The 44,290-nt window shown below is 28.0% G+C and carries 38 protein-coding genes, 1 tRNA gene and 1 riboswitch; of the genes, 35 read left to right on the top strand and 4 right to left on the bottom strand.

From position 1 onward, the window contains the following. The first annotated feature begins 126 nt into the window (after window positions 1-126). From HCG70_RS17690 to HCG70_RS13105, 6 genes are all read left to right on the top strand, one after another. A complete protein-coding gene (locus HCG70_RS17690; RefSeq protein WP_221697858.1) occupies window positions 127-705 on the top strand; it encodes an NUMOD1 domain-containing DNA-binding protein in 579 nt (192 codons plus the stop codon). 205 nt (window positions 706-910) lie between these two features. Next, window positions 911-1,558 carry a recombinase family protein gene (locus tag HCG70_RS13085; protein WP_396021003.1) on the top strand — a complete coding sequence of 216 codons (648 nt, stop codon included), beginning with the start codon at window positions 911-913 and terminating at the stop codon, window positions 1,556-1,558. Window positions 1,559-2,217: 659 nt separating this feature from the next. Next, window positions 2,218-2,361: a hypothetical protein gene (locus HCG70_RS13090; RefSeq protein WP_221697860.1), complete on the top strand. Its 144-nt coding sequence runs from the start codon at window positions 2,218-2,220 to the stop codon at window positions 2,359-2,361. Next, on the top strand, window positions 2,306-3,283 hold the full coding sequence (locus HCG70_RS13095; RefSeq protein ID WP_221697861.1) for a hypothetical protein: 978 nt from the start codon (window positions 2,306-2,308) through the stop codon (window positions 3,281-3,283). Before HCG70_RS13090 ends, HCG70_RS13095 begins: the two co-directional genes overlap by 56 nt. Before the next feature lie 508 nt (window positions 3,284-3,791). Continuing rightward, window positions 3,792-4,640, top strand: coding sequence for a helix-turn-helix domain-containing protein (locus HCG70_RS13100; RefSeq protein WP_221697862.1), 849 nt, complete (start codon window positions 3,792-3,794; stop codon window positions 4,638-4,640). Window positions 4,641-4,901: 261 nt separating this feature from the next. Further along, window positions 4,902-5,522 (top strand): hypothetical protein, encoded by a 621-nt coding sequence (locus HCG70_RS13105; RefSeq protein ID WP_221697863.1) that lies wholly within the window; start codon window positions 4,902-4,904, stop codon window positions 5,520-5,522. A 923-nt stretch (window positions 5,523-6,445) separates the two neighbouring features. Here HCG70_RS13105 and HCG70_RS13110 read toward each other — a convergent pair. Continuing rightward, the gene (locus HCG70_RS13110) at window positions 6,446-7,636 is read right to left on the bottom strand and encodes a hypothetical protein (protein WP_221697864.1); all 1,191 of its coding nucleotides are present in this window, start codon (window positions 7,634-7,636) and stop codon (window positions 6,446-6,448) included. 223 nt (window positions 7,637-7,859) lie between these two features. Here HCG70_RS13110 and HCG70_RS13115 point away from each other — a divergent pair, with 223 nt between their 5' ends. From HCG70_RS13115 to HCG70_RS13195, 17 genes are all read left to right on the top strand, one after another. Then, window positions 7,860-8,285, top strand: coding sequence for a PIN domain-containing protein (locus HCG70_RS13115; protein ID WP_042393673.1), 426 nt, complete (start codon window positions 7,860-7,862; stop codon window positions 8,283-8,285). A 32-nt stretch (window positions 8,286-8,317) separates the two neighbouring features. Then, a riboswitch (glycine riboswitch) is annotated at window positions 8,318-8,403 on the top strand. A gap of 139 nt (window positions 8,404-8,542) precedes the next feature. Beyond that, window positions 8,543-9,163 carry a trimeric intracellular cation channel family protein gene (locus HCG70_RS13120; protein ID WP_042393676.1) on the top strand — a complete coding sequence of 207 codons (621 nt, stop codon included), beginning with the start codon at window positions 8,543-8,545 and terminating at the stop codon, window positions 9,161-9,163. Window positions 9,164-9,493: 330 nt separating this feature from the next. Then, on the top strand, window positions 9,494-9,640 hold the full coding sequence (locus HCG70_RS13125; RefSeq protein WP_172676187.1) for a hypothetical protein: 147 nt from the start codon (window positions 9,494-9,496) through the stop codon (window positions 9,638-9,640). Beyond that, window positions 9,627-10,502 carry a prohibitin family protein gene (locus tag HCG70_RS13130; protein ID WP_221697865.1) on the top strand — a complete coding sequence of 292 codons (876 nt, stop codon included), beginning with the start codon at window positions 9,627-9,629 and terminating at the stop codon, window positions 10,500-10,502. The genes HCG70_RS13125 and HCG70_RS13130 overlap by 14 nt, the downstream gene beginning before the upstream one ends. Before the next feature lie 28 nt (window positions 10,503-10,530). After that, window positions 10,531-11,217, top strand: coding sequence for a TIGR00266 family protein (locus tag HCG70_RS13135; protein WP_042393682.1), 687 nt, complete (start codon window positions 10,531-10,533; stop codon window positions 11,215-11,217). 258 nt (window positions 11,218-11,475) lie between these two features. Next, window positions 11,476-12,006 carry an ECF transporter S component gene (locus tag HCG70_RS13140; RefSeq protein ID WP_042393686.1) on the top strand — a complete coding sequence of 177 codons (531 nt, stop codon included), beginning with the start codon at window positions 11,476-11,478 and terminating at the stop codon, window positions 12,004-12,006. Further along, the gene (locus HCG70_RS13145) at window positions 11,999-12,574 is read left to right on the top strand and encodes a class I SAM-dependent methyltransferase (protein WP_042393689.1); all 576 of its coding nucleotides are present in this window, start codon (window positions 11,999-12,001) and stop codon (window positions 12,572-12,574) included. The genes HCG70_RS13140 and HCG70_RS13145 overlap by 8 nt, the downstream gene beginning before the upstream one ends. Before the next feature lie 112 nt (window positions 12,575-12,686). Further along, window positions 12,687-12,761 (top strand) — tRNA-Cys (locus HCG70_RS13150). A 151-nt stretch (window positions 12,762-12,912) separates the two neighbouring features. After that, window positions 12,913-14,646, top strand: a complete 1,734-nt coding sequence (locus HCG70_RS13155) for an LPXTG cell wall anchor domain-containing protein (RefSeq protein WP_221697866.1) — start codon at window positions 12,913-12,915, stop codon at window positions 14,644-14,646. 241 nt (window positions 14,647-14,887) lie between these two features. Then, entirely contained in the window at window positions 14,888-17,275 is a 2,388-nt protein-coding gene (locus HCG70_RS13160; RefSeq protein WP_042393692.1) for a hypothetical protein, read from the top strand. Continuing rightward, window positions 17,275-18,207, top strand: coding sequence for an ABC transporter ATP-binding protein (locus HCG70_RS13165; protein WP_042393695.1), 933 nt, complete (start codon window positions 17,275-17,277; stop codon window positions 18,205-18,207). Before HCG70_RS13160 ends, HCG70_RS13165 begins: the two co-directional genes overlap by 1 nt. Window positions 18,208-18,209: 2 nt before the next feature. Then, window positions 18,210-19,094, top strand: coding sequence for an ABC transporter permease (locus HCG70_RS13170; protein WP_042393698.1), 885 nt, complete (start codon window positions 18,210-18,212; stop codon window positions 19,092-19,094). A 4-nt stretch (window positions 19,095-19,098) separates the two neighbouring features. Next, a complete protein-coding gene (locus HCG70_RS13175) occupies window positions 19,099-20,655 on the top strand; it encodes a pectinesterase (RefSeq protein ID WP_221697867.1) in 1,557 nt (518 codons plus the stop codon). A 47-nt stretch (window positions 20,656-20,702) separates the two neighbouring features. Beyond that, window positions 20,703-21,686 (top strand): MoxR family ATPase, encoded by a 984-nt coding sequence (locus HCG70_RS13180; protein WP_221697868.1) that lies wholly within the window; start codon window positions 20,703-20,705, stop codon window positions 21,684-21,686. Window positions 21,687-21,689: 3 nt separating this feature from the next. Further along, window positions 21,690-22,574 (top strand): DUF58 domain-containing protein, encoded by an 885-nt coding sequence (locus HCG70_RS13185; RefSeq protein WP_042393707.1) that lies wholly within the window; start codon window positions 21,690-21,692, stop codon window positions 22,572-22,574. 11 nt (window positions 22,575-22,585) lie between these two features. Then, complete coding sequence (locus HCG70_RS13190) at window positions 22,586-24,376, top strand: BatA and WFA domain-containing protein (protein WP_195951236.1); 1,791 nt, start codon at window positions 22,586-22,588, stop codon at window positions 24,374-24,376. Between the two features lie 12 nt (window positions 24,377-24,388). After that, window positions 24,389-27,184, top strand: a complete 2,796-nt coding sequence (locus tag HCG70_RS13195; protein ID WP_195948656.1) for a VWA domain-containing protein — start codon at window positions 24,389-24,391, stop codon at window positions 27,182-27,184. A gap of 79 nt (window positions 27,185-27,263) precedes the next feature. Here the strand turns inward: HCG70_RS13195 and HCG70_RS13200 are convergent, their stop codons facing one another. Then, window positions 27,264-27,491 carry a hypothetical protein gene (locus HCG70_RS13200; RefSeq protein WP_042393715.1) on the bottom strand — a complete coding sequence of 76 codons (228 nt, stop codon included), beginning with the start codon at window positions 27,489-27,491 and terminating at the stop codon, window positions 27,264-27,266. 400 nt (window positions 27,492-27,891) lie between these two features. Between HCG70_RS13200 and HCG70_RS13205 the strand changes: the two genes are divergently transcribed. From HCG70_RS13205 to HCG70_RS17485, 6 genes are all read left to right on the top strand, one after another. After that, a complete protein-coding gene (locus tag HCG70_RS13205) occupies window positions 27,892-28,512 on the top strand; it encodes a hypothetical protein (protein ID WP_042393718.1) in 621 nt (206 codons plus the stop codon). Between the two features lie 105 nt (window positions 28,513-28,617). Beyond that, window positions 28,618-29,775 carry a flagellin lysine-N-methylase gene (fliB, locus tag HCG70_RS13210; protein WP_042393722.1) on the top strand — a complete coding sequence of 386 codons (1,158 nt, stop codon included), beginning with the start codon at window positions 28,618-28,620 and terminating at the stop codon, window positions 29,773-29,775. 422 nt (window positions 29,776-30,197) lie between these two features. After that, entirely contained in the window at window positions 30,198-30,836 is a 639-nt protein-coding gene (locus HCG70_RS13215) for a nitroreductase family protein (protein ID WP_042393724.1), read from the top strand. A gap of 281 nt (window positions 30,837-31,117) precedes the next feature. After that, window positions 31,118-32,683: an AbgT family transporter gene (locus HCG70_RS13220; RefSeq protein WP_055275204.1), complete on the top strand. Its 1,566-nt coding sequence runs from the start codon at window positions 31,118-31,120 to the stop codon at window positions 32,681-32,683. Between the two features lie 215 nt (window positions 32,684-32,898). Beyond that, window positions 32,899-33,234, top strand: coding sequence for a GNAT family N-acetyltransferase (locus HCG70_RS17480; protein WP_242833211.1), 336 nt, complete (start codon window positions 32,899-32,901; stop codon window positions 33,232-33,234). Window positions 33,235-33,291: 57 nt separating this feature from the next. Further along, on the top strand, window positions 33,292-33,420 hold the full coding sequence (locus tag HCG70_RS17485; protein WP_260457827.1) for a hypothetical protein: 129 nt from the start codon (window positions 33,292-33,294) through the stop codon (window positions 33,418-33,420). Window positions 33,421-33,472: 52 nt separating this feature from the next. Here HCG70_RS17485 and HCG70_RS13230 read toward each other — a convergent pair whose 3' ends face one another. Continuing rightward, complete coding sequence (locus HCG70_RS13230; RefSeq protein ID WP_154820479.1) at window positions 33,473-33,988, bottom strand: ECF transporter S component; 516 nt, start codon at window positions 33,986-33,988, stop codon at window positions 33,473-33,475. Between the two features lie 179 nt (window positions 33,989-34,167). On the opposite strand from HCG70_RS13230, the gene HCG70_RS13235 reads away from it, so the two are divergent. The 5 genes from HCG70_RS13235 (at window position 34,168) to HCG70_RS13255 (ending at window position 39,428) form a co-directional block, all read left to right on the top strand. Further along, window positions 34,168-34,347, top strand: coding sequence for a hypothetical protein (locus tag HCG70_RS13235; protein ID WP_055291988.1), 180 nt, complete (start codon window positions 34,168-34,170; stop codon window positions 34,345-34,347). Window positions 34,348-34,580: 233 nt separating this feature from the next. Continuing rightward, window positions 34,581-35,555, top strand: a complete 975-nt coding sequence (locus tag HCG70_RS13240) for an SseB family protein (protein WP_055275202.1) — start codon at window positions 34,581-34,583, stop codon at window positions 35,553-35,555. 187 nt (window positions 35,556-35,742) lie between these two features. Further along, window positions 35,743-37,470: an ABC transporter ATP-binding protein gene (locus HCG70_RS13245; protein ID WP_055275200.1), complete on the top strand. Its 1,728-nt coding sequence runs from the start codon at window positions 35,743-35,745 to the stop codon at window positions 37,468-37,470. Continuing rightward, window positions 37,470-39,248 (top strand): ABC transporter ATP-binding protein, encoded by a 1,779-nt coding sequence (locus HCG70_RS13250; RefSeq protein ID WP_055291990.1) that lies wholly within the window; start codon window positions 37,470-37,472, stop codon window positions 39,246-39,248. The genes HCG70_RS13245 and HCG70_RS13250 overlap by 1 nt, the downstream gene beginning before the upstream one ends. 36 nt (window positions 39,249-39,284) lie before the next feature. Then, window positions 39,285-39,428 carry a hypothetical protein gene (locus HCG70_RS13255; protein ID WP_156327341.1) on the top strand — a complete coding sequence of 48 codons (144 nt, stop codon included), beginning with the start codon at window positions 39,285-39,287 and terminating at the stop codon, window positions 39,426-39,428. A gap of 90 nt (window positions 39,429-39,518) precedes the next feature. Here HCG70_RS13255 and feoB read toward each other — a convergent pair whose 3' ends face one another. Beyond that, complete coding sequence (gene feoB, locus HCG70_RS13260) at window positions 39,519-41,882, bottom strand: ferrous iron transport protein B (protein ID WP_042393747.1); 2,364 nt, start codon at window positions 41,880-41,882, stop codon at window positions 39,519-39,521. 465 nt (window positions 41,883-42,347) lie between these two features. Between feoB and HCG70_RS13265 the strand changes: the two genes are divergently transcribed. Next, entirely contained in the window at window positions 42,348-44,210 is a 1,863-nt protein-coding gene (locus HCG70_RS13265; RefSeq protein WP_052330560.1) for a 5'-nucleotidase C-terminal domain-containing protein, read from the top strand. The last annotated feature ends 80 nt before the right edge of the window (window positions 44,211-44,290 follow it).

The following is a 44,290-nucleotide window of genomic DNA, read 5'->3' on the forward strand; positions in this document are numbered from 1 at the left end:
GCTTGAATATAGGAGTCATACCTTAGCATCATAATTTTTTATTATTTACCCTGTCTACTTGACAGGGAGCAGTTCAGACTTCAACATTATCAAGAGTGCGGATTTTCTATTTCATATGAAGAACAAGTGGTAATCGATAAAAGAAAAAAGGAGTTGGCATTAAATAATGGGATTTGTAAAGAAAATTATATTGAAATTGATGCAAGAAAGTCAGAGAGACAATGGATTAAAGAACATATAGAAGAATCTAACCTCAAAAAAATAATTGAATTTGAAAATATAGATTGGAATTTGTGTGAAGAGTGTGCTAACAAAAGCTTTGTTAAAATAGCTTGTGAGTATAAAAAAAATAATGATAGTTGCACTACGCAAGATATAGCTACATTATTAAATATTGATAGAAGTAGTATTGTTGATTATCTAAAAGTTGGAGCAAAATTAGGGTGGTGTTCATATGATTGCAAGGAAGAAATGCGAAGGAGTGCATCTAGAAATAGAATAAAAAAAGGCGTAATATTGTATGACGAAAATGGTGGTGTAATAGGTAAATTTTCGTCAATGACTGAGTTATCAAATAAAAGCATAGAATTAGTTGGCTTTAAAATGCATCTATCTGAAATATCAGCTAGATGTAATGTAAATAGTAGCCGTTTTAGGAAGGGATATAATGGATTTTTTATTGAAAATAAAGAGTCAAATGAATAAAATAGTAGGAATAATTAGTCCTACTATTTTACATGTTTTAAAAGGTACACCATTTGAAACAGTATAAACAAGACCTAAAATACTATTAAACTGTATTTCAAAAGGTATGAAAAGTGATTAAGAAATGTTTCAAAAATGTAATTGATATTTTGAAACATATTTAATAATATAATTACATCAGATAAAACAAACGGAGGGAATGGGAGTGAAAAATAAAGTATTTGGATATGTAAGAGTTAGTAGCAAAGAACAAAATGAGGGAAGACAGGTAAAAGCAATCAAAGAATATTGTAAAAACAATAACATTGTAATAGATGAAAGAGACATATATCTTGATAAACAAAGTGGTAAAGATTTCAATAGAGAAGAATATCAGCTATTAAAAAGAACCGTGAGAAATGGTGATATAGTTGTAATCAAGGAAATGGACAGACTGGGAAGAAATAAAGCCGAGATAAAAAAAGAAATCGAGTGGTACAAAGAGAACGAAATAATGTTGAGGATATTAGATATACCTACTACATTAATGGACTTCAGTGCCTATGATAGCTCTATGGCAAAAGCTATGATGGAAATGGTTAATAATGTGCTAATAGAGGTATTAGGAACAATAGCAGAAGAAGAAAGAAACAAGATTAGAGAAAGACAAAGAGAAGGTATAGAAATAGCTAAATCAGAAGGAAAGCATCTAGGGAGACCTAAAACAGAATATCCTACAGGATGGGAAGAAATATACAAGACTTGGAAGGGTGGAGAAATAACAGCAACATCAATGATGAAGCAATTAGGATTAAAAAGAAATACATTCTATAGATTAGTTAAAAAATACGAAGAAGCATCTAGAGATGAATAATCTAGATGCTTTTGTTGTATCTGATGTTTGGGGTAGTTAATTAATAATGCTACCTCCTATACGTTGTTTCATCGTACAGGAGAGAACAAAGAGGATGGGAGAGGAGAGTTGTGTATAAAAAATTACGAAAACTAGGTAAGGGGGGAATCATAAAATAGGACATAGGGGGGAATCTCATAAATTGAAAGCTTGTAAATGGATGGCGAGTAATACCCTAGGTGAAGAGGTAGAATTAAAAGAAAGCGTGTATATGGTGGGATATAGGCGTTTTTTTATTTTGAACTATTCTAGAGTATCAGCCTAGAAAGTTGAGAAATATTTTTTAATAATGGGCGAATTTCTCTTTACAATTTACGTTGAATCAAAATGGTACTGTTGAAAGTTAACGTTCAAAAGTTGAGAAAGTTTATGAGAGTTTTACATTTAGAAATTTCATTGGCAATAATAGTGCGAATAAAGAAAATGTAACACAAAGAAAGGAATAGTAATGAGAAAGGATGATGTATTAAATACAAGAGTCAAATCAAAGTTGAGAGCTTATTGCATTAGCACGAGGAGAGAGCCTGTCAACGCCAATTACAACAGTGCTAATAGAGTACCTAAATAACAATTAAATCAATGAAAAGAAAATGAAAAGAAAGAAGAAGGAGAAAGTAAAGATGAAAATAGTAGAAAGAACAGTTGAAACAATGGCACAAAGTTTAATTGAGACCTTTGAGAGGTTAAAGAAAGAAGGAGAATTTACGATTGATAAAATTAATGGAAGACCAAAAGAAGTGGTTGGATTCGGCTACAGAATATAGCCAAAGAATTGAGAAAGATGAAGAACTAAAGAAAGCAAAGAAAGCATTCTATTCTGTAAATAGAAAGGCTATGAAGGAGGGCATGAAGGTATTTCATAAAGAGGTATTTAATTACATTGTAAAGATGAATATGATTTCATTTGATTTTTATATAGATATATTTTATACGACGTTTAGATATTCAAATAATAATCTATTGAATGCTTTTTATATGGAGATAAAAAAGCAACAGGTGAATATATCTGATGCTGATATTTATGGAATATTCAATCTTTATTCATTGTGGAATAGTTACATAGGGTTTGTATCTGAGTATAGGCTGTTGATTTCATTGCAATATGCATTGAAGAGTGTAGATGGAATTGAAATAGTTAGTAATGATTGGCTAGATTACAACCACAAAGTAGATATTCAAGTTATTAACCATAACACAAAGAAAATATTGAATATACAAGTTAAAATCTCAACATGGTTGAGTGGACTAAATGGAAAGAATCATACAAAAATGGTTGAGAAGCTGAGAAGGTATGAAAGGATACTGAAGGAATCTGATGTAGCTTGTGATTATGATACAATCAGTGCTTTTGTATTTAGTCATGAAGAGAACAGAGAGATTGTAAAATACAGTAACTTGGAGAAAAGTTTAATTCCGATTGATAATGCATTTTGGGGACGTAAAGTTGCATATGTGGATTATGGATTAAATATTATAAAGCCATCTGTAGCTACAACTGAGGAGTTAATAGATGAAGTTAAAATTGCTATTGGAGTAATAACAGAAGAAGAGATAAAAGAAAGAATACGATTGAAAGAACTTGAGTTGCAAAAGGGAGAAGAGCTATGGCAACAAGAGTGTGAAAGAGTTAGAAGAGAATATGAAGAAAGAAAAAGACAGGAAATATGGACAAATGTAGCTTCATGATGAAATCAAGAGAGTTGGGATAGGTAATCTCAACTCTTCTTGCTATCCCCCGAGTTATTTGTTGATTGTGATTCAAAGTGTAACTAGAGTACAAGATGATATTAATATACACAATTTTCCCTTTTGGAAAGTTTTGAACACCTCTTCAAGAGTTAAAAAGTTAATTGTAAAATATTAGGCTGTGCAAATATATCACTATTAGTGTACAAATATATCACTAAAAATCAAAAATATGTACAAATATATCACTTGCATTGTGCAAATATATCACTTTTGATGTACAAATACAGGATATGTAGTAATAGATTTTACTAATAGAACAATTAATAGAAAAAAGAAAGAGAAAAGTAATAGATTGAGAGAGCCTAAAGGCTCTTCAAAGAAATCTTTTGAATTTGTGAAAAAATTATATAGAGCTTTTACAAATTAAAAATCTGTTGGCAATAATAAAATGAAATAAAAGTAAAATGTAACACAGAATAAACAAAGAAAGAGAGGACGTAATATTATGTTTGAATCAACAGGATTTAATCAATTCAATATGCCAGAAATTGAGCATATCGGATATGATGAAACTTTAAAAGAAGAGGTTAGGGAGTATGAGAAGCCTAACAATGAAAGATTATTACCAACAACAAAAGAAACTTTAGGAGAAAAAAAGTTCTTGTATGGGTTGTGGCTATGTCTTCAAGAGATGTCGAAAGGAATTTGTACGGATAATTTCAGATATGTAAAGGTTGATGAGGTTAATAATTCAGCTTTAGCAAATAGAATAACAGCTATGACAAGACCTAAAGGAAGTAAAGAGTATTATGAGAAACCAATAGACAGAAGAACAGTAGCTAAAGGGATGAAGTATTTGAAAGATATGAATTTCATAGTTGGTGTAGTAGATGGAAATGAAGTGATAGAAGGCTATAAAGGAGAATATTACAAAATGAAAAATAGGGATACTTTTGAATACTACATAAAAATGAATGTTGATTTCATAAAGATGTTGAGCAGAAGCTTGACACAGGATGCAATAAAAGTGTACATGGTTTACTATTCATTCAATAGAGATGAAGTTGAGGGTCAATGCTTCCTAACTCAAGAGCGGATACTTGAAAGAATAGGATTATCCAAGAGTGGTGATAATTGTGAAAAGTTAACATATATCAACATCATTCTTGAGGAGTTAGGATTGATTGAGAAGTATGTAAAAATTCAGAGAGAAAATGGAAGAGAAGTCAAAAGAAATAATATCATAGTTGCACCTTTGTATTGGAAAACAAAGCTCTATGATAGGCTACAGAAGGTATTAGAAACAAAAGGGGAAATAGGTACAAGAGAAGTGGAGTTGTTGAAAGTTAGCTAAATATATTGCAATGTATTTACAGGGATGTCTAGAGATGGACATCCTTTTGTTATATCTAAAAGATGTGCTCAAGTTTGAGCAGAAGATTGAGAAAGTTACCCAAATTCGATGGTATATTAAATAAAACTTAAATTTCATTTTTAAATAACTGTATTATTAAATGTCGAAACAAAAATACAGACTGAGACAAAAAAAGACAATCTTCGCAAATGTTTTATGGTACAATAAGTAGAAAAAAGTTTTAGCGGGGGAAAGAAATATATGAAAAGTGGTAAATTAAAAAAAATATTAACTAGTAGAATAACTGTGGGAATAGTATGCTTTTTATTAGGAGGAATTGTACTAGGTGGTCAATCAGAGCAACCTATGCAACAAGTGAATAATAGTCAACAATCTCAAGAGCAGAACTCAACAGGAGATAATTCAAATAATAATACCGAGTCAGATGATAAATCACAAAGTAGTAGCAGTAGTGGTTTAACACAGATGCAATTAGGAGAATCATACACTATAACAACTTCAGATGGGGATTATAATGTTGCTATTGAAGGAATTAGATTTACAGATGAAAGAAATCAATTTTCAGAGAAACCAGCAGAGTATGTAATTTTCTTAGATTTTAATTATGAAAATGTTAGTAGTACAGATGAAGTTTATTTATTTGATTCTCATTTCAAAGTAATTGATGAACAAGGAAATGTTCTAGATACTTACCCAGTATCTGATGATGCAAGAGGAAGTAAAAGTCTTCCTATAGGAGCTAAATGTAGTGCTTCTGCTACATATGCAATGCCAACAAGTAGTAAAACATTAAAAGTTCTTTTCTATGATAATATGTTTGGAAGTCCGATTGGAGAAATGACAATAGAGACGGGATTATAATAAAGAAATATTATAGGGTAAAGTGATTTGAATAGTCACTTTATCCTATTTTTGTCTTTAAAATTTATCTCAGAAGTCAGAAAAGTCAATTTACTATTCTATACTGAGATATAAAAGAGAATATTACAACAGCATAAGCAATGGTTACTAGCTGGATATAATTAACAGAAGTACGTGAGATTATTTAGTAACAGCATCAGCCAAGAGAATTAAAATCCAAAAGCCAAAAGCCATACTTATTGTAGTAACAGTACAGTTTTACATCGATTCTGTTGAAAAATGAAATTTTAGCATCATAAACCTATTCTAACTTGTTCATTATCAACGATTTTAAAATTATGTTTTTGTAACAGAAGTTAAATAGTTTTGATTTATTAATTCAGTTTATTCAAATAGAGAACAGTTTCAGCATTGGATATTATGCAATAGTTACTGTAAAAGGGGGAATTAAAGAAGAGGGGGAGATTTATGATTTGTATGGATGGATAGCAAGAGTAAAAAGATGATGATTTACTATTGCTTGAGTATGGAATTAATGATAAAATTCATAGTGATATACATTAGTAATAATTAAATGGTATGGAAGAGCTACAAGTCGCATTGTATGGGCAGTTGAGCAAAAATGATGATGACGTTCAAGAAGTTTACCACAATGCTGAATTCCCAGAAGGATGGGATGAATAGGACTTTTAAGTAAATTTAGTAGTTCTAGAAATGGGTGAAAACTGAATTGACTATGGAATACATAATGAAAACCATAGTACTTTCGATATTAAATACCTTTTGTTTTTACTGATGTAATAGCAAAAGGTATTTTTATTTCAAATATGAAAATGGAGAAGGAGGTTTATCTCAATTAAAAAAGTATAAACCTTCTTTAGCTTTAAAATAGCATTTAAAAAAAGTATTTTATATAAAAGATATTACCAAATTTCATTAAATTCAGTTGTAAAAATTAATTTTGGATCGTTTGTTTCTACTGTATTTGGTATAGGTTTTCTATTCATTTTCCCAAATCCAATAGGTATATAGAAAGTAAAAGGTAGAGGTTTTATTCCAGATTTTAAGTCATTAAAATAATTTAATAAAGCATTTGTAGAACTGGTGTAATGGCTATTATTTAATACAATATCACAATATTTAAATATTGAACCATATGCTGAGTATTCAGAAATTGTTTCAGTTGTTGTGCCTCCATATATAGTTGACATATTATAAATATATTCAGCCGTTTTAAAGCTTGGCCAATAGCCTTTGCCATATATCATTTTATTATAAAATAAATCTTTTTCTTGATTTTCTTGTTGACTTAGCTTGAAAGCAAGTGAGAATTTTTCAAGAAAAATACTTTTTCTAGAAGGAACTTCCTGAAGCGTATTAATATCATAAATCATTAGTTTATTCTTGGCTTCACCAGGGGCAAGGAGTATGCCGTTGCAGCTTTCTTCGTATCCATTCATTGGATTATCAGATTCATCTTGTGAACAATGTGATGATAAATATTTACGTACATAATAAAATCCCCAACCACCATCAAAAGTTTTAATTTCACCATCAACTAAACCTTCAACTCTGCCTTCTAATATTCCTTCGTTAGTAATTATCTTATTAATTTGTGAACTAAAGGTTTTGTTGCATATTGAAGCAATTAAATCATTACAACCTTCAATTAATCCCATTTGAGAATAATTTATATTACCATTATCATGAAACCAACGCATAATTGCAGCAACCATAGGCCATTTTGTTGCAAGTGAATAGGCTGAACCTGCACCGTGATTATAACCAGATATACAATCAGGAGACATTATATTGGGTTTAAATAGTAAAATTTTATTTTTTTTAACTTCCTCTTGCAGTTTACACATAAAATTTGTTTCTTCATCTAAATAATTTAGCATAATAAAGATACCACTATATATATAATCAATTTTCTTTTCGATTTCTGACCAAACTTCTTCATTTTGAGTATTGATAAATTTTTGTAGTAAATCAGGAAGTTCTGAATAAGCTTTATCTGCATCTATATGAACCCCAGCAATTAATGAACCAGCTTCATCAAGTTTAAAACCTTCATTATCTATAAAAATTGGTTGTGTAAATAGTTCAGGCAAAATAATATCCTCCTTATGGATTTAAAAAATTACATTAACAACTTATTTTATTAGGATAAATATTGTGAAATAAAAGTAAATTTATAAATTAAAGTAAAATATTTTATTATATGTTATATTAAGAATAGTATTAGATAAGGACCTTTTAGTTTTAATGTATAGAACTTTAATCAATGAAAAAGAATTTATATAATAATTGAGATAATAAAGAGGAGAATTGAAAATGGGAAAATATTTATTAGATACTAATATTGTTATTAAGCTTTGGAATGATAATTCAATGCTTTTAGGAAAATTGATAGAGAAAAATAAAGTTGTTATATTAAAAGAAGTATTAGAAGAACTTTCAATTAAAGAGAAAAAGATATATAGAAGGCAAGAAATTTTAAGTGAAAGGTTTTGTAAGCTTTTACCCTGTAGTATTGAAGTTAAAAATAGTTATCTGAGTGGGTTCTTTATGATATATGATTACGAAATAAAAGGAAGATTTGAAAATAATAATTTATCAAAAAATGATTTATTACAAATATGTGCTTGTTATACTGATGAAAGTTTAACTTTAATCACAGAAGATAAGGAATTATTTAATATAGCTAATTACATTTTAGGTGAAAATAGAGTTAAAAGTATTTTAGATATTGAACTGTGATAATAGATATATTATAATTTACAGGTATTTCGTTGAGAAATTTGGGAGATACTGTACAGTTACAGAGCCGAAGGGGAAAGTGCGGCAAACTCTCAGGCAAAAGGACCAAATTTTGAGAAAACTCTGGAAAGTCTAATGTATAAAAGACACCGACGAAGCAATCTTAAATGTAGTAGGAGAATCTTTCAGGTAAAAAGACAGAGGCGCAATTATTTTAATAATTAGTCTATTGTAAAAATAAATGAGGGGGATTTTTTTTGGACTACATAACAATTTTAGAGTATATAGGAGTTTTTGCTTTTGCCGTATCAGGAGCAATAGTAGCAATTGAAGAGGAATTTGACGTTTTTGGAATATATATAATTGCAATAATTACAGCAATGGGTGGAGGCGTACTTAGAGATATTGTTACAAATGTTGGAATACCAGTATTTTTTACAAGTTATATGACAATTCCTTTTATTATTGCTGGAACTTTATTTGCCATACTTTTAAAAGGAAGGCTAAAGCACAAGAATTTATTTGTTTTTATAGATGCTATTGGACTAGCAGCATTTTTCGTATCTGCAGCAGTTAAAGCTATTGGTAGTAATTATAATTATATGTTATTCATATTTGCAGCTAGTATAACTGGAGTTGGTGGTGGTGTTTTAAGAGATATTATAACAAATAGAAAACCACAAATATTCAAACATGATATTTATTGTGTTGCAGGAGTTATAGGAGTAACTTTGCTTTGGTTTATTTATCCACTAATTGGAGTAGATGTAGCACAATTTATTGCGTTAATAGCAATAGTAATTATAAGAATGGTAAGTTATTATAAGACTATTAATTTACCAGTAGTATGCAGAAAAAGTGAATTCTTAGAGAGTTAAGTGAAAGTTTAATTTATAAAAGAATATAAAAAGACTAATATTAAAATAATAAGTAAAGGTATGAGGAAAATCCTCATACCTTTTTTGTATAATATTTATTAAATAACCTTAGAAAATGAAATAGAACGTAAATATAGTATAAATATGTGTTAATTTAATTTAAAGATCAAATATGCTACTATATGGTCTATAAGAGCTCAAAATAAAAAAATAACAATTTGATATAAGTTAATTAATACTATATAATACAATTATAGAAAATGTTTTAAATAATTTTTAGAAATGTATAAAAAGATAAAAAATACATATTTAAATTTTTAGGGGGAGGAAATGGTATTAGCTTTAATTATTATAATAGGATTAGTTTTACTTTGGGTAATAATTTCACCCTGTTTTGAAAAAATAGGAGAATTTATTAGGAGATATTATGAAAAAATATTTAATGAGCAGGGGGACGAAAAAAATGAAAAAAGGTAATAAAATAGTTGGTGGAATAGTAGTTGCTGGAGTAATGGTAGTGGGAGGAGTATTAATAACACTGTCAACACATAAAATAAAACCAGGATATGTTGGAGTTGTATATAATTTAAGAGGTGGTATTCAAGATAACATTTTAACTCAAGGTTTAAGAATTGTTTCACCATTTCAAAAGGTATCACAATATTCAGTAGCAACTGAGCAGGCGTATCTTTCAAGAGATAAAAAGGAAGGTTCTTTAGATGATGATTCATTTATGATACCAACATCAGATGGGAAGACCGTTAATGTCGATTTAGAGTTTAGCTATCATTTTGATTCAGATAGACTTCCAGAAACATTCACTAGATTTAAGGGACAAACAGGTAAAGAGATAGAGGATAATTTTATAAGAGGTAAGATGAAAGCATGGACTTCAGAAGTATCTTCTACTTTTTCAGTAATTGATATATATGGTGAAAAAAGATCAGAGTTAAATTCAAATGTATTAGCTCATGTAAAAGAGAAGTTTTATGAGTATGGAATTATAATTGATTCAGTAAATTTTTCTAGAATTGAATTAGATGATGAAACAGCTAAAGCTATTCAAGAAAGAATAAATAAGCAACAGGAGTTAGAAACTGCTAAAATAGAGGCACAAAAAGCAGAAATAGAAGCTGAAAGAAAAAAAGTTGAAGCACAAGGTGAAGCAGATGCAAAAATTATCAAAGCACAAGGTGAAGCTGAGGCAAATAAGATTTTAACACAAGATCTTAATGATGAAATTTTAAGTAAATTGTATATTGAAAAGTGGGATGGTGTATTACCAAAGGTTACGTCAGGTGATATAAGTCCGCTTTTAGATTTAAATAACATAGAATAATAAATAAAACATAATGGAGGAAAATAAAATGGAATATAATATTTTTGGAGGAAATTTACCTGCTGTAACAATAAGATTGAATCAAGGGGAAAGTATTTACACACAATCTGGTGGAATGACTTGGATGACGGAAAATATAGAAATGAATACGAATATGAAAGGTGGATTATTTAAAGGTTTAGGGCGTATGATGTCTGGGGATTCAATATTTATGGCAACATATACAGCGAAACACTATCCGGGAGAAATAACAATATCTTCATCATTTCCGGGTGAAATAATAGTGCTAGATTTATCTGATGGAAGAGAATATGTATGTCAAAAAAGTGCATTTTTATGTGCAGAGCCAGGTGTTAATCTATCACTTACAACTAATAGAAGTGTAAAAGGAGGATTCTTTGGTGGAGAAGGCTTTATAATGCAAGAAGTAAGAGGAAAAGGTAAAGTATTTCTTGAAATTGATGGTAGTGTAGTTGCAAAAGATTTAGCACCAGGAGAAAAATTAATAGTAGATACAGGAAATATAGCAGCTTATGAAAGAAGTGTTAAATATGATGCTAAAATGGTAAAGGGATTTAAAAATATATTATTTGGGGGAGAAGGATTGTTTTTAACGACTTTAACTGGACCAGGTAGAGTATATCTTCAAACTATGACAATGCCAAGTTTTGCTGAAAGAATAATACCATATTTACCAGCATCAAGAAATAATTAAATATTTATATTGAAAGAGCGGTTAATTTGACAGCTCTTTCTTTTTATATCTTTGAATATAGCTATGAGTGGCTGAAATGTTAAAATGATTGTAGCAGATTGTACTAGAAGTAGTTATTTTAAAAAATATAATAGAAATTAAGGAGAAAAATAAAAATAATATAGGTATAACTAGGTTGTTGGAAAAAATTAAAAATGATACAATTTTGTTATTAAACAATTTATGGAAAATAGAAATATAATATTGGGGGGAGTTTTTATGAATGAAAAAACAAAGGATTTGGTATGGGCCGCATTGTTTCTTGCAATAGGTATAGTTATACCTTATGTTTTTCATGTAACTAGTTTGCCAGGACAAATATTTTTACCTATGCATATTCCAGTTTTATTATGTGGGGTAATATTAGGAAAAAAGTATGGTTTGATTTTAGGAATATTATTACCTTTTGTTAATTCAGTACTTTTAGGAATGCCAGCTATATTCCCAACAGGAGTTTCTATGGCATTTGAGCTTGCAACATATGGAATAGTTACAGGACTATTATATAAAGATAAAAAGTATAATATATTTATATCATTAATTGTAGCTATGGTTGTTGGAAGAATAGTATCTGGAGTGGCAAATTATATTTTATTAACAGTAGGTGGAAATGTTTTTGTATTTACAGCATTTTTGACTACAACTTTTATTAAAGCAATACCAGGAATAATTATTCAGCTCATATTAATACCAGTAGTATTAAAGGCTGTAGAGCATGTGAAAAAAGGAGAAGCTGTGATAAATGAATAATAGAGAATTTTTTAATAGCTTAGCTTATAAATGGGATGAAATGTGTCATCATGATGATAAAAAAATAAGAAAAATACTTCAACTATCGGATATAGAGAAAGGCTCAAAAATTCTTGATATAGGAACAGGAACAGGTATATTAATTAGTTATTTGTTAGAAAAGTCGCCATCAAAATTGGTTGCTGTTGATATCTCAGAAAATATGATAGAAGTAGCAAGAGAAAAATATAAGAAAGAAAATGTTGAGTTTGTAGTATCTGATATTATGAATTTTAATGAAGGTAGATATGATTATATATTTATATATTCAGCATACCCTCATTTTAAAGATAAAGAAAAATTATTTGAACATTTATATAAATTATTAAATGAAAATGGAAAAGTTATAATAGCTCATTCTCAAAGCAGAAATGAAATAAACCATGTGCATTCTAAAAGTGATTTAGTTAAAGAAGATTTACTATTACCTGTAGAAGATAATGTTAGAATAATAAATAAATACTTAAGTACTAGAACTACTATTGATAATTCGGAAATTTATTATATAGAAGCTATAAAAAATAAGTAGACATGTTTTAGCATTTATAAAGTATAAGGAGCTGAATTTATAGCTTCTTATACTTTAAAATATAAAAAAGTCTAGACATTTTGAAGAGTATTATATATACTAATAAATATAAGGCGCCATAGCCAAGTGGTAAGGCAGAGGTCTGCAAAACCTTTATTCCCCAGTTCAAATCTGGGTGGCGCCTCCAAAATAGTTTAAATTAAGGGGTTATACACTAAATATTAGTGTATAACCCCTTTTATTAAATATTGGAATAAAAGGATGGTAAATAAAAATATTTCATTTGTATTGAGAATAAGAAATTAATATTTAGATTTAAAGGAGTTAGAGTAAATAATATGAAAAAGCTAAAAAGATTAATTTCAGGAATGATTTTTTTGTGTATGTTTATAACACTTATATCAAAAAGTACCTTTGCAGATGGGACATTATGTAAAATAATATTTTATGATGGTATTCATTATATTGAAGATCCTAAAAACACTCAAGAAGATATTGTTGTTTATTGTATGAATAATGAACTTAATTGGCCACACATAACAGAAAATGGACAACAGATTCCAGATTATATATATGGGTACCTTGATTCAAAGGATATTCAAAATTATGATGAAATGATTAAAAAATTGAAAAAGATTCTTTTTATGGGATATCCTTATAATGGAATGAGACTTTACGAAATTATTGAAGATAAAGATGGATATATTCCTTCTGAAGAAGAATTTAATGATATGTTAAAGCCAGATCCTATTCTTGTAGAGGCATTCCCAGAATTAGGACATCATAAATTTACTATTGATAACTTTAGTGAGAATAAAGATGTTTTATTAAAATTTATTTATGATGTTTTAATGACGAAAGAAACTAATATAAATAGTAGTTTAACAAAACCAGATATTATGGTTAACCCATTTTATAAAGCAGTAATATGTTTAATTAATTTTGATAACCCACTAGAGGCATTTGCATATATGTATTCAGATTCTTATTATGTTACTGAAGAAGAAGCCTATAATAATACTCAAAGTGCAATTTGGAAATTGATGTATGATTATGGAGTTCCATCTAATAACTTAAATGATATATCGAATTATAAACTTGGTGAAGTCTTCATGCAGTATGCTAATTCTGATTTTATTATTCTTGCAGAAGAACCTTTAAGTAATAAAATTGAAGTTAAAAGTGATTTTAAATTTACTCAAGGAAGCGATGGAAAATGGTATAGTGGGAATTTTAGAATAGAAGAGCCTGATGAATATAATGGAATGTATATATTAGATTTACCAGATGGAATTTCATTAATGAATGGATCAGTAGATAATATTTATGGAAATCAAGATTATGTTTTTGTTTCAGATCATATGCCTGAAAGTGATGAAGAATTCAGAATATGGAGTAATATAATGTGGGCAAAAGAACCAAGTCAGTATTCCCCTTTAAAAGATATTGAATATAAAGGTAAAAAGTATCAAAAAATGACGGGACTTTATACAAATAGAACACATTTGTGGACTGAATTTACATATGGAGATGTTTCAAGTGGAGATTTGAAAGTAACGAATAAAGTATCAGGAAATGCAGCAGATAAAACAAAAGAATTTACATATACAGTAATACTTTCAGATAAAACTATAAATGGAAAGTATGGAGAAATGGAGTTTAAAAATGGAGTTTCAATTTTTAAACTAAGAGATAATGAAAGCAAAGAAGCAATAGGATTACCAGCAAATGTTGAGTATGAAATAATTGAAAGTGATAATGAAGAATACCAAGTAACTTCAAGCAATTCAACTGGAAAAATTGAAGCAAATCAAATAATAACGGTAGAATTTACAAATATAAAAAATTTAAAACCAACACAAATACCAGATTTAGATCCAATGCCAATACCAGATGAGGAAGCAAATATAGTTGATACTAATAAACCAATTAATCCATCAACTATACCTAATAAAGAAGAGATAAACCAAAATACTATTGATAAATTACCTAATACAGGTAGAAGTAATTTTATATTAATAGGAATATTAATGATTTTAAGTGGTGTAGCCATAGTAAAAAATAAAAAATAATTTATGAAAATTTAAGACTGTAAATAATTTTATATAATTTAGTTCTAGAAAAATATTACTGGAAAATTTGATTTCCAGTAATATTTTTTTATATAGATTTATTTTTATGAAATATAAAATAGTTTAAGAAATTTTTAAGAAAACTGTAATGGAAAAGAAAAGATAATTAGTGAAAAATAAGGTAGAATATGATAGGATAATATGCAAAGGTAAAATAATGTAAAAAATGGGGGAAGGATGAATGAAAGTAAAAAATATAAAAATATTTAGTGCCATTTTATTAGTCTTTATCTTTAATTTAATTGCACCAAATATGAAGGTAAATGCAAGTAAAAATGATGATAAGTATGATCTGACTATAAGTTATGGTATAGATGGAAAATATAAGGCTCAAAAATATATGCCAGTTACTGTACAAATAAATAATTTAGAAAAAGATTTTAATGGAGAAATAGAGCTAAGGATAGTATCTGACTATGCAGGAGGATATAACTCATATTCAAAGGAAGTTTACGCAAAAGTTGGAGAAAGTGTAAGTGTAACAATTCCAGTGAAATTTTTAGATGGAAATAATAGTGGAACACTTTGTTTAGTGGAAAATGATAAAGTTTTATATGAAAAAAAATTTCATGTTTCTTCTGGAAGAGTAAGTGAGGGAAATGCACTAACAGGATTATTAACTGATGATGCTACTGCATTAGGGTATTTAGGAGATATAACTTATTTTGATTCTTCTTATTCAAATGTAGGAAGAATGAATTGCGTTAATATAGATGAAAGTTATCTGAGTGAAAACGGATTAAATATAGATGTATTAGATTTAATAGTAATAAATAACTATAATATGGCCAATTTAAATGAAGATCATTATAGTTCCTTAAATAATTGGGTTAATGAAGGTGGAACTTTAATAATTGGTACAGGTGCAAATGAAAGTAAAACAATAACTAACATAAATAAGAACTTCTTAAATATTTCTTCAGAAGGAACTATTGAAAGAAATGTTGCTATTACTAATGAAAATTTAAATTTAATATTATCACAAATAACTTTAGAGGGAGCAACCGTTACAAATAACAGTTATGGAAATAAGTTAGTTTATTCATTAGATAGAGGTGCAGGAACTATTTTAGTAACTACATTTGATTTAGGATTAGAGCCTTTTATATCAAGTAGTGATGCAACTTTAATGTTACAAAATATGTTGATAGAAACGTTTGATAAGATTTATCAACAAGATTATAATGGCAGCTATAATTCATCAAGCTATCAAGCAAGTTATATGTTAAGAAATATTCCAGTTCAAGATGTAGTAAGCCCAGTAACATTAGGAATAATACTTGCAACATATGCAGTTTTAGTTGGAATAGTTTTATATGTTGTTTTAAAGAAGATGAAAAGAAATGAATTAACATGGATACTTATACCTATAACAGCAGTAATATTTACTATATTAATTTATTTATTAGGAAGTAAGATGAAATTTAAGGATGTTGTAGTAAACTCAGTTAATATTATATCAACTGATGAAAACGGAAAAGGGCAAATAAATGGATATATAGGTATTGGAAGTAAAAATAAAGGTAATTTAAAGATAGAAAAAGAAGAAAATTTAAATATGAAGTATATTTCTGATGACTATTATTATTATGGAGATACAAGTAGTGAAACTAAAACTTTAAAAATTAAAACAACATATATAAAAGATAATTCATATTTTACAGTAGCCAATAATGTATCAGAAATGAATAAATTTGAGGTTTCAGGAAAAGAAATAGTATTACCTAAAATAGAAAACTCTTTAAAAATTAAAGATGGAAGTTTAGAAGGAACTATTAAAAATAATTTAGACTATGATATTAAAAAATTAATTATAGTATCTGGGCAGAGTGTATGGGATTTAGGTGAAGTAAGTACAGGAGAACAAATTTCTATTTCAGAAGCAGAAATAAAAAATAGTTATGGAATTCAAGGATATGCAGATAGTATTCAAAATGAATATTATAATGCACAATGGGATGATTCTGTAGATAAGAGAGATCCGAAATTTAAAAATGTAGAAAGATATTCTTCATTATTATATTTACTAAGTAATGGTAATTATATTGGAGCGAAAACAAAAATTATTGCTATTACTGACTTACCGGTTGATTATAGTTTAAAAATAGAAAATAAATCAATTTCAAATTATGATTTAACTGCGGTAGTACAAGATGCAGATATAGATTTTAAGGATGAAGATGGAAATTTAAATTTTCCAGAAGGATATTTTGAGTACAATATTGCTTCTATAGCTGATACAGCAAACTTTGATTATTATGAAGGATATATTTATGGTTATGGTGATGTAATTTTAGAATATGATATTGATACTAACGTAGATGTAAAAGAAATTACTATTAATTCAGGTACTGATAGATGGGGATATCAATATGGAGTTGATGGAGAGTATTATATATACAATTATAATACAAATGAATATGAAAAATTTAGTTTATCATCAGGAAGCTATAAGATATCAAATGATGGAAGCTATACTTTAAATAATAAGATACAAATAAAGATTGTAGCTAGCAATGATGGTAATAATGCAGCTCCAAAATTAATGATAAAAGGGGTGGAGAAATAATGTTAGTTATAAAGAATCTTGAAAAATCATATGGAAGTTTTAAGGCTGTAAATGGATTAAATTTAGAGATTAAAAAAGGTGAGATATTTGGTTTTATAGGGCCAAATGGTGCAGGAAAAAGTACAACGATGAAGATTATTTCAGGACTTTTATCACCAGATAGTGGAGAAGTTTATGTTGATGGAATAGATGCAATAAAAAATAATAAGGCATTAAAAGATAAAATTGGATACATGCCAGATTTCTTTGGAGTTTATGATAATTTAAAAGCAATTGAGTATTTAGAGTTTTATGCTTCAATTTATGGGATTGTTGGAAAAGAAGCAAGAGAATTATCTATGGATTTACTTAGATTAGTTAATTTAGAAGATAAATATGACGCCTATGTTGATGGATTATCAAGAGGGATGAAGCAAAGATTATGTTTAGCAAGGTGTCTTGTTCATAATCCAGATCTTTTAATTTTAGATGAACCTGCTTCAGGAATGGATCCAAGAGCTAGATATGAAATGAAGGGGATATTAAGAAACTTAAAGGAAATGGGTAAAACAATTATAGTTTCTTCTCACATATTACCAGAGCTTGGGGAAGTATGTACTAATATTGGTATAGTTAAAAATGGAGTTGTAGTTTGCCAAGGAACTGTTGATGAAATAATGACAAGAGCAGCAGGGGCTTCACCTATAGTATTTACTGTTTTAGATAAAGAAGAGGATGCAGTTAAAGCTCTTAAAGAATTACCATATGTAGATAGCATTAAGGTTGATGATAAGAAGATTACTGCTAATATAAAAGGTGATGATGAAGTTATAAGCAATCTTTTAAAGTTCTTAGTGTTAAAAGATATTCCAATATTAAATTACAGTAGAGCAGTTGGTAATTTAGAAGATGTATTCATTCAAATTACAGCAGATAGTGATGAGGAGGTATAATTATGAGAGTAAATCCAGTATTAAGAAATGAGAGTAAAATAGCAGTAAGAAGTATTAAATTTACACTTATGATATTTGCATATATAGCTGCCTTATCAATAGCAGTAATGATTTATTATACTTCATTAAATTCAAGAATATTTTCAAGTGGATTAGATTTAGAATCATCGGTTATATTTTATGTTGTAATGGCAATTGGTCAAGCTTTATTGTTACTCTTCATAGTTCCAGCATTAAGTTCAACTGCAATATGTTCAGAAAGGGAAAAACAAACATTAGACATATTGCTATCATCAAAGTTGACACCATTACAAATAATTCTAGGAAAGGTTTCGGCTTCATCGTTAAGAGTTATAGTTCTTATAATTTCAACAATGCCGCTTTATGCAATAGGAGCATTAATTGGTGGTGTTAAGCTTACTAATATATTATGGTTGGTAGTATTTTTTATAATTAACACAATTTTTGTTAGTTCAATAGGAGTTTTTGTTTCTACATATGTAAAAACTTCTAAGGCGGCTACAGCATTAACATATGGATTAGTTTTACTTATTTATATAGGAATTATTGTTATTACCTGGGTAATACTTATTGTGACTGTTTACCAAATGAATATGAGTGGAAATTATACATCTACAGTACCTAAAGCATCTCCTATAGTGTATTTAAGCCCTATAGTGGGATTTGCAAGCTTACTATTAAATCAAGTTGGATCAGGTATGGGCTTTGAGTCTATAATATCTGAATTTGGAATAAGCACATATTCAGAATATATTTCAATAGCAGTGCAATTAGGGCTTTCTATATTATTTATATATTTAGCAGCAATAAAACTTAATCCATTAAAGAAGAAAAGAAAAAGTAAATCTAAAAAAGTAAAGGAGTAGTAAAATGGATTCTTTAGATAAAGCTATTTTAATGTTTTTAAATAAGGCTTCTAAAAGAATTAAAGCAAACTTCTTATTAAATTTAAGCATAGTAGGATTGAAAATTCTGCTATGCTTAATCTTTAGTTTGCTTTTAATATCACTTTTTATAAGCATTCCTTATGTCTTAGAAATTTGTATAGGAATATTAGTAATAGGACTAGTAATTATTTTAATTTTTGGATTTATTAAATCACCGAAAAAGAATCAAATCGCCCTTATGGTGGATTCAAAAGGATTAGATGAAAGGCTTATTACTTCATTAGGACTTATAGAGTGTAATGATAATATGTCAATAGCGCAAAAGCAAGATACAGTAAGTCATATTAAAAACTTTGATATAAAAAAGAATATTAAGATGAATATAGATAAAAAGCAAGTACTATTAGTTTTAGCACTAGTAATTATGTGTATTTTAGTAATGTTTGTGCCTACTACTGCAAGAAAAGAAGCACAAAAAATAAGAGAGTTTGATAAATACCAAAAATCAGTTATTGAAAAAGTTGAAAAAGAAAAGAAGGAAATAGAAAAGTCAGAAGATTTATCAGAGGAAGAAAAAGAAGAAGTTAAAAAGCTTTTAGAAGATGCAGTTAAGGAATTAAAAGAAAGTGAAAAGAAGTCTGAATTAAATAAGACTTTAGAACGTTTAGAAAAAAAGTTAGAAGATAAAAAAGAAAAATTATCTTCAGAAAAAGCTAAAGAAGCATTGGAAGAGGCTAAAAAGAAATTATTAGATGAATTTAATAAAGAAAAAGAAGATACAGCTAAAAAAGATGTAAATAAATTAGTAAATGAGCTTATGAAAAAAGAAGAAAGTAAAGATTTAGCAGAAGCAATGATGAATGGAGATACAGAAGGTATAAATAAAGAATTAGAAGAAATTCAAAAAAAACTAAATAATATGAGTAGTGCAGAGCTAAGTGAACTTTCTGAAGCCTTAAAAAATGCAGCATTAGAAATGAGTGATGAAGAATTAGCAGAAGCTTTGAAAAATGCTTCAAATTCAGTGCTAGATAAAAAACTTGATAGCGAAAGCCTATCTGATGCTATTTCAAAATCAATAAGTAATAGTACTGGACAAAGTAGTAGTTCGCAATCATCAGAATCAGGAGAAAATCAAGGTCAAGGACAAGGATCTAGTAATGGTCAAGGCTCAGGTTCTGGAAGTGGTGAAGGGCAAGGCGGATCAAGTGGAAATGGATCAGGGGCAGGTTATGGAACGGGATGGAATACTGGTAGTACTGAAGGCAAAGAAAATGATTTAGAAAATTCTAAAGGTGAGCAAATATATATTCCAGGAAGAAATGAAGGTGAAGATGGGAATCTTACTGGTAATAAAAATGAAAATGGAAATTCACAAGGAATAGAAAATCAAACTGGGATGAATATAGGTGGAGAAAAGATAGATTACGATAAGGTAATTGGTGATTATAGTAATAGTGCTTTAGAAGGAGCTAATAATAGCAATTTACCACAAAGCTTAAAAGATATTATAAAAAATTATTTTGAGCAATTAAATTAATCCAAATATTAATAAATTTAACTAGAAAATTTTATGAGGTGGCAAAGATGGAAATTAATGAAGTATCAATTATAGAAGTTTCAAAGAAGATAAAAAGATGTGAAGAAGAAATAAGTAAAGGAATAATTGGGCAAAAGGATACAATTAGAAATGTATTAATAGCTATATTTGCAGAAGGAAATGTACTTTTAGAAGGTATGCCTGGAATGGGAAAAACTCAATTAGTTAAAACAATTGGAAAGGTGTTAGATTTAAATTTTTCTAGAATACAATTTACACCAGACTTAATGCCAGCTGATGTAGTAGGAACGAATATTGTAGTTAAAGAAAATGATAACACAGTATTTAAGTTTGAAAAGGGGCCAGTATTTACAAATCTTTTATTAGCTGATGAAATTAATAGAGCTACTCCTAAAACTCAATCTGCACTTTTAGAAGCAATGGGAGAAAAAACAGTAACAGTAGGTAAAACAACTTATGAGATGCCAAAACCATTTATGGTATTAGCAACTCAAAATCCTATAGAGCAAGAAGGTACTTATCCTCTTCCAGAAGCCCAGCTTGATAGATTTTTGTTTAAGCTTAATGTAGAATTTCCTAATTTAGATGAATTAAAAGAAATAATGGATTTAACATTAACTAATAACAAGTTAGAACTTTCTAATGTACTAGAAGGTAGTGAAATATTAGAACTTAGAAATATTATTAAGGAAATTAAAATTGCAGAACCAGTTAAAGAATATGCTTTAAAGTTAATACTTGCAACCCATCCAGAACTAGAATATGGAGCTGAGATAGCTAAAAAATATGTAGAAGCAGGAGCAGGACCAAGAGCTGCACAAGGTATTATTGCAGGAGCAAAAGTTAGAGCTGTAATGGAAGGTAGATTAAATGTATCATTTGAAGATATAAAAGAACTGGCATACCAAGTATTAAGACATAGAATTATCTTAAATTTTGATGCAATAACTGAAGGATTAAATGAAGAAGATATAATTTCTAAAATTTTAGAAGACTTAAAGGTAGTGTAAAAAATGAGGGAAACGATATTTAATGAGGACTTCTTTAAAAAGCTAAATAAAATTAATATGTATATTAATTTTAAGCTTAGTGGAGGTACTCAAGGTGGAAGAAAATCAAAAGCAAAAGGGGTATCAGTTGAGTTTTCAGATTATAGAGAATATGCACCAGGTGATGATTTTAGAAGGATAGATTGGAATGCTTACGGAAGATTTGATAAATTCTTTGTAAAAGTATTTATGGAAGAAAGAGAAGGTTTATTTAACTTTTTTATTGATAAAAGTAAATCTATGGATTATGGAAAATATAACAAAAAAGAGACAGCTTTAAAAATAGTAGCGGCTTTAAGTTATATTGCATTGAATAATCTTGATAGAGTTAATATAAGCACCATGAATGATGGAGTAATAGAAAATTTAAAGACAAGCACTGGCAATAAAGGGTTTCAAAAAATATTGAGAGATCTTGAAAATATTAATTTTGATGGAAGTACAGATTTAAGCTCAAGCATTAAAAAAAGACATTTAAATTTGAGAGGAATATCTATTGTAGTATCAGACTTCTTAAATAATTCAGGATTAGAAGGTTTAGAAGAGGGATTAAAATATTTAGCTTATAAAAAACAAGAAATAATATTAGTACAAGTATTATGTGAAGAAGAAATTAATCCTGAATTTAATAATGAAATAACTTTAGTTGATAGCGAAACAGGTGAAAATATTAAGCTTAGTGTTACACCAGCATTAATAAAGGATTATAAAGAAACTTTAAAAAAATACAATGATAGTATTGAGGCATTAGTCAGAAAATACGGTGGAAAGCTTATAACTGTTAATTCGTCTATGAATATAGAGGAAATAATTTTAAATGAATTTAGTAAAAGAAAAGTATTGTATTAGGGGGAAGAAATATGGGCTTTACTAATTTATGGCCATTATTTTTACTTTTGACTATTCCTCCAGTAATAATGCTTTACATATTAAAGCGTAAATATAAAGAAGAAGTCATATCTTCATCTTTATTATGGAAGGAAGTTTATAAAAATACTAGGGCCAATACACCATGGGAAAAATTCAAGAAAAATATAATGCTATTATTACAAATTATAATAATTTTAAGTGTAATTTTAGCTCTTATGAGTCCTTTTATTAGTATAGGAGGGCAGAGCTATAAAAATGTAATAATAGTAATAGATAATACTGCAAGTATGAATGCAATATATGATGGAGATAAGAGTAGGCTAGAACAAGGGAAAGAGATTGCAAAGGAATATTTAAATAGTACTAAAGATGGAACAAATGCTTATATTATTTCTTATGATGGAACTTCAAATTTACTTTTAAATGGGGAATTTAATAAAGCTAATACCAATTCTGTTATTGATAAAATAAGTAAAAGCTATGGCAGTGGAGATATAAATGATGTAATATCCTTTGTTAATGCTATAGGTGATGGAATAGGAGAAGAATATGAAGCATTAATTTTTACTGATAAACAAGCCACAATTTCGGATATAAATGGAAGAATAGTTTATTTGGGGAATAGTGGATTAAATGCTTCTATAGATAATATTTCACATAAATTTGTAGATGATAAGATTAAAGTAATTGCTAATGTTACTAATAATGGAGATGGTTTATATGAAGGTGATTTTTCATTATATAATGGTGAGGAATTAGCTTTAGTAGAAGGGTTAACTCTACAAGTTGGTGAAAGTAAAACTTTATCTTTTGAATTGGATGCTTTAAATTCTGATTACTTAAAAGGGGAGTTATCAAGAAAAGATATATTAATGGAGGATAATGTTTATTATCATGTAGTTAGTGAAAATAAGGTAAAGAAAATATTATTAGTTACAGATGAAAATGTATTTTTAGAAAAGGCCTTTGGAGTTATTGAAAATACAGAAGTTTATAAAACTAATGATGCATCTAATATAATAGGAAATGATGAGTATGACCTTTATGTATTTGATAATAAGATGCCAGAGGCTATGCCAAGTAAGGGAAGCATATTGTTTATAAATCCTAGTTCTAATGAATTCTTTAATGTATTAAAGGGGGGAGAAATAGGTCAGGCTAAAGCTGTTAAGGGAGAAGTTTCTAATTATTTAGAAGATACACAATTTACATTATCAGAATATAACATAATAGAAACGCCGTATTATGGTACTAATATACTTACAGTAGATAATAATTCTATTGGATTTAAGGGTGAATTAAGTAATAGAAAAATAGCAGCATTATCTTTTGATTTACATTCAACTGATTTTACACTTAAAAAAGAATTTCCGATTCTTGTATATGAACTTGGGGAAGAATTAATTTCTACAGGAATGGTATATAGTAATAATTTTAAAGCTGGAGAAAAAATAGTAGTAAAATCTTCAGACTTTGAAAGTAAAATAAATATATCTTACCCTAATGGAGATATTAAAAGTTTAGAATCAGGCGAAGAAGTAAAAGGAGAATTAGCTTTAGGTGTATATAAAATAAATCAAAACGATAATAAAGAAAGTTTTTCGGTAAACTTCCCAACTTCCAGTGAAAGTGATACTTCAATAGAAACAATTGGAGAAAATGATAATATAGTTGATGGCAAAAGTAACTTAAAAAGTGGGATCAATTTAGCACCAATATTCATATTACTAGCTATGTTAATAGTTGCTTTTGAGTGGATATTATACAAGAAAGGTAATTAGGAGGAGATAAAAATGAAATTAGATATAGGAAATTTATACTTTTTAATATTAATTCCAATACTTATCTTCTTTATTTACTATAGTGTGAAAAAGTTTAGAAGTAACAGTAAAAATGATACATTAATATTAATAAGTAGAATAATTATTTTTACTTTATTACTGCTATCATTTGCTAATATAACAGTAAGTATTAAGGGGAAAAACATTTCAACAGTATTTTTATTAGATGTTTCAGAAAGTATTAGTTCTTTTAAAAATAATGGTGAAAGTTTTATAAATAATGCATTAGAAATAATGCCTAAGGGAAATAAAGCTGGAGTAATATTATTTGGTGATAATGCAAAAGTAGATAAAATTATAGATAATAAATCTTCGTATAAAAGTTTAAATTCCAGTCCAGTTTCTACAGCAACCAATATCCAAAGTGCAGTAGAAACAGCAATAACATTATTTGAAGATGGTGCATCTAAGAGAATAGTTCTTATAACTGATGGAGAAGAAAATAAAGGAGATATACTAAAATCTATTCCATTAATTAATGCTGAAAACATAGATTTAAAAGTATATAAAGTTAGTGGGCAAAGTGGTGATGAGGTTTATGTAGATAGTGTAACTATCCCAGACAATATATCTATTGGGGAAGAATTTTCTGTACAAATAGATTTAGAGTCTAATTATTCAACCTCAGCAAAACTTACTCTTTTTAGTGGGAGAGAAAAAGTTGGAGAACAAGTTGTAGAAGTAAAAAAAGGAAGTAATTCTTTTATTTTTAGGGATGTTCAAAATAGTGGGGGATTTAAGAGTTATAGAGTTACAGTTGAAGCAGATGGTGATACTAATAAGATAAATAATGAATATAGTGCTTATACAAATGTAATTGATAAACCTAATGTTTTAATAATAAATGGTGTAAGGGGGGATTCGCAAGCACTAGAAGAAATATTAAATAATGGTGGGGCTAATATTAAAACTATTTCTCCAAGCTCATCACCAAGTACATTAAATGAACTTTTAGAATATAAAGTAATAGTACTAAATAATGTTTATAAAGATGATTTAACTAATGGTTTTATGGATAATATTGAAAGCTATGTTAAGGATTATGGCGGTGGAGTTGTTACTTTTGGTGGTGAGGATTCCTATGCTCTTGGAGGATATAAAGATACAGCATTAGAAACTATACTTCCTGTAAATATGGATAAGAAAGGTAAAAATGAGGTCCCTTCTATAAGTATTAATTTAATTATAGATAAGTCTGGGAGTATGAGTGCTGAAGGTGGAGGAGTTAGTAAATTAACACTTGCAAAAGAAGCTGCAATGAAGGCTATAGATAATTTAAGGGAAATAGATGATATATCAGTAATTGCTTTTGATGATACTTTTGATGTTGTAGTTCCTACTCAAAAAGTTACTGATAAGGATTATATAAAGGAGCTTATATCAGGAATACAAATAAGAGGTGGAACATCAATATATCCGGCACTTGAAAAAGGATATAATATTCAAAGTGAAAGTGATGCAAAAATAAAGCACACAATCTTATTAACTGATGGACAAGATTCAATTCCTTATTCAACTTATGAGGAACTTATACAAAAATTTAATAATGAAAATATAACATTATCAACGGTTGCAGTTGGAAGTGATTCTAATTCAAGTCTTTTAAGTGATTTAGCAACAGCAGGAAATGGTAGAAGTTATTATACTGACATTTATACAGATATTCCAAGAATATTTGCTCAAGAAGTATTAATGTCTGTAGGAACTTATATAATAAACGAAGAATTCACACCAAGTGTAGTAAGTAATCATGAAGTATTAGCAGGAGTGCAGACATCAGAAGGGCTTCCATCATTACTTGGGTATATAGGGACATCTTTAAAGGACGATGCAATTGAAATATTAAGCTCTAATAGAGATGAACCAATACTTGCAGTAAGGCAGTATGGAATTGGGAAAACAGCAAGCTTTACAAGTGATATTGATGGAAGTTGGAGTAAAAATTATTTAACTTGGGAGTATGGTGCTCAATTAATTAAAAATATAGTTTATTATGCAATACCATCATATGGTGAAGAGGGTAATTTATTTATATCCCAAGATGGGAATGAAGCTAAGGTTGAATATTATAATGATAATGTTGATTCTGATACTAAAGTAACTGGTGTTTATAATGGGGATGATGGTACTCAAGGTGAGTTTACTTTAATTCAAACTGAACCAGGAAAATTTGAAGCAAATGTTCCATTAAGTGATTTAGGATTTTATAATTTCAACATTAGGCAGCAAGAGGGAGAAAATATAACTAGTAATTATAAAGGAGCTTTTGCTCTTAAGTATTCTGATGAATATAAGTTTAATACTAATTCAGTTAAACTAGATTCTCTTGTAAGTGAAACTAATGGATCTTTTATAAATAAGCCTGAAGAGGTTTTTGAAGGAAAGCTTAAAAAGGAGTATAAGAAAATTAATTTAACTAATCCACTTCTTATATTAGGGTTAATATTATTCTTATTAGATATAGTTTATAGAAGATTGAATTTAGATTTTTCTAAGTATATTAAAATTGGTAATAAGAATAAGAAAAAGGAAGTTAATAAAAAGAGTTTGATTAAGGAAGAATTAGCAGTAGAAAAAGATAAAAATGATATAAAGACTCCAGATATATCTAATGATAATATAAAGGATAAAGTTAACAAGAAAGAGAAGAAACCTAAGGTAAAAAAGAAGAGTGAAGAAAAATCTAAGCCTAAAGCTATTAATACTAGTGAGTTACTTAAAAAGAAAAAAGATAGAAATGGTATATAGCAAATAAAAAAACTGTTGCAAAGTTATAAGTTGCAACAGTTTTTATTTAAATTACAAAATTCTTCCATGGTTATATTTATTAGCTAACCTTTTTATGGTTTGCTCTTGCAGCTTCTTCTCTATGCTTTCTAACATACCAATCTTCACATATATTATCAAACTCTTCCTCAGTTAAATCACTTTTAGACATCATAGAAGTATAAGGTGCATATTTGTTGGTAGTAGTATAGAATTTATCAACTAAGATATGATCCTTCTTATATTCAAATTTGTAGTCTTGATGTTTGTCATAATTATAAATTGTCATAAAATCACTCTCTTTCATTTATTTTAATTTTAAATTATTGTTGACAATATTAAATAAGACTTATTTAAAATATTAGACAATCATTATTTTGTGTACATTTCTTATTTCTTTGTACAAATATATTATATGTTTAAAGTCAATAAAGATCAAAAAAGTATCAGTGATAATGAAGGAGAAACAGTGAGAAAATCAAAATATTAAATGTATAATATTTGAATAAAAAATTTTTTTCATCAATTTTTAAGCAAAATAATCTTATTTAGGAAAAATTAATTAGTAAATAAAATATTTAAATAGTTGTAATAGATTAAATTATTAAATTAAGGCACTTGCAATAATATAGGTGTCTTTTGTTATTTAAAATCATAGGATAATATGAAGCAATTATGGAGGATAGTTAATGAAAAAAAAAAGAAAAAATAAATACAAATGCAGTTGCGATAGATTTGAAGATTTTACGGTTCCTCCGTGTGCAAAGTTTTTAGGAAGTGTTAGTCCATTAGTTAAAGATGGAAAGATAGTCTATAGAAATTATAATAGACTTTATTTATTTTTAAGTTACAATTATTCGAGATTTAAGACAGAACAATATAATCCTTTAAATCCATTAACTTTTAATACTAAAACCAATGGGAATTTACAAATCGATTTATATTGTTTTATTATAGGTTTATATATTAATGAAGTTGAAAAAGGTAATATAAAATTTGATAGAAATGTAAAAATTCATGATAATAAATATGCTGATCAATTTATAAAAAAAGTTATGGGTAATAATTATGATTTAGATAGTTCATTTATACCATCACTAACATATGTAATTTCTAATTCAAGTGCAGTAATTCCATTTTATACTGGAGTTATTGATATAAGTATTACTAATTTTTATATTATCCTTATGCTCAGCAGGTTTAATACTGATTACGGATTATTATTTTCTGATAATGCTTATATTACTAATGATTTTATTAATAGAACACTTGCTAATATTTATGTTGAGTTTAATACATGTAATAATTAATAATAATTGAAAAAGGTTAATTAGGTTGATACTATAATTAATAAATATTAAAATAAATCTTGAATAAATCAAGAAGTAATATATACACATGATGTGAGGTAGAAAATGAAAATAAGAGTACCAGAATATTTTAAAGATTTTAAATGTATATCTTCAGAATGTGAAGATACATGTTGTGCCGGATGGGGAATAGTAATTGATGATGAAACTTATAAAAAGTATCAAAAGGTTGAAGGACCTTTTGGTGAGAGACTAAGAAATGAAATAGTACATGATGCTGGAGAAAATATATTTGTATTAAGGGGAAATAATTGTCCGTTTTTAGATGAAAAAAAATTATGTGATATTTATAAGAATGTTGGAGAAGATGCTCTTTGTTATACTTGTAAACAGTATCCAAGGTATACAGAGGAATTTGGAAGTTTACGTGAAGTTGGAATTTCGTTATCATGTCCTGAAGCTGCAAGAATAATTTTAAGAAATTCAAAGAAAGCTACTTTTGAGTTAGATGAAAATGATGAAGAAGTAAATAGTTATAATGATATTAATGCAAAACTTTATTTAGAACTTATACAATGTAGAAAAATAATATTAGATATTATTCAAGATAGAGAGATTGATTTAAATGTAAGAGCTTCAATAGTATTATATTTCACTAAAGAAATTCAAGATAAAATAGATGAAAATGATATTTCAGATATAAGATTTATTAGGGAAAAATATCTTGATAGAAATTTTGTAAAAGATGTTATCACTACATTGGAGAAATATAATAATAAAGAAAATTATAAATATCATAATATGAAGGAATATTTTAATGTGTTTAAGAGATTAAAGCATATAACTCCTAATGATCCTTTAGGCTTAGATGATGCTATAAGATATTTTTGGCAAAGTGAAGATGATAAAGAGGTGTATTTATCTAAGCATAAGGCATTTAATAAGTATTATAAAGAAAAGATATATAAGTTTGAACATATATTAGTCTACTTTATATTTAGATACTTTATGAAAGCAGTATTTGATTATGATGTATCTGCAAAGATAAAAACAGCAATAGTTAGTTACTTGATGATTAAGGAGTTATGTATTGTAAGATTTACTGAAGAAGGTCAGCTTAATGATGCGGATATAGTTGATATTAGCCATATGTATTCAAAGGATATTGAGCATTTAGAAGAAAATATTGAAAGTTTAGCAGAAATATTTGAAACTAATGATGTTTTTTCTGTTGAAGAAATGTTAATTACATTAATGAATTAAATTGATCACAATAAATTTAAAAAATAATAATATATAAGTATATTAAGTAAAAGAAGGTGCAAAAGACAAGAATTATTCTTTTAGCACCTTTTGTATATTATAAAAAATTGTGGAAGAGTAATGAACTATAATGTGAGAAAGGAAGATAATATTGTTAAATTTTAAGTGTTTAAGTGATATATTAAAAATGAAAAAAGAAGATAAAAAATTATAAGGTAAGACAATAGGGTATAAAGCAATGATTCCTGAAGTCTGCCTTTTTTATTTTATAATTAGAATATTAGATTTATTATATAGATGATTTTTTAATTATGAATTTAAAGTTTTATAGAGGATAATATTAAAATTTTCAAAAAGGTATTGTCATATGAAAAATAATGAAATAAGATGAAAAATAAGTAAATAAAAAAAGGAGATAACATATGAAAAATTTAGATTTTATTTATAATAGAAAAAGTATTAGAAAATTCAAAGATATAGAAGTACAAGAAGAAGATATTATTAAAATGTTAGATGCTGCTATACATGCGCCTTCTCCAAAAAATCAGCAAACATGGCATTTTGTTGTAATTCAAAATAATGAATTAATTAATAAAATAGCAGATATAGTAACTAAAAATCATATAAATTTAGCAGAAATGGCTAAAGAAGAAAAACAAAGAAAACTTATGATGAATTTACTTTCTTATTATACTTGCTTTAGGAATGCGCCAGTATTAGTTGTTGTTTATTCAAAAGAATATTATATGGTAGAAGAGACAATACTTAGAGATAATAATGCTAGTCAAGATATTATTAATGAACTAAAATTCCCTAATTCCGCAGCACAAGGTATAGGAGCAGCTATAGAAAATTTCTTATTAGCAGCGACAGAACTAGGATATGGAACATGTTACATGACAGGACCAACTCATTCTAAAATAGAAATTGAAGAGCTTATTAACTTTGAAAAAGAAGGATATAATTTAATGTCAATGATAGCACTTGGAGTTGCTGAAGATGATGTTCCAAATTCACCACCACGTAAAAAAATAGAAGAAGTAGTTACATTTATAAAGTAATAGTTTTATGTTAATGAAATAAAAAATCTGGACAAAAGATGTTCAGATTTTTTTATTGGCAAATATTATAAAAATATTTTAAAAGTGAAGATGCGAGGAAATTTTGTAAATTCAAGAAAAATTACGGAAACACAATAAATTATTATTAAAATTAAAATATATAATTATTTTTATAAAAAAATTGCAATAAATAATCGAAAAAGGTTGATAAATTGATAATGGTATAGTAAAATAATACTAAATTAACTATAGATTTGTAGTGAAAAACGTGGGGGGATAAAATGGAACAAAGAACAGAAGAAAAAGTAATTGATTTGCAAGAAAAGAGAAAAGTATCTTTAATTGAAAAGATTGGGAAGAAAATACCAGATCCAGTTATAATATTTGCAATATTTTATGTTGTTGTTTTAGCGGCAACTTTCTTCTTAGGAGGAAAAACATTTGATGTTATGAATGGTGATGGAACTTATACAACTCATACTATTTTAAATATGTTTGATGCAGAAAATGTTCAATGGATATTTTCAAATGCATTACTTACTAACTGGTTAGCATATGGTGGAGGGGTACTAGGTACAATTCTAGTTGTTATGCTAGGTGTTGGTTTAGCAGAAGAGTCAGGACTTTTATCTACATTAATAAAAAAGGTTGGATTAAAAGTTTCAGATAAAATGCTTCCAATAGTTTTAGTATTTTTAGGAATCATGAGTAGTATAGCTACTGATGCAGGTTATGTAATTTTAATACCTCTAGCAGGGCTTTTATATGCAGGGTTAAAGAAAAATCCACTTATTGGTATGGCTGCGGCTTTTGCAGGGGTTTCAGCAGGATTCAGTGCTAACTTAATTCCAGCTACACCAATAGATATAATAATTGGTAATAATGCGAAGATATTTGCAGAAGGACAAGGAATTCCTTTTACTAATGCTGCTGGACAAGCTTTAAATCCAGCTACTATGCACTATTACTTCGTAGTTGCATCTACATTTATGTTAGCAGCTATAGGTGCTTTTGTAACTATAAAGATAATTAAGCCAAGACTTGAAAAAGAAAGTTATATAATTCCAGAGGATATGAACTTAGATGACTTTACAGTTAAGCCTGTTGAAAATAAAGCTCTTAAGTTTGCTGGTTTAGGATTTTTAATTGCAGCTGTATGTGTAATAGGATTATATTTTGGTCCTTTAAAGACTTTTATAGATTCAGATGGTTCGAAAGTAACACCATTTATGGATAATATTATATTAATAATAACATTCTTATTCTTTATGCCAGGGGTATTCTATGGTATAAAAGTTGGAAAGTTTAAAACAGCTAATGATGTAGTTAAAGGTATGTCTAAACAAATGGGATCTATGGGATCAGTTCTTGTTTTAACATTCTTCTCATATAACTTCTTAGCATTATTATCTAAGAGTGGACTTGGAACTTATATTACTTACTTAGGTGGTAATTTATTAAAAGCTATGAATTTATCAGAGTATCCAATTCTTTTAATAATAGGATTTATACTTATTACAGCGGTAATAAACTTATTTGTTGGAGGATTAACTTCAAAATGGATGTTACTTGGTCCAATATTCTTACCAATGTTATATCAAGTAAATTCAAATATGACACCAGAAGTTGTAGCTGCAGCTTATAGAGTTGCTGACTCATCAACTAATATAATAACTCCATTAATGTCTTATGCAGGTATAATATTAGTATTTATGAGAAGGTATAAGCCAGAATATACAATTGGTGATATGATAAGATTAATGATGCCTTACTCAGTAAGCTTCTTAATTGGATGGACAATACTTTTACTAGGATTCTTTGCATTTGGAATTCCATTTGGATTCTAGTATTTAAATAATAAGAATAAAACTCCTTTTACAGTGATTTAATGTAAAAGGAGTTTTGTTTTACATTAGTATTTTTATTAAAAAATATAATATAAAAGAAATAGTATGTACTAGAATTCATATAATAGGATTTTTTAGTTTGTTGAATGTAAAATTTTATATTGATATACTAAAAATAAAGAGGTATAAAGTTAAAAGGGGTAGGAGTTAATAAAATGAGAATAGAAACAGATTATCTTATTATTCGTAATTTTGAATTAAAAGATGAGAAAGATTTAAGAGAATATATGCTACAACGAATAGATGCAGAATTTGAAGGATATCCGGATTTTAAAAAAGAGAAATCAAAAGAAGAAATAAAATTTAGAGCCGAAAGTGATGAATTTTTTGCTATTGAGCTAAAAGAGACTCATAAGGTTATTGGAAATATATATTTAGGGAAAAGGGAATTTAATAATAGAGAATTAGGATATGTATTAAATGAAAATTATCAAAATAAAGGATATGGTACTCAAGCTAGTAAGGCAATAGTTGAATATGCATTTGAATAAGGAGTACACAGAGTTTATGCAGAATGTGCGCCACAGAACATAGCTTCTTGGAAGGTTATGGAGAAGATTGGATTAAAAAGAGAAGCTTATTTTAGAAAAAATGTTTATTTTCATTTAGATTTAGAAGGAAATCCAATATATTGGGATACGTATGTATATGCAGCATTAAACCCTAATGATAAGTAGTAAAACAGGTAGCCTGTTAATTCATATTAGATATGAGCTAACAGGCTTATATTTATACTTTTTTTAATTTTTTAAATACATTAGATTTTTCAAGTGCTGTAGCTAAAACTAGGGCAATAACTATACCAACAATTGACTGAATAATATTACTAGGGATTGATGCGATTGCAGCAGGAAATCCATATAGTATAGTTTCAAATAAAGCATAACCTAATACCTGAAATGCACATCCAAGAATACAGCCTATAATCCAAGCAAATTTATTTTTATTAATTAAATTGTGTGCAATTGTGCAAATGATTATAACCATGATAGCTTTAATAAAAAATGTAGGAATTATATATTGCATGTATCCACTCAATAAATCACATAATGCTGCGCCTAAACCAGCTGCTAATGCCCCTTCTTTCTTTCCTAAAATAAAGGCAGATAGGATAACCATGGAATCACCAATATGAGTATATCCATTTAATGATGGAATTTTAATTAAGTATGTTGCTACAAAGACTAATGCAGCCATTATAGCTATTTTTGTAATATCTTTAGTATTAACACTTTTATTTGACATAAAAAAACCTCCACAATAATTTCCATATTAATAAGATACACTAAATAAAATAAACATTCTAATGTATGGGTACAATTATAGATGGTAATATAATAATGTATTTATATTAAGTTTAAGTTATAGTACATGTAAAATGTGATATAATAGTGAAAAAATAAATGCTTAAAGGAGAACATATTATGGATAAAAATAAAAATGTTAGATTAGGGTTAATTGAATTGTGGAAAAATAAGGCTAGAACTTTAGGATATACTCAAAAAGAAGTTGATGAAAGAAATAACCAAAATTTCTTTTTAAAAGAAGAGTATGATATATTAACTGAATTTTATAGAGAATATGAAAAAGGGAATGTAAAGTAAGAAAATATATATTAAATATTTAAGGAAAACTAAGATTTAAACATAATTATTGACTAATTTTAGTTTTCCTTGTAAAATTATAACATGTTTATGGTAATATATTCTATGTAATTGTTTTAATATTGAGAAAAACACCAAAGATATAAAAGTATAAGTTAATTGGAAATGGGATTAAAAAAGAAAGAAGCAGATAAGTTATAGTAATTTTAATTCTAAGGGAATGAGGGGAAAGAATGGACAATAAAAGAAAAGATGAATTAGGAAGTTTATTTGTATTTAATAATAAATATAGTAATAAGGAGTTTGAAAAGGTTACCATACAAGAGCTTGTATTTTTGATTTATACAATAAGGGTTTTTAAAGAAAAGGAAATTTTAAAAAACTATGATTATGATACTAAAATTATAACATTTACTAAAGTTTTAATTAATAAGATTAAATTAACAAAAAAATTATATATTGCTTATGATAAAAATACTAAATATCCATATTTAGATTTTCAAGGGAGAGCATGGATATTTTCAGAAAAAGAGTTTGCTGATAAAGCAGAAGAATATTTTAATAAAGAAGAAACATTCTTACAGATGAAGGAGTTAATAAACTTAAATGTAATGAATGAATTTGGTAAATTGCATTATTTGGGTATTGAGAAAGTTATAATTGATAATGGGCAATATAACATAGAAATAAATAGGAATGATATATTACCACCACCTGATTATAGTAATATACCAGCAAGAAAAATTCCAGTTATGAATCCAAAGCTTCAATTTGCTATGATATATTTTTTCCAATATGCTTATTCAGGGAAAAATTATAAGAATAAGGCAGAAGTAATTCGTGGGTTAGAAGCAAATATGCTTGAAGAGGTTTTAAGAGCTAAATTTTTATTACCAATAAAATTAGAAAGTGATAATATTGGGATTGATAGCAATGGAGCAAATGTTGTTGAAAAAGGAAGTAAAGTTAATTTTACAGTTATTAAAGATAAAGACAGCTTAAGATGGCTTCCAGCATTTACTGATTGGTATGAATTTAATAAGGCTTTTGATAAAAGTAAACTAAAGAGTAGTATTTGTTCTTTTGAAGATATTTTAACTATTTCTAAAAATCTAGAAGGTATAGTAATTAATTGTAATGGGTTAGCTCTGAAGATTGATGAAAACAATAGAAAAGTAATTATGGAATTTATGGAAAATAAAAAATAAATATTTAAGAAGAATATTAAACTGATTGTGTAAAAGTTTAGAATTTTATACAATCAGTTTTTATTATTTTTAGAGTATATATTTTAGATTAAAAATAATTTATTGACATAAAATAAGATTATATGTAGAATTAAAAACTTTATTATGGTAAAATAAGCAAATTAAAAAGTACCAAAGGAGGAGAAAAATGAAATTAATATTAAGGTATTTAAAAAAATATAAAGGGCTTGTCTTACTGAATTTGGTAGGTGTATTTGGATTTGCATTAGTAGAATTGGGTATACCAACAATAATGGCAGATGTAATAGATAAAGGTATAGCCTATAATGATATAAACTATGTAAAGAAAATGGGATTTGTTATTGTTGTAATATCAATATTAGGTGCTATGGGTAGTATTTTGTTAGGATATACTTCAGCAAATATTTCTACAAAGGTAGTCAGAGATATAAGAAATGATATATTTAAGAAAGCACAGGAATTTTCACATACTGAATATGATAAGTTTGGCATTTCTTCTATGATAACAAGGACTACAAATGATGCATTTCAAGTTATGCAATTTACCAATACAATCCTAAGGATGGCCATGATATGTCCAGTAATGTTTATTTTAAGTTTATTTATGATATTAAAAACAAATGTAAGATTATCATTAATATTAGTAGTAACATTACCACTTATAGTATTAGGTGTATTTTTAATTGCAAAAACATCTCATCCATGGTCACAAAGTCAGCAAAAAAACTTGGATACTTTAAATAGGATTTCAAGAGAAAATTTAACCGGAATAAGAGTTATAAGAGCTTTTGGAAATGATGATTATGAAAGCAAAAGATTTAGTAATGCAAATAATAAATATGCAAGTATTTCAAAAAAATTATTTAAATTGATGTCAGTTGCGCAACCATCATTTTTTTTATTACTGAATTTAGCAATAATAGTATTATTTTGGGTTGCTAGTAAAATGATTAATATTGGTATACTACAAGTTGGACAATTAGTAGCATTTATAGAATATTTATTTCATGCAATGTTTTCGTTAATGCTATTTTCAAATGTATTTGTAATGTATCCTAAGGCTCAAGTTTCAGCAGAAAGAATTGAAGAAGTATTAACTTCCGAAACAATAATAAAAGATCCTGTGCAAGGAGTAACAGAAACAAATAATGAAGGTACATTAGTATTTAATGATGTAACATTTACTTATCCAGATGGAGAGGAGCCTGTAATAAAAAATGTTTCATTTAAAGCTAAGAAGGGGGAAACAATAGCTTTTATAGGAAGTACCGGAAGTGGTAAATCAACTCTTATAAATCTTATACCAAGATTTTATGATGTTACGGGAGGTAGCATAAAAATAGATGGAATAGACGTAAGAGATTTTAAAATTAAATCATTACGTCAGAAAATAGGATTTATAAGGCAAAAAACATTACTATTTACAGGAAGTATTAAAAGTAACATAAAATTTGGTAAACAGGAAGCAAGTCATGATGAAGTAGTAGAAAGTGCTAAAACAGCACAAGCATACGATTTTATCAGCAAAAAAGAATTAAAGTTTGATGAACCAATAGGTGAAGGTGGTTCAAATGTTTCTGGAGGTCAGAAACAAAGGTTATCTATTGCAAGAGCATTAGTTAGAAAGCCTGAAATATATATTTTTGACGATAGTTTTTCAGCCTTAGACTTTAAAACAGATGCAATTTTAAGGGCAGAACTAAAAAAAGAAACAGCTGACGCAATAGTATTAATAGTAGCTCAAAGAATAGGTTCAATAATGGAAGCTGATAAAATTATTGTATTAGATGAAGGTAAAGTAGTTGGATGTGGAAAACATAAAGAACTTTTAAAGAGTTGTTCAGTATATAAAGAAATAGCATTATCACAACTTACAGAGGAGGAATTAGCATAATGGTAAAGATTAAGGATTCAATAAATAAAATTACTCCTTTTGTGAAACCTTATAAAATAGGATTTTTAACAGCAATATTACTTATAATCATAGCAGCAGTATTTACAGCGCTTGCACCAAAAACTGAAGGTTTAGTAATAACTCAGCTTACCAATGATTCCTTTGAATTAATCAAGGGAGTACCAGGAGCAAGTGTAAATTTTAAATATATTACAAAAGTTTTAATATTATTATTAGGTGTATATTTAGGAAATGTATTAGCAACATTTGCAGCAAGTTTCTTATTAACTAATGCTATTCAAAATAGTATGAGAGATTTGAGAGGAGCAGTTCAAGATAAAATAAGAAAATTACCAGTGAGCTATTTTGATAAAAATAGTTATGGGGATGTTTTAAGTAGGATTACTAATGATATAGATACTATTTCAAATGCACTTCAACAAAGTTTAAGTCAAGTTGTAAATTCTATACTGTCAGTAGTTTTAGCATTAGTAATGATGTATTCAATAAATATCAAGCTGGCATTAATAGCAACGATTATAATCCCACTAAGTTTTATAGTATCAAAGGTGGTAGTAAGTAAATCTCAAGGATATTTTAAGAAGCAACAAGATGCATTAGGTAAATTAAATGGAACAGTACAAGAAATGTATACTGGATTTAATGAAATTAAATTATATGGGAAAGAAGAGGATGCAATAGAAGAGTTTATCACTATAAATGGTGAACTTCAAGTTGCTGGATTTAAAGCTCAATTTATCTCAAGTACTATGGGGCCACTAGTATCTTTAATTTGTTACCTTGGGATAGCTGCTATTGGTATACTTGGAGCTGTTATTTCGATTGCTGGAGGAATTACTGTTGGTAATCTTCAAGCATTTATAAGGTATATATGGCAAATAAATCAACCTTTATCTCAAGTAACTCAACTATCATCAGCAATTCAATCAGCATTTGCTGCTGTTGATAGAGTATTTGAATTTTTACAGGAGGAAGAAGAAATACAAGATAAAAGCACTTCAATTAAATTAGATAATCCAAGAGGGGATGTTTCTTTTGAACATGTAAGGTTTGGATATAGTGACGATAAAATTTTAATACATGATTTAAATGCGGAAATTAAAGCAGGCCAGATGGTAGCAATAGTAGGACCTACTGGAGCAGGTAAAACTACATTGATTAATTTATTAATGAGATTTTATGAACTTAATGGTGGAGCTATTAAAATTGATGGAGTAGATACTAGAGATATGAAACGTGAAGATTTACGTAGTATGTTTGGTATGGTACTTCAAGATACTTGGTTATTTAATGGAACAATAGAAGATAATATAAAGTATGGTAGGTTTAATGCTACCAAGGATGATGTTATACTTGCAGCTAAAATAGCTAATGTACATCACTTTATAAAAACTTTACCGGATGGATATGATATGTTTTTAAATGAAGAGGCATCAAACATATCACAAGGAGAAAAACAGTTATTGACTATAGCAAGGGCAATAATATCTGATCCAGCTATTTTAATTTTAGATGAAGCAACAAGTTCTGTTGATACTAGAGTTGAGCTTATGTTACAAAAAGCTATGCAAAATATTATGAAAGGTAGAACAAGCTTTGTGATAGCTCATAGATTATCTACAATTAAGAGTGCTGATTTAATACTAGTAATTAAGGATGGAAATATAATAGAGCAAGGAAATCATGAAGAATTAATGGAAAAAGGTGGGTTCTATAAAGAATTATATAATAGTCAATTTTCCGAAGAGGCAGAATAAGTAACAAATAATAAATTTATATTGGAGGTGTTATTCATGAAAGATAAAGAACAAGATAAAGAAGAGTTTTATAAGAAAATACAACAAGAACAAATGTTAATAGATATAGATGAATTTGCTCATAAAATGCTTGAGGGAGAAGAGGAGAATATTCCAGGAAGTAATAAAGGATTAGATTAAAAATATAGTAAAGTACACCTATAAATGAACTGCCCTTTAAAATAAATATAGGGCAGTTCATAAAATTAATTAAAGTATTTGATTTCACTTTTATACAAATCCTAATAATAGACCAATCATATGAATTAAAAAAGAAATAATCCAAGCTATTGCACATTGTATTACTACAATTCCAAGGGCAGCCTTTCTTGAGCCCAGTTCTCTTTTAATACATGCTATTGCAGCAACACAAGGTGTATATAATAATGTAAATATTAAAAATACAAATGCAGTAAAAGGTGTAAATAATGTTGATAAAGCTGATGTATTCCCGCCTAATAAAACTGTTAATGTGCTAACTACACTTTCTTTTGCTGTAAAGCCTGTAATCAATGCTGTGGAAATCCTCCAGTCTCCAAAGCCTAAAGGAATAAATAAAGGAGTTATTAATCCACCAATACTAGCTAACATGCTTCTACCAGAATCTGCTACGACATTAAGTCTAGTATCAAAAGTTTGTAAAAACCATATTATAATAGTTGCTACAAAAATAATTGTAAATGCTTTTGTAATAAAGTCTTTAGCTTTAGTCCAAATTAGTTGCCAAACACTTTTAGGACTAGGAAATCTATAGTTTGGTAGTTCCATTACAAAAGGTATTGGCTCACCTTTAAAGGCACTATTTTTAAGAAGTAGGGCAAATAAAATACCAACTATAATTCCGGAAAAATACAAAATAACCATAACTAACACGCGATATTTATTAAAAAAAGCATAAGTGAACAAAGCATAAATTGGAAGTTTAGCTGAACAACTCATAAAAGGAATTAATAAAATTGTCATTTTGCGATCACGCTCAGATGAAAGTGTCCTTGTTGCCATTATAGCAGGGACAGAACATCCAAAGCCAAGAAGTAAGGGAACAAAACTTCTACCTGAAAGTCCTATTTTTCTTAAAAGTTTATCCATTATAAAAGCAATTCTTGCCATATATCCACTATCTTCTAAAATTGATAAAAAGAAAAACAATACAACTATTATAGGTAAAAAGCTAAGAACGCTTCCAACACCACCAAAAATACCATCAATTACAAGTGATTTTACTGTTGGATTAAGTCCATAAGAGGTTAATGCAGTGTCACAAATATTTGTAAACCAGTTTATTCCATAAGTTAGTAAATCTGAAAATGTAGCACCTATTACATTAAAAGTAAGCCAAAATACAATTGCAATAATAGCAATAAAGGAAGGAAGTGCTGTATACTTTCCAGTAAGTATGTTATCTATTTTTATACTTCGTTTATGAGATTTACTTTCTCGGGCCTTTATAACAGTATTATCGCATACTCTGTTAATAAAGCTAAAGCGCATATCTGCCAGAGCAGCTTGTCTATCCTTTCCAGTTTCATTTTCCATTTCAATTATAATATGATTTAGCATTTGTTTTTCATTAGTATCTAGTTTTAAAGCTTCTAAAATAATGTGATCTCCTTCAACTAGTTTTGTAGCTGCAAATCTTTCTGGGATATGTGCATTTTTAGAGTGATCATCGGTTAAATGTATTATTGCATGAATGCATCTATGGATTGCGGCTTGTTCATCAGAAATTTTTTCATCACAAAAATCTAACCGTCCAGGGCACTCATTGTATCTGGCTACGTGAATAGCATGTTCTATTAGTTCATCAATACCCATATTTTTTGAAGCTGATATTGGGACAACTGGAATTCCAAGAGTTTCTTCCAATAAATTAACTTTAATTGTACCACCATTTTCTTGAACTTCATCCATCATATTTAAGGCAAGAACCATAGGAATATCCATTTCAATTAGTTGCATAGTTAAATAAAGGTTACGTTCAATATTAGTAGCATCCACAATATTTATTATTCCCCTAGGACGATTATTAATAAGAAAATCTCTAGTTACAATTTCTTCATCAGTATAAGGAGAAAGAGAGTATATTCCAGGGAGATCTGTTACTGTAGCTTCAGGATGATTTTTAATAATTCCATCTTTTCTATCAACTGTTACACCAGGGAAATTACCAACGTGTTGATTACTTCCTGTTAACTGATTAAAAAGAGTAGTTTTACCAGAGTTTTGATTTCCTATTAAACCAAAGGTAATAGGTTCACTTTCACGTAATTCATTTCCTTTTTTACGGACATGATAAATGCCCATTTCACCAACTTGCGGATGTGGAATATCGTTAATTCTTTCTTTTAAATCTTCAGTATACTTTGTATCTTGAATGTCTTTAATTTCAATTTTTGCAGCATCCTGTAGTCTTAAGGTTAATTCATAGCCACGTAAGCGCAATTCTATTGGGTCTCCCATAGGTGCTGTTTTTATAAGAGAAACTTTAGTTTCAGGAGTAAGTCCCATATCCAGAAAGTGATTTCTTAATGCTCCTTTGCCTCCAACTTTTACAATAGTAGCAGTTTTTCCAACTTCTAATTCATCTAATGTCATTTTAATCACCTACCTTTAATTACTTAACTAATATAATAATTATTCAAAAAAATAATTTATTTGATTAAAATAAAAATTTTATTAGAAAAAGTTGAATTAAATTTGTTTAAATATACAAAAAAGAAATAGTTTAATATTTATTTTCAATAAAATTTATTACAAATATAAGTATAAACAATAAAATGAATGGAAATATCAGCAATAAAGAAATCTAGTATTTCAGATTAAGTATTATATATAAAATTATAAGATGTAAGAAATAATAAAAGTATATCATTGGAAATAAATAAAGAAGAAAAGATAATATTATTAAATATATTATAAAAATATTTAGTGTAGCATAAAGGGAAAAAATAATATATACGAATATTGTAGAAAATGTTGAAAAAAATATTCGTATAATGTAAAATGCTAATTGAACAAAGGGATAAAATGTAATTATCTTTACAAATGGAGGGGAAAAACTTGTTAAAAAACAATAATAAATTAATTGCATTAATTACAGCACTTACAATAAGTGTAGGAATGGTAATGCCGTCTAGAATAGCAAAGGCAGATGAAATTACTAATGAAACTATTGAATTAGTAGATGAAGTTTCAAATAGTGATGAATCAAAAATGGATAGTGGAAATAAAGTAATTGATATTTTAAGCTTTAATGATTTTCATGGAAATGTTTTAGAATCAGGAAAGAATATAGGTGCGGCGAAATTAACAGGCGTAATCAAAGAGTATCAAACTAAAGATGAAGCAAGCGATACATATGGTGTTGTAACTGTATCAGGGGGAGATTTATATCAAGGTACAGCAATATCAAACATATTAGAAGGTAAGCCAGTAAATGAAATGATTAAAGAAATTGGAATGGTAGCTTCAGCTATTGGCAATCATGAATATGATTGGGGTTCAAATAAAATAAAAAATTGGGCTGATGAAGCAGGATTTGATTTTGTTGCTGCAAATTTAATAGATGAGACTACAGGTACAATACCAGACTATGCAGTTCCATATATTATAACAGATGTAGAAGGAGTTAATGTTGCATTTATAGGTATTGCGACTCCAGAAACATTAACAAGTACAAAAGCAGAAAATGTAATAGGATTGAAGTTCTTAGATATAATTGAGACTTTAGATAAATATTCTCAAATAGTTAGAGCTGAAGGTGCAGATATAGTAATTGCATTAACTCATTCACCAGCAACTGAAGATAGCAATGGAGTAATAACAGGAGAAGCAGCTGAAATTGCAGCAAATGCAAATGATATTGATGCAGTTATTGCAGCTCATAATCATAAATTTGTAGATGGATTTGTAACAAATATCAATAACGGTAAAGAAATTCCTGTTGTGCAAGCTGGTTATAATGGTAGAGGACTATCAGTGCTTACTTTTACTGTTGATGATAATAATGAAATAATAAGTATAGATGCAAATACAAGACAATTCTATGTTGAAAGTACAGTTAATGACTTCCCTATTGATAAAAATGTTGATGAAGCAATATCTAAATTTAATGATGAATTAGCACCAACTTTAGCAACTGAAATAGTTGATTTAGAATTTGATTTAGATCATGATAGATATGCTGGTGTTACACCACTTGGTATTACAGTTGCAGAAGCCATGAGACAAGCCGGAGGAACACAAGTAGCAATTGCAAATGGTGGAGGTATTAGAGCGCCATTGTCTAAAGGAATGTTAACACTAGGAGATATGTATACAATATTACCTTTTGATAATAATGTAGTTACTATGAAAGTAACAGGAGCTAAGCTAAAAGAATTAATTCAGCATGGAATTAATCCAGATGGCTTTGGATGGGGGCAGTATTCAGGTTTAACAGTTTGGTATGATTCAAAAACAGATGAAATAACTTCAATGAGATTATCAGATGGAACAAAAGTTGAAGATGATGAATATTACACACTAACAAGTATTGATTTCCTGATGACTGGTGGAGATAGCTATAATTTTGATGGACACATTGATCCAGTAATAATTGGAGAAATGAGGGATGTAATCATAAATGAATGGCAAACAAAGGGAATAGAAAAGTTAAATTATAATTTATTAATTGACGGAGAAGATACTACTGATATTGTTGCAGATGAAGAAGTAGAAGTTAAGCCAGAGATTACTCCAGAGCAAGTTCCTTCAGAAACTCCAGATTCAAATGAAAATGTAGAAAGTGATAAAGGAACAGGAAGTGTTGAAAAGTTACCACAAACAGGTACACCATTATCTTCAGCACAAGTTGTATTTATATCATTAGCTATAATTGCTGTTGGATTTGTTATTTTTAATAAAAAAGAAGAGATTGCATAAAAATTAAAGGAGCTGTCGCAATAGCGGGTAAAAAAATCCGCTAGCGATAGCTCTTTTTCTATATTTTCAAAAAAATAATT

Origin of the sequence: Clostridium sp. K04 (assembly GCF_019734375.1) — a bacterium.
GTDB lineage: Bacteria > Bacillota > Clostridia > Clostridiales > Clostridiaceae > Clostridium > Clostridium saudiense.

Coding starts and splice junctions, on each gene's coding strand:
- fliB (WP_042393722.1), top strand. CDS start 28,618: ATGAAAATAAGAGTACCAGAATATTTTAAAGATTTTAAATGTATATCT.
- HCG70_RS13115 (WP_042393673.1), top strand. CDS start 7,860: ATGGGAAAATATTTATTAGATACTAATATTGTTATTAAGCTTTGGAAT.
- HCG70_RS13130 (WP_221697865.1), top strand. CDS start 9,627: ATGAAAAAAGGTAATAAAATAGTTGGTGGAATAGTAGTTGCTGGAGTA.
- HCG70_RS13200 (WP_042393715.1), bottom strand. CDS start 27,491: ATGACAATTTATAATTATGACAAACATCAAGACTACAAATTTGAATAT.
- HCG70_RS17485 (WP_260457827.1), top strand. CDS start 33,292: ATGGAGAAGATTGGATTAAAAAGAGAAGCTTATTTTAGAAAAAATGTT.
- HCG70_RS13220 (WP_055275204.1), top strand. CDS start 31,118: ATGGAACAAAGAACAGAAGAAAAAGTAATTGATTTGCAAGAAAAGAGA.
- HCG70_RS13105 (WP_221697863.1), top strand. CDS start 4,902: ATGAAAAGTGGTAAATTAAAAAAAATATTAACTAGTAGAATAACTGTG.
- HCG70_RS13140 (WP_042393686.1), top strand. CDS start 11,476: ATGAATGAAAAAACAAAGGATTTGGTATGGGCCGCATTGTTTCTTGCA.
- HCG70_RS13255 (WP_156327341.1), top strand. CDS start 39,285: ATGAAAGATAAAGAACAAGATAAAGAAGAGTTTTATAAGAAAATACAA.
- HCG70_RS13195 (WP_195948656.1), top strand. CDS start 24,389: ATGAAATTAGATATAGGAAATTTATACTTTTTAATATTAATTCCAATA.
- HCG70_RS13230 (WP_154820479.1), bottom strand. CDS start 33,988: ATGTCAAATAAAAGTGTTAATACTAAAGATATTACAAAAATAGCTATA.
- HCG70_RS13165 (WP_042393695.1), top strand. CDS start 17,275: ATGTTAGTTATAAAGAATCTTGAAAAATCATATGGAAGTTTTAAGGCT.
- HCG70_RS13170 (WP_042393698.1), top strand. CDS start 18,210: ATGAGAGTAAATCCAGTATTAAGAAATGAGAGTAAAATAGCAGTAAGA.
- HCG70_RS13240 (WP_055275202.1), top strand. CDS start 34,581: ATGGACAATAAAAGAAAAGATGAATTAGGAAGTTTATTTGTATTTAAT.
- HCG70_RS13190 (WP_195951236.1), top strand. CDS start 22,586: ATGGGCTTTACTAATTTATGGCCATTATTTTTACTTTTGACTATTCCT.
- feoB (WP_042393747.1), bottom strand. CDS start 41,882: ATGACATTAGATGAATTAGAAGTTGGAAAAACTGCTACTATTGTAAAA.
- HCG70_RS13235 (WP_055291988.1), top strand. CDS start 34,168: ATGGATAAAAATAAAAATGTTAGATTAGGGTTAATTGAATTGTGGAAA.
- HCG70_RS13160 (WP_042393692.1), top strand. CDS start 14,888: ATGAAAGTAAAAAATATAAAAATATTTAGTGCCATTTTATTAGTCTTT.
- HCG70_RS13185 (WP_042393707.1), top strand. CDS start 21,690: ATGAGGGAAACGATATTTAATGAGGACTTCTTTAAAAAGCTAAATAAA.
- HCG70_RS13215 (WP_042393724.1), top strand. CDS start 30,198: ATGAAAAATTTAGATTTTATTTATAATAGAAAAAGTATTAGAAAATTC.
- HCG70_RS13145 (WP_042393689.1), top strand. CDS start 11,999: ATGAATAATAGAGAATTTTTTAATAGCTTAGCTTATAAATGGGATGAA.
- HCG70_RS13155 (WP_221697866.1), top strand. CDS start 12,913: ATGAAAAAGCTAAAAAGATTAATTTCAGGAATGATTTTTTTGTGTATG.
- HCG70_RS13250 (WP_055291990.1), top strand. CDS start 37,470: ATGGTAAAGATTAAGGATTCAATAAATAAAATTACTCCTTTTGTGAAA.
- HCG70_RS13135 (WP_042393682.1), top strand. CDS start 10,531: ATGGAATATAATATTTTTGGAGGAAATTTACCTGCTGTAACAATAAGA.
- HCG70_RS13090 (WP_221697860.1), top strand. CDS start 2,218: ATGAAAATAGTAGAAAGAACAGTTGAAACAATGGCACAAAGTTTAATT.
- HCG70_RS13175 (WP_221697867.1), top strand. CDS start 19,099: ATGGATTCTTTAGATAAAGCTATTTTAATGTTTTTAAATAAGGCTTCT.
- HCG70_RS17480 (WP_242833211.1), top strand. CDS start 32,899: ATGAGAATAGAAACAGATTATCTTATTATTCGTAATTTTGAATTAAAA.
- HCG70_RS13125 (WP_172676187.1), top strand. CDS start 9,494: ATGGTATTAGCTTTAATTATTATAATAGGATTAGTTTTACTTTGGGTA.
- HCG70_RS13245 (WP_055275200.1), top strand. CDS start 35,743: ATGAAATTAATATTAAGGTATTTAAAAAAATATAAAGGGCTTGTCTTA.
- HCG70_RS13100 (WP_221697862.1), top strand. CDS start 3,792: ATGTTTGAATCAACAGGATTTAATCAATTCAATATGCCAGAAATTGAG.
- HCG70_RS13205 (WP_042393718.1), top strand. CDS start 27,892: ATGAAAAAAAAAAGAAAAAATAAATACAAATGCAGTTGCGATAGATTT.
- HCG70_RS13180 (WP_221697868.1), top strand. CDS start 20,703: ATGGAAATTAATGAAGTATCAATTATAGAAGTTTCAAAGAAGATAAAA.